The sequence below is a fragment of the Alkalispirochaeta alkalica DSM 8900 genome (genome assembly GCF_000373545.1).
In the GTDB taxonomy this organism is placed as follows: domain Bacteria; phylum Spirochaetota; class Spirochaetia; order DSM-27196; family Alkalispirochaetaceae; genus Alkalispirochaeta; species Alkalispirochaeta alkalica.
In genome coordinates, this window is record NZ_KB891747.1 from 115,343 (window position 1) to 173,013 (window position 57,671).

A 57,671-nucleotide genomic window follows, 5' to 3' on the forward strand; every position below is an offset into this window, starting at 1 on the left:
ACCAACACCGTTACGGCCAGCATGTGGTTCCACATCGGCGCAAATATGGACCAGCGGGAGCGGGTCTATATCGGCACCATGACCGCCCAGGGCCTGGGACTCCAGAGCACATCGGGGCTTCCCCACACGGCGAGTTTCATCAGCCTGAGCAGCCCCGACAGCGCAAACTCATCCATCGCGGTGATCGATTCCGCGCTCAAGGCGGTGAGCAAGCAGCGAGCAGATCTGGGAGCCTACCAGAACCGCCTCGAAATGGCCCGGGTCGGCCTGAGCGTGGGGGCAGAAAACCTTCAGGCAGCAGAGTCCCGTATCCGCGACGTGGATATGGCCTCGGAGGTGGTGGACTACACCCGGAACCAGATTCTGGTTCAGTCCAGCACGGCCATGCTGGCCCAGGCAAACCAGCAGACCCAGTCGGTACTGCAGCTCCTGCAGTAACCGCAGCTACGACAGACCAGCGCGGCCTTCCGGGGCCGCGCTTTTTTTTCCCTTCCTGTCTTCCCCTGGGCGGCTGCTTTCTGGCTGCTCGTTGACAGAGTGGCCCCTCTTCTCTACCTTCTCTTCATGCTTCACATACCGTCGGCGGTCCGCGACTTCGGACGCATCTTTTCCCGGGAGGGCTACGAACTCTATATTGTGGGGGGAGCCGTGCGGGATGCTCTTCTGGGCAAGAAGGTGGAAGATTACGATTTTGCAACCTCGGCGACCCCTTCCGAGGTAACCGATCTGTTCCAGCGGGTTATCCCCACGGGGCTCCAGCACGGCACCGTGACGGTTCTCTTCGGGAACCATTCCTTTGAGGTCACGACCTACCGGGTGGATGGCTCCTACAGCGACCACCGCAGACCCGACACGATCACCTTCACCCGTTCACTGGAAGAGGACCTGGCGCGTCGCGACCTGACGATCAACGCCATCGCCCTGAATCCCGAGACGGGAGACGTGGTGGATCCCCTGGGCGGCCGGAAGGATCTGAAGGACCGGGTGATTCGAACCGTAGGATCCGGGGACGACCGATTCCGGGAAGACGCCCTGCGCATGGTGCGGGCCGTACGCTTTGCCGCGACCCTGGATTTCACCCTCCTCCCCGACGTTGCCCGGGCGATCAGCCGACACGCCCCGCTCCTTGGCCAGGTCTCGCAGGAGCGGATCGCCCGGGAGCTGGAAAAGCTGATGCAGGCCCGACGCCCCTCCGGGGGATGGCGCCTCTTTCGCGAGACAGGTCTGCTTGCGCAGTTTCTGCCGGAGCTGGAGGAGGACCGGGACTCACCCTGGCCCGTCTTTGAACACCTTCTGAGCAGCTGCGATTGCGCCCCCTCCGATCCCCCCCAGTTGCGCTGGGCCGCGCTCTTTCACGATATCGGGAAACCCCGATGCGGCGCCACGGACGAGCGGGGGCTGCACTTTCACGGTCACGACCAGGTGTCGGCCACCATGGCCGAGGAGATTCTTCTGCGCCTGCGCTTCCCCAAGGAGCGCATCCGGTCTGTGGCTCACCTGGTACGGCACCACATGTTCGGGTACAGCCCGGAATGGAGCGACGCAGCGGTCCGGCGGTTCATCTCGCGGGTTGGCCAGGAGGAGGCTTTTCTGCTCACGGCGCTCAGACGGGCCGATATCTGCGGAAAGACGGGAAGCCCCCCTATCCTGCCCGATCTGGACGAGCTTGAGGGGCGCATACGCGGTATCCTGCACCAGGGTCAGCCCCTGACAAGAAAGGATCTGGCGATCAACGGGAAGGATCTGATGAGCCGGATCGGCATCCCCCCGGGGCCTGCCCTGGGGATTGTCCTTGAAGAACTCCTGGAGACGATTCTGGACGACCCCGAACGAAACACCCCGGAAACGCTCCTGGAGATCGCCCGGGCGGTCTACCAGGCCCGGTTTCACCCCTCCCGGGAGGAGCGTCCCCCGGAAGAGGCTCCCCGGGATACCTCCCCCGGAGCGTGAGGGGCTGATTCCGGAGAATCAGCGCGGTTTGTCTGCGCCCTCGCCCGGAGAATCCTCGGGACCTGCCAGGGCAACATAGGCGCACTTGGCTGCGCCCTGCTCGGCTTCCTTCTTGTTCTTTCCCATGCCGGGGCCGTAGGTGCTGCCCGCCACATCCACCTGGACCCAGAAGGTCTTGTCGTGATCGGGGCCGGTCTTGCGTTGCACGCTGTAGCGGGGGTAGGTCTTGAACATCTTCTGCGCCAGTTCCTGCAGGAGGGTCTTGTAATCTTTCCGGTGCCGGTCTGCCAGAACGGACTCGATCTGGCCCTCCAGATGGGAGGTCACAAACCGCCTGGCCGCCTTGAAGCCGGAATCGAGAAAGTAGGCCCCGATGATCGCTTCCAGGGCGTCGGCCAGAATCGCCTTCTTGGAACGCCCGCCCGAGAACTCTTCCCCCTTCCCGATCAGGATGAAGGTATCCACCCGGATCTTCCGGGCGATCTCGGCCAGGCTGTCCTCGCTCACCACAAAGCTCTTGATGCGGGCCAGATCACCCTCGGGGCGGTCGCCCAGCTTGAGATAAAGATACTCCGCAACCACCAGACCGAGGACAGAATCCCCCAGAAACTCGAGGCGCTCGTTATTTTGAATGGTATCGTCGCGTTCGTTTGCGTAGGACCGGTGGGAGAAGGCCTGGTTGAGCAACTCCAGGTTTCTAAACTTTAACCCCGCATGGTTTTCAAAAAGATGCAGGTCTTTCTTTCGCGGCCCGTCGGGGGCGTTCCCCTTGACAGACCCGGCTCGCAGAAACGCCATGGAGGAAAAGGCGGGGTCCGGAACGGCAGTCCCGGACCCGCGAGCATCACTTCTGCTGCGACTTCAGGAAATCAAGGGCGTCGCGAACCGTTTCAAACTCGTTTGCTTTTTCGTCGGGGATGGCGATTCCCATCTCTTCCTCAATAGCGTAGACCAGTTCGTAGGTATCGAGGCTGTCCGCACCGAGATCCTGGCGGAAGGAGGAATCCATGGTGATCTTGTCTTCCTCAATCTCGAGCTTCTCGGCGATCAGCTTTTTCATCTTTTCAAACAATTCGTCCATCACAACCTCCGGTTGATATTAGAGTTCATCCGTGTCTACCACGCGCTTGCCGCGGTAGAAGCCGGATGTCAGGTCCACACGATGACGCAGAACGAGTTCCCCCGATTCTGGCGATGTCATCAGCGTGGGTCCGCCTATTTTACCATTGATTTTACGGCGTCGCCGTGTTCTTGCCTTCGAATGTTTCTTCTTTGGTACTGCCATTATATCTATCCTCTCACGCAATGCAACTTGGGTTCTGCGATCATATCCACGGCTCTGAAGTTTGTCAACCTCGGTCGCCGACCGAATAAAGTCCTTTCCCGGGCTGTCAGAACTCCCGGGGTATCCGCTCAAAGAGCCGTTGCTGGACCAGGGGCGGCACCATGGTGGAGATATCGCCCCCGAGCCGCACCAGTTCCTTGATCGACGAGGAGCGGAGAACAAAATACTGCGCGTCGGTGGGCATGAAGATCGTCTCGATCTCCGGGTCGAGCCCCTTGTTGAGCATGGAGAGTTCGAACTCGTAGGAGAAGTCCGCCAGGGCCCGAACACCCCGGATCATGATCCGGGCATCCACACTCTGGGCGAACTCCACCACCATGCGCTCCCAGAGGTGGACGTGCACGGTACTCCACCCTGCGGTGAGTTCCTGCATCATCTCGAGGCGTTCCCGGGCATCGAAGGTGTAGCTCTTCTGGCTGTTGTGAGCCACCACCACATAGACCTCGTCGTAGATCCGCTGGGACCGCTCGATCAGGTTGAGGTGCCCATTGGTGGGCGGATCGAAGGACCCCGGCAATATTGCTCTCAGCATCTGACAATACTAGTACGCCTCTCTGGCTGTTGGCAAGCTGGCTGTTTTCTGTTGGCTGTTGGCGGGTTGGCGGGCTGGCGGGCTGGCCGCGGAAAAAGAGACCGTTGACAAGGCTGGCAGGAGGGAGCACTCTTCTTTTCTATGGTTCGAGGTTTCTTCTGTGCTGTGGCTCGCAGTTTTTCCTCCCCGGGGCGGGGCCTTCCCGTCCTGGTGGTGGCTGCTGCCCTGTGTGCTCTGGTGCCTGCCCCCCTTCATCGCCTCGCTGCCGACGGGGAGGGTCTCACCACTCCGGCCGGGGCAGACCGGCCCCACTGGATTCCTGCGGGTACGGTCTCGCCGGAACTGGAACAGCGGGCCCTGCAGCAGCAGGTCTTCCTGCAGCATCATTCCCGGGGTGTGCAGCGCCAGGGTCTGGCCATGATCCGCTCCAGCCTCGATCGCTTCGACAGAGCCGATCTGCGGGTGTCCGCCGTCCCTCTGGTGGTGGATATGCTGAACCGGGACTATCATATTCTGCGGGTCTCCGCGCGCTATCAGGTGGATTCGCCCACCAGGGCCGAGGCGCTGCAGCTGCTCGATGCTCTGGGAGGAGACGCCGCCAGAGCGCAGGTACGAAGGTCTTTGGAGGCTGACCCCGACGGGACCGTGCGAGCCACGGCGGCGCTTCTTCTTGCCCGGTCTCCCCGCACAAGCCCCGACGAGGATCTGGCAGCGATTGCGGTCTCTCTGCGGAGAGCTACCCGCAGGGGCGGCCCCGAGGAGGAGCTCCACCGGCTGCTCCAGGCTGCCAGAGCCATGATTCCCCACGCCTGGGATCCCGAGGTGCCCGATCTTGTCCATGCTTTGGGAGAGATTGCCCGGGGGGCTTATTCGTCGGGGCTCCGGAGGAGTTCCCTTTCCATGCTGGAAGAGCTGGTCCGGCGGTGACCGGGAGGTGCCACGAGGCCGGGAGGCCCGTCGAGCCCGAGAAGGCGATCGGAGATCCGCCCCGCCAGGCGGTCGATCGCTCCTTCCACGTAGAGGGGATCCCTGATGCAGGTTTTCAGAAAGGCGATGCGTACTGGATCGTATGGCTTTGCTACTCTGGGCATGCCGCCTCAAACGCTCCCTGGATGTGCCGGACCGTTCCGGCTCCCTGGTCAATACAAATTACATCGAACCGGAGACTCCGGTCCCGAAACTGCGGGTTCTTCTGCAGGAAGACCCTCGCTGCACCCGTGATCCGACCCTGTTTGCGCGGCCCCAGGGCCCGCTCCAGGGCATCCTCGGGGAAGACACGCCACGCCTTGACCTCGACAAAGAGTATCGTGCCCCCCTCTTCACCTACTATATCGACCTCACCGGCGCGACACCTGAAGTTTCTTGCAAGAATCTGACAACCTTTTTCTTCCAGCCACGCCACGGCACGGGCTTCTCCCTCCTGCCCTTTCCGGTGGGTGCTTTTCATGGGGGGGATTACCGCTTGCGGTGCTGCTCTGCCAGGGAGTTGGCGTCCACGGCCCGGGCGATAAAAACAGACTTGTTCTCCGCCAGGTCTATCTCCGGGCCGTCGTCGTCCACAAATTCCCGCCCTCCGGCGTCGATGATCACTTTCACCAGGGGCTTCAGAGGAGCAGAACTGCGGTTCTTCAGAACCCGACAGACCGAGGCATCGCTGAGAAGGACGATGCTTCCGATCGGGTAGATTCCCAGAACCTGGATAAAGACCTTCAGGACGTCGGGATCAAAGCGGGTTCCGTTGTCACTCAGAAGGTTCCGGATCGCCGTATAGCCGATCATGGAGAGCCGATAGGGCTTGTTGGAGACCATGGCAACGAAGGAATCGGCCACGGCGATGATCCGCGCTTCGAGCTGGATCGAGTCCCGGGCGATGCGTCGGGGGTAGCCGTTTCCGTCCCACCGTTCCTGATGCTGCAGGGCGGGAATTCCCACTTCCTCGGGAAAGCCGATCTCGCGGGTGATGATCTTGTAGGAGTGGATGGGGTGGGTCTGGATCTGACGCCGTTCCTCGGGGGTCAGTTTTCCCTCCTTGGAGAGAATTTCCTGGGGAATTCTGAGCATGCCCGCGTCGTGCAGGACCGCTGCGGTGACCAGCACCACCAGGCGATGGCGGGGCATCTGCATTTTCCGGCCCACCAGCGTGGCCAGTATGGCTGTGTTCAGGGCGTTCTCGACCTCACCCGCCTCGCCCTGCATGCCGTATAGCATATACTGCACCACGTCGTTGGGGTGAAGGTCGATCAGCTGCAGAAGGCGGGTTACCAGACGGTGGATCTCGTCCTGCTCCACCTGTTCCCCGGCCCGGAGACGACCAAATATTTCCAGCAGGGCCGACCTGAGAGCGTTGTAGTTGGTGGTGATCGCCTTCTGGCGGGGACTGGTAAAGGCCCTGAGGAAAAAGGCGTTCAGGGCTGCCTGGGGGTCCTCCGATATTTCTGCTCCGTCACAGTAGAGGCTGGTGATCTCCCATTTCCGCAGGCGCTCCAGATCCCGTTCGCGAACGGGAATTCCCTCGGGTACAAAGAGATTGTCCTCGTCTATGTAGACAGGCCGGGAGAAACGCTGCCCCGCCTCAATCTGATCAACCGAAATTTTCTTCATTCTTTGCCTCTATTATCGGGGGAACTGCTCCGGGGAAGCAATACTGGCGGAATCAATGCCGGAGGAGTCGGCCGACCGGAAACCGAAACTATCAGCCTCGGCACCGGGGCTCCGATCGGGCTGGACAGACGAATCAAGACGGAGAACAAAGGAGAGGACCTCTGCCACGGGGGCAAAGAGCTCCGGGGGAATCGCCTGCCCCGGCTCTATCCAGAGGAGGCGCTCGGCCAGGTCAGCGTCGCTACGGACCGGAACTCCCGCCGCCCGGGCCAGGGAGAGGAGCTTCCGTGCCAGATGGCCCTTCCCGCGGGCCACCACAAAGGGCGCCGGGAGGTCTAAATCGTACCGTATCGCTGCGGAGATGTGCTCATCCATAGGTGTCAAGTTCACGCTCGTCTGCTCTGGCCCCCTGATTCCGGGCCGTTGTGCCCCCTTCAAAACATTTTTTACCGCCCCCAGTATGCCCCGAAAATCCCAGACGGGCAAGCAACTCTTTCGGGATCAGGCTGGCATCTTCTCCGCCCAAAGCCACCAGGCGGGGTCGGAACCCTCCCGGCAGGGCTTCCAGGTCCCACCGAAACCACCAGGAGCGCCCGTCGGAACGCGTCACCGCGAGGTGAGCCATCAGGGGGCGCTCCTTTTTCCGGTGCCACCCTACCTTGAGGACGGCCTCCACCGAAGGGGGAGCGGCCGGTGACGAGGCCTCTCCCCGGGAGGCTCCCCCTGGGGAACTCTCGAGCCAGCCCCGCAGGGGAACGGTGATCCAGTGCAGGTCCTGGTCTGAGGCAAGGGCATTAAAGAGTTGCAGGGCGTGGGTCGGTTCCAGGGCCTGGCGATGCAGAAGGGAGCCCAAAGAATCAGCGTCTCCGGGCCGGGGCGGTTCCTCCCGGGGAGGGCGCCCACCCTCCGGGGAGAACCATCGCACCAGATCACGGACCTGCTCCCGGGCAGCCCTGCGCAGGGGACGGTGCGAGGAACCGATTCCCCGGGAGAGCACCTCGATGACCCCCTCGATCCGGGCAGGCCTCCCCGATCCGGGACCACGCGCTCCCGGGAGAAGACCTTCCCTCTCCCGGGGGCAGCGCGAGTCACGAAAGAGTTTTCTGTAAAGCGACGATGCCAGAACACTCAGGGACTGAACCTGAGGAGAAGAAACGCGCCCTGACCCTTCCAGGGCAGTCAAAAAAAGACGCTGGAGCGGGTCCTTCGCTTTCAGGGGAGGTATACCGGGTGCGTCCCGGGAGGTTCCAGAGGCTGGACCCGATGGAGAGGGAGAATAGGAATCGGGAAGGAGCTCCAGGCGCACCGCCGGCTGCAGGGCAGAAACCCGAAAGAAGCGGTTCGTTCCGGGAACCAGTCCGTCCCTGGCGGGCACGGTCAGGGTGAACCCTTGCCCCCGAAGCAGTACTTCCCGGGAGTGTGTTCCGGGAAGAACCGTCAGACGCAGGAGTTCTCCCACCCGTATGGTCCGGGCATCTCCGGGGATGGCCCCCCGGAGGGGGGATAGTTCCGGACCCCTGGCTGGATTTATCGCTCTTTCCGCCGTACCAGTTCGGGAACCTTTGCCGCTTTTCCAACGCGGTTACGGATGTAGTAGAGCTTGGCCCGGCGAACCCGTCCCCGCCGCACCAGCTCGATCTGCTGGACCCGGGGGCTGTGAAGGGGGAAAATTCGCTCCACCCCGACGCCGTAACTCAGCTTTCTGACCGTCACGGTCCGGCGCAGGCCCGAGTTATTCAGAGCTATTACCAGACCTTCGTAGATCTGGATTCTCTCGGTCTGGCCCTCGACGATGCGGAAGTGGACCTTCACGGTATCACCGATCCGAAAGTTCTCCGCGTTTTCTTTTACGTGAGCGGCCTCGACCGCCTTAATTGCATCCATGGTGCGACTCCTTTTCCAGGATTGATTCCGTCAGTATCTTTTCCGCTTCAGTGAGCGAAAGGTTTTGCAAGAGATCAGGCCGGTTTCGGGCCGTTCTGATCAGTTGCTGTTCCCGCCGCCACCGGGCTATGCGGGCATGGTGGCCCGAGAGCAAAACCTCAGGGACCTTCCGGGACCGGAAGTTCTCCGGCCGCGTATAATGGGGGTGCTCCAGAAGCCCGTCCTGAAAGCTGTCTTCCAGAACGCTTTCGGGCCGGAGCATCCCCTCGCGCAGACGATAGACCGCATCGATCACCACCATCGCCGCCAGCTCCCCCGAAGAGAGCACGTAATCACCAATGGTAAATTCCTCGTCTACGTATTCGTCCACGATCCTTTGATCGATCCCCTCGTAGCGCCCGCAGATCAGGACGATCTCCTTCTGCCGGGAGAGACGCAGGGCGTCGGTCTGACGGAAGGGACGCCCCGACGGAGTGGGGAATACCACGTGTCGGGCCTTCGCGTCAACTGAATCGAGGGCCGCTGCCAGAGGCTCTGCCATCAAAACCATTCCGGCCCCGCCCCCGTAGGGTGCATCGTCGCAACTCCGGTGACGATCCTGCGAGAAATCCCTGATGTTCACCACTTTCGGGATCAGGGCACCCCGCCCGGCCGCCTTCCCCACTATGGAGGTGCGGAAGTATTCTTCCACAAGCTCGGGAAAGAGCGTAAGAACCGTTATTCCGTATCCATCAGCCACGGCACCAGCAACTCCACTGTTCTGTTCACGGTGTCGACGGGCCCCACATAGCGCGCCATGAAGGGGATCAGCACCGTCCGGTCACCACACGTCACCTCGAGAAGCGGCGCCTGGGGGCCATCGATAACGGAGACGATCTCCCCGCAGGGGACTCCCCCCGAGAGAAGCGTTATCCCCGCCAGATCGGCCACGTAATACTCATCGTTGCCGCAGGGTGCAGCACGATCACGAGGCACCCAGATCTCGGCACCGGTCAGTTCCCTTGCCGCCTCGGGGGTGGTGACACCCGCGAACCAGAGAAGGGGAACCCCGCCCTGCACGAGGGTTTTTTCCACCTCGGCAGACCAGATCCGTCCCTGACGGCGCAGCTCAACCCGCGAGAGCCCCTCGAAGTGGGAAACCTCGCCGGAGAAGGAAAAAACCTTGACCGCACCCCGCACCCCGTGGGGACGACGAACCGCACCGATGGCCATCATGGGCACGGCCGGTTCCTCCTGATCAGCCGACTGATCAGCCAGGTGATCAGTCAAGGATTTCCAGAACGACCCGCTTCCCCGTTCCCGTGGAAGCTGCGCTCAGCAGCGTTCTGATCGACTTGGCGATCCGACCGTGCTTGCCGATGACCTTCCCGATATCGTCGGGGTTGACCTTCAGCTCCAGGATCGTTGATTTCTCGCCCTCGATCTGGTTCACCACGACTGCATCGGGCTCATCCACCAGGGCCTTTGCGATATATTCGACTAAATCTCGTTCCACCAAACTACTCCTGCCTGGAGAGGCGCATTACTTTACCGTTACGTTGTTGTTGTTCAGGAGCTTGCGCACGGTGTTGGTGGGGCGGGCCCCCTTCTGCAGCCAGGCCTTGACCTTTTCCTCGTCAAACCGGACCTGTGCCTCGGCGTCGGCCGAGATGGGGTGGTAGACACCGACCTCTTCCAGGGCCCGACCGTCCCGGGGAGCCCGGCTGTCCATTACCACGATGCGGTAAAAGGGCCGCTTTTTTGAACCGAATCGCTTCAGGCGAATTTTTGTACTCACGAACTTCCTCCTCAGAATCTTACCGGCGCCCCATCTGAGCCATCAGCTGGGACTGGTACTTCTTGTTCTTTGAAACCTTCTTCATCATTGTCCGCATCTTGTCAAACCGTTTTATCAGCTGGCCCACCTCAAAAACCGATGAGCCGCTTCCGGCAGCGATACGCTTCCGCCGGGACATGCCGATAATCCGGTGATTGTGCCGTTCTTCCAGGGTCATGGAGAGGATAATCGCCTCCTCCCGCTTCATCTGGTCCAGATCGAGCTGATCGGGATCGACGTTACCCTTCATTCCCGGGATCATCTCCAGAATCGACTGGACCGAACCCATTTTCCTGACCCGCTGAAACTGCTCCAGGTAGTCCTGGAGGGTAAAGGTAGCGGAGCGGATCTTTTTCTGCAACTGCTCGGCGTCGTCGGCGTCGATCGTCTCCTGGGCTTTCTCTACCAGGGAGACCACGTCACCCATCCCGAGAATCCGCGATGCGATCCTCTCGGGGTAGAAGGGCTCCAGATCCTCGACACCCTCACCCGTTCCGATGAACTTGATCGGCGTTCCGGCGATCGTCTTGATCGAGAGCGCCGCACCACCCCGGGTGTCGCTGTCAAACTTGCTGAGGATGACCCCCGTGAGATCCACGCTCTCGTGGAACGCCCGGGCTACCTCCACGGCGTTCTGGCCGGTCATGGCATCGGCCACGAGGATACGCTCGTCGGGCTTTGCCAGGGCTGCGACCTGCCGGATCTCTTCCATCAGGTCTTCGTCGACCTGCATCCGGCCCGCCGTATCGATGATAACGACGTTAAACTGCTCTTTTTTTGCCCGCGCCAGCCCCGCTGTAACGACCGCCCTGGGGTCCGTGCTGCCGGGGATCGCCGCTACCGGGATTCCTGTGCGTTCACCCAGTTGCTGCAACTGGTCAACCGCAGCAGGACGCACCAGGTCAGCTGCCACCAGAAGGGGTCGACGCCCCTCTTTTTTCAGGCGCAGGGCGAGTTTTGCCGCGCTGGTGGTCTTTCCCGACCCCTGAAGACCGGCAAAGAGGATAACGCTGGGGACATCGGGGCCGCGCAGAACCAGATCCTGCCGCTCATCCCCCAGAAACTCTACGAGCTTGTCGTAGACAACCTTGACGAACTGCTGCCCCGGTGAGACGGAACGGAGCACCGATTCACCCGAGGCCTCCCGGACGGTACGGCTCACGAAGCGGCGCACCACCTTGAGGTTNACGTCGGCTTCCAGGAGCGCGCTTTTGATCTCCTCCACAGCCTCGGCAATATTTTGCTCGGTGATGCGGCTCTTTCCGGAGACGCTGCGTATCACGTTGTTTAATCTGTCGCTCAGCCTGTCCAGCATACCGTCGTATCCAATCCTAGAAGAATCAAGGTCGAAGGATAGTTATAGGTAAAAGATGCGGTCCTGTCAATGCGTAGCACCGGGCTCTTCCGCACGGGAGGTTACCGGAGGTCACCGGAGGTGGAAAAAATGCCGTTCCAGAAATTCCAGACGCAATTTGGCGTCCTCCCGGTGATCACTCAGGGGATGGTCCCGAAGCAGCTCTGCGTAGAGGCGCCGGGCCCGAGCCAGATCCCGCTCCGGCCCCGGCGTCTCGTAATGCCGCGCCCTCTGGTAGAGCTCGCTGTCTGAGAGGCCCCTGTCGGAGGGTTCCCGCTCCCTCTCGGGCTGGCTGCTGCCAGCGGGCTCGCCAGCGGACTCGCCAGCGGACTCGCCAGCGGGCAGATCGCCGCCGGATTGCTCACCATCGGGGAGGGGTTCCTCCCTCTGCTCCCGGCCCAACCGCTCGCGGGAGGCTTCCCCATCGGTTGCCCCGGCGGTTTCCACTATCGGCATCTCCCGGAACGGGTCCTCTCCGGAAGAAACGCCCCCGGAATCGACGACGCGAAGGCGCCGCTCCTCCTGGAGAGATTCCCCCGAACGGAGGTCCTGCATGGAGAAAGAGATCACCACCTCTTCTCCTGGCTCGAGCGAATCGGGGGCCTGGAAGGTGAAGCGTGTCTGTTGCCCCTGGCCCTCGCGCCTTACCAGCCGAAGCAGGGGAGAACTTTCGCGATAGAACCAGCTTCGGCCCGGGAGCAACACAACCACCAGCCCTCCCGGAGCAACCTCGCGGTCGCCCTGCTCCTGCGCCCCCTGGGGTTCCCGGGAAGGAGACGGTTCCCGGGGAACAGATTCCTCCCGGGGGGCAGAAGAGACCCGGGGAGCCCGGGGGGAGCCGTCAGACGCGGGGGGAACCGTCGGGGGCGGGGCTGGCCGGGACCCTTCCCGGGGTCTGTCGGACCGCCCAGGCTCGTCGGACTCGTCGGACCGGCCCGGTCTCCCGGCTTCGACGGAGGAGACTTGGGAAGGAGCGGCCCCGGCAGGCAAAGCATCAGTCAGGAGCGGAGAGTCGGGACCCGTCGCGAGAGGCTCCCCGCCGGCAATCTCCCCGGAGGGCTCCCGGGGCGCATCCTCCGGGGGATCAGACTCATCCTCCGGGGGAAGGGGCAGCGGAAGCGCGATTTCTCCCGCCTGCGGCACGGGCCGCGCGTGAAGAAACAGCCCGTCTGCTGCAGAAAGGGCCCCCTCGGGGGGCAACTCCGGCAGGGGCAGCGGCCCATACTCCGGGGGCTGATACCCCCGGGGCCTGTAAGAAGGAGGCAGGCCGTCCCCGAAATCAGCCGGGGCGGGGCCCAGAAAAATTTCTGCCACCAGGGGCTGCCCGGTCTCGTCAGCGTCGGGGGGGCGATCTTCCGGCAAGGGGAGGAGCGGAATGTCCCGGGGATCCTCCCCAAGGTCTTTTCCGGTCTGACACCCCGCCAGGACCAGCACCGCCGCCAGCAGGAGCCCCGCAGCCCGGCGCCCCCGAAACCTAGTCAAAGAGAAGCTGCTCCACATGGCGCTCGCCCTGCTCGAGAAAATCCCTCCGCAGGGCCTCGATCAGATCCTCCCCGGCCTCGTCCAGAATCTCCGCGTCCAGGGGGAACCGGGGGTCCACCTTGTAGCGCAGTTCCGGATGGAGAAGATCCTGTTCTACGGGCGGAACAAGATACCGCGCCTGGGGAAGCAGCAGCTCCCGGGAATAGACTTCCGACTCGAGCACCCCCTCCCTGCCCTGCTCGCTGCGCCCGGAAAGGACAAAGAGGAGCAGGACCAGAAGGGCCAGAACGATTCCTCCACCCGCGAGGGTCGGCACCAGGGGCACTTTCATGATACGCCGCTACTCCCTTGATTCGTCCGGAACCGGCTGCTCCGGAAGCGAGTACTCCGGAAGCGACTGCTCCGGGGGCGATTCCCCGCCCAGATCGAGCTGCAGATCCTGCTCTGCTTGCCCTTCGGCTGTTCCTGAACCGGCAGCTTCCTGATCGGCGCCAGCCTCTCCATCGTTCCCCTTTCCGTCTATCCGCAGGGCCACGATCTGGCTCACTCCGCTCTCCTGCATGGTCACTCCCAGCAGGGTGTTCGCCCCGGCAACGGTCTTTTTGTTGTGGGTAATCACGATGAACTGGGACTGCTCGGCAAACTCGTGGAGCATGTTCACAAAACGACCCACGTTGTGCTCGTCCAGGGCTGCGTCGATCTCGTCGAGGAGCGTGAAGGGGGCGGGCCGAACCATGAAGGTGGCAAAGAGCAGGGCCACGGCGGTCATGCTCCGCTCGCCTCCCGAGAGCAGGGTGATGCTCTCGAGCTTCTTCCCCGGGGGCTGAACCAGGATATCGATCCCCGAATCGAGAACGTTATCCGGATCGATCAGACGCAGCTCTGCCCGCCCACCCCCAAAGAGGCGACGGAAGATGGTGTGGAAGTTTTTTCTGACCCGGTTGTAGGTCTCCACGAAGAGCTGCTGCGATTCGCGGCGGATCTCTGCGGTGACCCGGACAAGGTCGTCCCGGGCGGTTCTGAGGTCGGCGAGTTGCCCCGAGAGGAACTCGTAGCGGTCGGAGACCTCGGCAAACTCCTCGACGGCCATGAGGTTCACGCTCCCCAGCTCCTTGAGCTCGCCCCGGACGCGGGACATTTCGTCGCGGAGCTGCTTCTGATCTCCTTCAAAGGAGGGCTGGCGGCTCTCGAACTCCCGCAGGTCGCGTCCGTGGCGCTCGGAGAAGCTGTCGTAGAGCCCCCGGATCTCGGTACGCTTTTCGGCGAGCTTTACCTGGAGCCCCTCCAGTTTTGACTGGGCCTGGGCCAGCGACTGCATGGACCGGCGAAGTTTTTCCTCCTCGGCCTGGAGGCTCTTGTTGTTGCCCGCGATATCCTGTTCGAGCCGCTTCAGTTCCCGGCGCAACTCTTCTTCCTGCCGGGCCAGATCGTCGTGTTCCTTCTGGAGCGCCGCCGTCTGACCTTCCAGCTCCCGGGCCCGGCGCTGGTCACCCTCAATCCGGGCTTCCAGCTCTTTCTGGTGTCGCCGGGTCTCCTCCATCTCGCGACGGTGACGGCGCGCCGCCTCGTGATGCGCGGCGGCACGGTTTTCGAGCTGCACCCGGTTGAGTTTCATCTGCTCCAGGTTTTCCCGTTCGGTATCGATGGTCTGCTGGAGGGTCTGGATCTCCTCGTTGAGATCCCGGATCTTGTCGCGCAACCCCCGGTTCGCCTCCTGGAGCTGCTCCACCCGGTCATCGAGCGAGCGCTTGCGCGTCATGGTGCCCTCGGGCGCCAGAAAATCATCGAGGAACCGGGGAATCGCCCCCTGGTAGCGCTCGATAGCCCCCGAAAGCGTCCCCAGAGCCTCCTCCAGGGCAGAGAAGGCCTGTTCCGCTGCAGCCCGACGCTCATCGGCACCGCCAAGGCGCAGATGATCCTGCAGGGCTTCCCGGCGTCCCCGAAGAGTGATACCCATCTGGTCCAGGGCAGCCTTCAGGGCTTCTTCGTGACGGGCCCGCTCGGCGCTGGAATAGCCCGATTCTTTCAGTTTTGTATCCAGCGCCCCCACGAGTTCGTCGGTGACGGCTCGGAGCTCCTTCTGGCACTGCGTGATGCTACGCTCGTTGGAAAGGATCGTCTCTTCGGCCTGCCGAATTTGCTCCCGGGCCTCTTTCTGCCGTTCCTGGCTCCGGGCGATCCGCTCCTGCACCGCCATGACGGCCCTGTCGGCCTCGGTGATCTGAAGGCGAGTCTCTTCTTCCGAGCGCTCCGCCGTAACAGCGGCCTGCTCCTGTTCGTCGGCCTTGCGGGCGAGCCCCTTCAGCCGGCCCCGCTCGGACTCGATCTGGTCCTCGAGCTGCGCCTGCTGATTCCTGATGAGGGCGATCCGCTCGGTGCGGGAGCTTTTTTCCAGCTCCAGCCCGTAGAGACGCTTCTGGACCTCCACAAGACGGGACTCCATGGAGTTCACCCGGGACAGCTCGGTCTCGAGTTTCTCGTTCAGTCCGTCAATCTCGGTCTTCAGGTGATCCCGCTCCTGACGGGAGGCCTCGGAACGCTGCTGAAACTGTTCTTCCTGTTCCCGGTACTGGAGCAACCGGGCCACCTGCAGGTCCACCTCAAGATTAAACTGCTCTTCCCGCAGGGCCCGGTAGGAGGTTGTCTTCTCTGCCTGGCGCTTCAGGGTATCGTAACTGCGACGCACCTCGGTCAGGACCGAATCGACCTCGTGCATATTCGCCTCGGTGCGTTCCAGCTTCCGGTCTGCCTCGCGGCCGCGCATCTTGTAGCGGGTGATTCCTGCCGCTTCTTCGAAGAGAGCACGCCTGTCCTCGGGGCGGGTGGAGAGGATCTGGTCTATCTTGCCCTGCTCCATAATCGAGTAGGCCGTCTTCCCGATTCCCGTATCGTAGAACAGCTCCCGCACGTCCCGAAGTTTTACGGGAGCCCCGTTTACAAAGTATTCGCTCTCGCCGCTGCGAAAGAGGCGTCGCCGAATGGTGATTTCGGGAAAATCCAGGGGCAGAACCCCGTCGTTCTCCAGGGTCAGGGTCACCTCGGCGACATTCAGGGGCTTGCGGGTATCGGTACCGTTAAAAATGATGTCTTCCATCCGCTCGGCCCGCAGAGTCTTGGTGGCCTGCTCTCCCAGAACCCACTTGACAGCGTCCACAACGTTGCTCTTTCCGCATCCGTTGGGACCGATAAGCGCGGAGATTCCGTCGGTAAACTGGATATGACTTTTTTCTGCGAACGATTTAAATCCAAAGAGATCGATACTTTTCAGAAACACAGTTGCTCCCGGCGCGCTGCCAGCGTAGTATAGGTCACCATCATGGCAGGACAAAAGAAGAAGAATCAAGCCCACCCTCCCCTGCCCGGGGTGTGCGGAATAGACGAGGCGGGCCGGGGCCCTCTGGCCGGGCCCGTCATGGCGGCGGCGGTGGTACTCCCTCCCGATCTTGATGCACCAGGGCTCGCCGACTCCAAGACGCTCGCCCCCCAGAGGAGGGAGCGCCTTCGGGAGCTCCTGATCGCAGGCGGCGCGTGGATCGGCCGGGGGCTGGCCTGGCCCGAGGAGATCGACAGGCTGAACATTCACCAGGCAACGCTTCTGGCCATGGGCCGGGCCTGGGAGGATCTGGTTGCGGTTCTGGAGGGGGTTCCCCGGGCAGAGAGCCCGGAGGTAGCCGAAATTCTTGTAGACGGCCTCTACCTGCCCCCGGAACGGGCCCTGCTCCGGGGAACCCCCGTGAGTGCCCGGGCCGTAACGGGGGGCGACGGCCTCCACCGGGAGATCATGGCAGCGTCGATTATTGCCAAGACCGAACGGGACGCCTGGATGAGGGACTACCACGCCCGGGACCCCCGTTACGGCTTTGACCGCCACAAGGGGTATCCCACGCGGGACCATAAGGAGGCTCTGCTCCGGCACGGCCCCTGCCCGATCCATCGCAGGACCTTCAGGGGCGTTGAGACCTAGTCGTCGCGCCGCCCCTGGTTATCCCGACGATCTCTCTCGTCACGGCCGGGCCGGTCCCGGTGGTCGCTGCGAGGCTTTCGCGGCGGCCGGGGCCCCTGGTCCCGGCGGGGCCGGTCCCGATACTCACCCTGGGGCCTGCGCGGGCGATCATCGCGACGCCCGCCCTCACCGGAACGGGGAGCGTCACCGCGCCCACGGTCATCGTAGCGCGGGCGGTCATCCCGCCGGGGATAGCCCTCACCGCGGGGCCGGTCTCCCTGATCCCCGTAGGGTCTGCGGGGCGGGCGCGAGTCCCTGTCCCTCGGCGGCCGGTCCCGATAATCTCCGCCGGGTCTGCGGGGACGGTCATCGCGGAACCCGCCCTCGCGGCGCGGGCCGCCATCGCGACGATGGCCACCGTCACGTCGAGGGCCACCCTCGCGGCGCGCAAAATCATCCCGCCGGGGATAGCCCTCTCGCCGGGGCCGACCTTCGCGCTCGTCCCGTTCTTCCCGGGTCTCGGCGGGACGCTCCCAGCGCTTCTCTTCCGAAGCGCCCCGGTGTTCCCGCAGGAACTCCATGACCCGCTCCATGCCCTTGCCAAAAAGATGAAAATCATCCTCGAAAACCACGACCTGGTGGCGTTCGAACTCTTCTCCCGAATCCTGTTTTTTGCTCTCCACTATCGTGAGAAACAGATCCTTGTTTCTGTTTTCCTTGATATTGAAAAAATAGGTGCGCCGATCGTTGTTGCTGCGCACCCGGGCAGAAAATAACTCTCCCCGAACTCCCATATGTTTCTCCTGCGCTTGAGAGCGCTTGTGCTGACTGGATTGTCTCTGACTCGATGACCCGAAGGAGAATAGCAGATTCATCCCGGGGCGTACAGTACGCCGGACTCCGCTGCTAGATCTCNCGGGGNNGCTCGGCCTCCTCTGCAGAAGCACCTTGACCATGCGGTTCCTGGCGCTCCCCGGGCANGGCCGGCCCCTCCTCCGCAGAAGAGCCCCGAAGGATGAAGTCCTCGGTCATTCCCGAGAGATCCCGGTAGTAGCCGCGATAGTCTTCGGGCATCAGGAGNGCCATCTGATACATGATCTCGTCCGTGACCTGCCGCAGCTCACCGGCAGACAGCTTCCTGTCATGGGGAACACGAATAGTGAAGGGCTCCCCCACAGCGACGTGTATGGGCGTTCGCCGAAAGCGCCGGATATTCCTGAANAGATCCTGCACCCCCCACTGGACCATGGGGATGATCGGCACCCGGGCCTCCACAGCGAGCATGGCNGCCCCGGGNCGCCCCTTCTGGAGCTCTCCCGACATACTGCGCGTCCCCTCGGGAGCGATCCCGAGAAAGGCCCCCTGGTCGAGAGCCTGGCGGGCCCGCCGGAAGGCCTCCCGGTCGGGACCACCCCTGTTGAGGGGGATGATATCCCAGACCTTCATCAGGAACCGGGTGAAGGGGTTCTCCCAGAGTTCTTTCTTGCCCAGGGCGGTGACCTTCCGCGCCCGCAGAAGCACATAGTAGATCGGCCCCTCGAAATTTGTGGTGTGGTTACTGACCAGAATAGCCGGCCCCTGGGGGGGAATTTTTTTCAGCGCCCCGCAATCAACCACAAAGAGCACCTTCAGGAGCACCAGAATAAGGCCGTTCACAATTCCCCGCACAACAGGTTTCACCATGGTGTCTTCTCCTCCCAGGATTCCCTGGTTTTTCCCGGGGCCTGCCCGGTTTACAAGATTCTCTCGCACAGGCCTTCGGTTCCCCGAAGGCCCCGCCCCGCACCCCTCGGCCACTTCAGATTCTATAGACAGTTTCACCATTCGGGCATAGAATTCCAGCCTGACATGATCGACATCAGCAGTGGCTTCCAGACATCCCCCATCGAGGTGATCACGTTCCTGGTGATTATCGGAATAATCACCGTTGCCCTTATCGTTACCCAGTTACTCAACCGAAGGGAAGCAAGACAGCGGGCACGCCGTCGCGCAGCTGCCCACAAGGCCCCCATCCTTCGCTCCCGGTCTGCGGCACCCCGGCCAACACTCCCCCCAAAGCACCAGAACGTCCTCGATCGCCTTGCCTGGTTTCTGAAGAATCCCAACCGGATCACCGCTCTCCTGGAGGATCCGGAAAAGATGCTTCTCCTGGCAAAAAAAGGGCTCCAGGAGGGCGTTGTCCAGGAGAAGGAGATCCGGTCCCTCCTCCGGTATCTCGGCGTGGACCCGGAGCAACTCTTCTCCCGATCGCTTCTGACATCGACGATCCCCCCGGGCTCGGAAGTCTCGGTCTCCACAGCAGACCTCTCGGTAGCCTCGGGCGTGTTTGTCTCCAACCGGAGGGACGGGCTCCTCCTCCGGATCGACCGGGGGGGCCAGAAGTTCAGAACGGGGTTACCCCTGGAGATAGTATGCTACAGCGCCGACGGCATGCACCAGTTCCACAGCACCCTTCTGCGAAAAAAAGGGAAACATCTTCTTGTCTCCCACAGCAGGCACGTCCGGCACGCCCAGCGTCGGCGTTACCGGCGGCACGAGATCGAAATACCGATCCGGATAGGCACTCCCGGTTTCCGTGGCGCCCCCCTGGAGACGGTCTCGGTGGACATGAGTATCGGCGGGGTTGCCGTACGGAACCCCAAAAAGAAACTTGTTCTGGGAGCGCTGGTGGAGTGCACCCTCGAGGCCGGCTCCACCCCGCCCCTGGTTGTAACCGGCACGGTGGTCCGGCTCTCGCGCCGCAAAACCAGAGCTCATATCAGCTTCTCGGCCATGAACGACAGGACACGGCACCGGCTCTTCCGACGGCTCATTCAGGGGAGGTGACGACCCCCACGTAGGGGAGCGTGCGGTACTGCTCGTTGTGATCGATCCCGTAACCCACAACGAACTGGTCTCCCACAGAGAACCCCACATATTTCACGGGCACCTGGGTCTTCCGCTGGGCCGGTTTGTCCAGGAGCGTGCAGATCTCCAGGCTCGCCGGCGTTTCCAGGAGCAGCCGCTTGCGAATCTCCGAAAGGGTCAGCCCCGTATCGATGATGTCCTCCACAATCAGGACGTGCCGGTCGTGGACGCTCTCGTTCAGATTCTTCAGGATGATGAGGTTCCCCGTGCTCTGGGTACCCACGTAGGAGGTGGCTGCCATGAAATCCACCTCTACGGAGATNGTAAGGTGCCGCACCAGGTCGGCCAGAAAGACGAAGGAGCCCTTCAGCAGCCCCACCAGCAGGACGTTCCGGCCCTGGTAATCACGATTGATCTCCCGGGCAAGCTCGCGGACACGTTCTTCTATTTTTTCCTCGGAAATGAGTATATCCATAGTGGTTCGGTTCCTTTTCGTTGACGAAGGGATTTTGTCTGCGTAGTTTACACAAGAGATGCCTGCGCTCCTAGATGTACAGGATCAGGAAAACCGGGATTTTTCCCGTCACAGGCATTACTATTTACTTCAGGACCAGCCGGGTCAGGGCCAGTCGATTGGGGATACGGTGCCTCGCGCCAATGACGGGCTGGTTCACGAGTACACCGCAAGGGGAAATGCGTGAAACCGGAACAGGCAGTACCAGACCGAACAAAACCGGGCCTGCGGGGCCGGGCCGGACGGGGGGCCTTCCCCCTGGTCTTTCTTGTCCTCTTTGCTGCTACGGCCTCCCTGCCGGTGGCAGCCGAGGTCGTTGTCCTGGAACTCCACGGTCCCATCGACCGTTTCCAGGCCGTCTACGTCCAACGCACCCTGGCCCAGGCCCGACGCGATCAGGCGAGCCTGGTTGTTCTGGAGATAGACACCTTTGGCGGACGCGTCGATTCGGCCCTGCGCATCGCCAGCGCCCTGGGGAGCTCCTCCGTCCCCACCGCTGCCTGGGTTGCCAGTACCTCCACAGGGACGGGGGTGAGCTGGTCGGCGGGTGCCCTGATAGCCTTCGCGACCCAACAGATCTTCATGGCTCCCGGAACGTCTATCGGCGCTGCTGCCCCGGTGATCCAAGCACCGGGAGGGGCGGCCGCACCAACCGACGAGAAAACCCTCAGCGCGATACGGGCCCAGATGGCCGCCCTGGCGGAGAAAAACGGCCACTCCATGGAGATTGCCCGCGCCATGGTGGATGCATCGCTGGAAGCGCACCTGGTTGAGGTGGACGGGTCTCCCCGTATCGTCGATGCCGATGAACTGCAGAGGCTGGAGCGGCGCCAGGCGGGTGGGGAGATCGAGCTGCGGGTGGAAAAAAAGATCACCGGCCCGGGATCGCTTCTTACCCTGACAGCGGGGGAGATGGAAACCCTGGGCGTCTCCGCAGGCAGTCCCGGCACCCTCCAGGAGCTGCAGGAGCTTCTGGGCATCGAGAGCAGCGCCTTCCGTCAGGTACGCCCCGACACACCGGACAGGATCGTCGCGCTCCTGACGGGCGGAGGGTTTACGACCCTCCTCATCCTGACGGGCCTGATCGCTCTTTTTCTGGAGATAACCAATCCCGGCTTTGGAATTCCCGGGACGGTGGCGATAGCTGCCTTTGCGACCTTCTTTGCGGCAAACATGCTCCTGGGACGGGTCGGCTCGCTGGAGATCATTCTCTTTGTGGCGGGCCTGCTCCTGCTGATAACCGAGGTCTTTGTCTTGCCCGGTTTTGGCGTGGCCGGTATCACCGGCCTGGCGGCGATCACCTTCTCGCTGGTTCTGGGACTCCAGGAGTTTGCCCTTCCCCGGGAGTCCTGGCAGTGGGAGGTGGCTACCACAAACATTCTGCTGGTTCTGGGAAGCATCGGCGCAGCTCTGGGAGCGATGGCGGGGCTCGCCTTCTTTCTGCCCCGAAGGAGTTTTTTCTCCCGCCTCGCCCTGGTCACCACCCAGGATGCATCCCAGGGATACAGCGTGCAGCCCCAGCAGGTTCATGATCATCTACTGCACAAGGAGGGAACCGTCAGGACAGACCTCCGCCCCGTGGGATCGGTTCTCCTTGCCGAGGGTGAGATAATCACCGCCGAGAGCCAGGGTGAGTTTGTGGAACGGGGGGCTTCAGTGGAGGTCATCCGTGTGGACGGGAACAGGGTTGTTGTTCGCAGGAAAAGATCGGCTTCGCAGGAAGACGTACAGGAATAACCGGCAGGAGAAGACCAACAGGGGAAGACCCAACAGGAGAGGAAACGATCATGTCAATCGAGCTTATTTTAATCACACTGCTTGTTCTCTTTGCGGCGCTGGCCGTGCTGACCATCTTCATCAAGTTTTTCGGGCTCTGGTTTCGGGCGCTCCTCTCGGGGGCGTCGGTACCCCTGGCCCGGATCGTGGGCATGTGGCTCCGCAAGGTTGATCCTGCCACAATTGTTGACAGCCGGATTATTCTGGTAAAGGCGGGGATCCCCCTGGACCCGGAGTTGCTCGAAACCCACCATCTGGCGCAGGGGAACGTACGGCGCGTAAGTCAGGCTCTGGTGGCGGCCAACAAGGCAAACATCCCCCTGGACTTCCAGCGGGCTGCCGCCATCGATCTGGCGGGCCGGGACGTGCTGGACGCCGTCAAGACGAGCGTGAACCCCAAGGTCATAGACTGCCCGAACCCCGAGAAGTCACGGGGTGCGATCGAGGCTGTGGCCAAGGATGGAGTTCAGTTACGGGTGAAGGCCCGCGTCACCGTCCGGGCAAATATCGAACGGCTGGTGGGAGGTGCCACGGAGGAGACGATCATCGCCCGCGTGGGCGAGGGGATCGTCACCACCATCGGTTCCTCCGAAACCTACAAGGCGGTTCTGGAAAACCCCGACCAGATCTCCCGGCGTGTACTCGAAAAGGGACTCGATGCGGGGACGGCCTTCGAGATCCTCTCGATCGATATCGCCGATATCGATGTCTCCGAAAATGTGGGGGCCAAACTCCAGGCAGATCAGGCCGAGGCAGACAAACGCAGGTTTCAGGCCGAGGCCGAACAGCGCCGCGCCGCTGCCGAAGCTTTTGAACAGGAGATGCGCGCCCAGGTTCAGGAAAACCGTGCCAAGGTTGTCCTGGCCGAGGCGGAAATACCCAAGGCGATCGCCCAGGCCTTCCGCGAGGGGCACCTGGGAATAATGGACTATTACCGGCTGCGTAATATTCAGGCCGACACACGGATGCGCGACTCCATAGGCGGCGATGAATCCTCGGGAGGAAACACGAACGGTGCGACTTGATCTGGAACTGCTGGAATCGCTCCTGCGGCTGGTGGCAGCCCTCCTCTTTGCCTTCTCTCCCCTGATCATAACGATCCTGCGCTTTGCCCGCCGTCGCCGGAAAAAGGCAGCAGAGGAGGGAGGGCCGGCAGAGACACCGCAGGAGGAGGCCGCGAACAGCGGGAACCGCCTGAAGAAGGGTGTAAAGAAAAAGAAGGGGAAGAAGAGGGCGCAGAAACGTACCAGAAGACCGGGAGCACTCCAGCTTCTCCTGAAAAAACGCGTCCATTCCTGGGTGCGGCAGTTGCGTCAGGATTCTGACCAGTCAGGGCAGCAGCCGGGCCATCGGGAGTACAGAACTTCCCCGGGCCACAAGAGACCTGCCCCGCCCTCTCCAGGACCCGTCGGGGAAACCTCAGGAATGGATCGTGGCAGACAGCCCCGGTACAGAAGCAGGGTCCCCTCCCCGGCTCCACCCGGGGAAGGGGCGAGCGAACGGAAAAAGCCGGGAACCGGAGCAGAGCCAGCGTTGCTTGGAGGGAGAAACCTCTCGCCCCTTCAGCAGGCCCTGGTCTACCGGGAGATACTGGGACCGCCCCGCAGCGAGGACCCCTTTCCCTGATCGTCCGCCACCGGCTATGGTAGCGGCGTGAAACCAGGAGAGTTACCACCCTATTGGAAAAACGCCTGTCAGGATCTGGCCCGACGCGATCCTGTCCTGGCAGAGCTTATCCAGAACCACCCGGGAGAGCAGCTCCAGGGGAGCGGCGATGCCTTTCGGACCCTGCTGAACGCCGTGGTGGGCCAGCAGATCTCCGTTGCTGCCGCCCAGAGCATATGGCAACGGCTCAGGGCGCGCGCTCCCGGTACCACACCGGGGGAGATACTGGGAATTGACCCCGCCGGGCTGCGGGAGACAGGTCTCTCGCGGCAGAAGGTTCTCTACGTTCAGGGAATAGCCAGGGCCTTTCTCACGGGCGAGATAGACCCGCACCGGTGGGAACAGATGCCCGACGAGGCAGTCCGGAGCCAGCTCTGTGCCCTCCACGGGGTAGGCCCCTGGACGGCCGACATGACCCTGATTTTCTTCCTCCATCGTCCGAACATTTTACCCCTGGGGGATATCGGCCTGATAAACGGGGCAGCCCGCCTCTATGGCTGGGACACATCCCTGAGCCGCCCGGAACAGACGGCAGCGCTGAAGCGGCTGGGTGAAACCTGGCACCCCTGGCGAACCGTGGCCACCTGGTACATCTGGCGCGACATCGACGCAGAACCGGTGATCTATTGATCCCTTCCCGATCTGTTCGCCCCTTCCCGGGAGAGGGCCCGCGCCGGAATCCCACATCGAGCAGGAACCCCACACCAGGCCGGAAAGCCACACCAGGAAAGAAAAGAGGTATTTTCTATCTCATTTTGCGAATACCGGCCCGTCTTTTTGCGCATCCCGTGGTAGTATAGCCCTGCGAGGGATATCATCTGAGTCTGGTACGGTAGATAATGCACGGCACAGTTTTATTCAAACCAGGACAAACCTGCACCAGCATACTGATCGCTGAGGACTCGCTCCTGCAACGGAAAGTCCTCTATCGGCACCTTTCCTCGCTNGGATACACTGTCCTGGTCGCCGAGGATGGGGCCTGTGCCCTGGATCTCTTCCTGGAGCACCAGCCCCGGATCGTCATTACCGACCTGGATATGCCCGTCATGAACGGCTACGACCTGATCGGCGAAATCCGGCGGCAGGAGATCCACTATACCCACATCACCGTCCTGACAGCCCTCACCCGGAAGGAGAGCACGATCCGGGCGATNTCCCAGGGCGCCGACGACTACCTGATCAAACCCTTCCATCCTGAGGAGATGAAAGTTCGGCTCGAATCTGCCGAACGGCTGGCCCGAATCCAGAGTCAGGAAAAGATAATCCTCCTCATGGCAAAACTCACGGACTACCGGAACCCCGAGACGGGCTACCACATCGAGCGCGTCCAGCACTACTCCAGGCTCCTGGCGCAAATCCTCTGCGACCAGGGACACCCCGAGCTGAACAAGCGGACAATCTCGACACTCTTCACCGTGGCGAGCCTCCACGACATCGGCAAGGTAGCGATCCCCGACGATATCCTCAATAAACCGGGAAAACTTACAAAGGAGGAGTTCCGCCTCATGAAAACCCACGCCGAAATCGGCGGAACCATTCTCGATGAGGCCTTTCAGGAACTGGGATCTGATTTCCTCGGCATGGCCCGGGACATCGCCATGCACCACCACGAGCGATACGACGGAAGCGGCTACCCCCTGGGGCTGGCCGGTGATGATATTCCCCTGAGCGCCCGCATTGTGGCCCTGGCGGACGTCTTCGATGCCCTCAGCAGCCATCGCGTGTACAAGAAAGCCTTCTCGCCCCAAGAGTGCCGCGAGATCATCGCAGCCAAACAGGGCACTCACCTGGACCCGGACGTGGCAGAGGCCTTCCTCGCTCACGAGGATCAGTTCTGGATCATCCGCGCCCAGTACCAGGACCCCTGAACACCCCCGCCCCCCCCGGTGCTGGCCTCACCGCGCCCGTTTTCGCTCGGTGGCGGCCAGCAAAAAATACCTGAAGGGGCTGTGACCTTCAGGTATCCCGATGTTTTGTGTGTTCTGTGAAATCCCGGTAATCGCTACTCCCTACCTTGCGATGAAGATCAGGACGGGTGGGCCTTGTTTTTGGTGTACACGTCAAAACACACCGCTGCCAGCAGAACCAGCCCCTTAATCGCCTGCTGCCAGTCCACACTGACTCCCATTATCGACATACCATTATTCAGAACACCCATAACCAGTCCCCCGACAACGGCGCCGATAACTGTCCCAATCCCCCCCGAAGCCGAAGCTCCACCGATAAAACAAGCTCCGATTGCATCCAACTCAAACATTGTTCCCGCTTTAGGCGTGGCTGCATTGAGCCGCCCGGCAACAACGAGCCCTGCCAGAGCCGAAAGAAGCCCCATGTTCGTGTAAACCAGGAACATAACTCTCTGGGTTTTTACCCCCGAGAGGCGAGCAGCCTTCTCGTTGCCCCCAAGAGCGTAGATATGGCGACCGAAGACCGTCCGCTGGGTGATAAAGGAATAGACCAGTATCAGACCCGCCAGCAGAACCAGCACGACGGGAATGCCGTTATGCGCAGCCAGACGGAGCGCAAACCAGGCCAGGGCCAGAACAAGCAGGACGATCCTCCCCACCTCAATACCCATGGGGAGAACATCAAAACCGTAGCGCACCCTGGTCCTCCTGCTCCTCACAAGGTAGAGCGAGAACAGCACCGCCAGAATCGCTCCAGCGACCATCGCCACAACGTTGTACCCGCCAATTTCCAGATCGCGNCCGGGCAGGTATCCCGCCGCGAGAATCTGGAAGGAGCGACTGAAGGGGGCCTTGGTCTGCCCCTGCAGGATAACCATGGTTAATCCCCGAAAGATAAGCATTCCCCCCAAGGTAACGATGAAAGCGGGTATCCGGAAGAAGGCGATAAAAACTCCGTGGAACGCCCCGACCAGAACTCCGAGGAGCAAAGCCAGGACGATCGTTACGGGAACGGAAAAGTTCATATCCACCATCATTACAGCGGAAACCGCCCCGACAAAGGCCACTACGGACCCCACCGAGAGATCGATATTTCCGGTCAGGATACAAAGCAGCATTCCAATGGCAAGAATCAGGACGTAGCTGTTCTGTAACACCAGGTTGGTAATGTTCATGGGGCGGAACAGAATCCCCCCCGTCAGCACCTGAAAGAGCAACATGATAGATACCAGGGCTATCACCATCCCGTTCTGCCGAACATTACTCCTGAAATAGGATATTAACGAATTCATAGCTACTATTCCTTCCTGGCCTTTTTTTGGTGATTCATAATACAACGCATAATATTTTCCTGTGATGCCTCATCCCGGGTCATTTCACCGGCGATCTCGCCATTGTTCACCACGTATATCCGATCACACATCCCGAGCAACTCCGGCAGCTCCGATGATATCATTAGCAGCCCCTTCCCCTCGGAGGCGAGCTGATTTATGACGGTATAAACCTCGTACTTGGCACCCACATCTATTCCTCGCGTAGGCTCATCCAGAACAAGAACCTCGGGCTGCGACATCAACCATTTTCCCAGGACAACTTTTTGCTGATTCCCTCCGGACAGACTCTCCACCGGCTGATTAAGATCCTCGCTCTTGATCCGGAGCTTCTTGCGATAATATTCCGCAGCAACCACCTCTTCGCTGAGATTTATCACCCCCCGATCACTCACCTTCGATAAGTTGGGTAGTGTTGTATTGCGCCGGATATTATCGATCAGAACCAGTCCCAGGCTCTTGCGATCCTCCGTGACATAAGCCAGCCCCTTCCCGATGGCCTCCGATACATCGTGTAACTCAACAGCTTCTCCGTCAATATATATCTGACCGGAGTGCTTTTGCCCCCAGGACCTGCCAAAGAGACTCATGGCGAGCTCGGTTCGCCCCGCTCCCATAAGCCCTGCCAGCCCCACGACCTCTCCACGGCGAACCGATATCGACACATCTTTTAGCGTGCGGCGGTTCAGGTGCTGGGGATGATAGACGTTCCAGTTCTCTACCCTCAGAACCTCTTCTCCCACCGACACCTGGCGATCGGGATAGCGGTCTGTTATCTCCCGCCCCACCATACTTCTGATGATCCGATCCTCGTGGAACTCACCCTGGTCCTGATTCATCGTCTCAATAACCCGGCCATCTCGAATCACGGTGATCGAATCGGNCACTTCCACAACCTCATTGAGCTTGTGTGATATAAGAATACAGGTTATTCCGTGTTCTCTCAGATCCTTGAGAAGTTTCAGGAGCTTCCTGCTCTCCTCGTCATTCAGCGCGGCCGTCGGTTCATCAAGAATCAGGAGTCGCACGTTCTTCGAGAGCGCCTTCGCAATCTCGACCAGCTGCTGCTTTCCCACCCCGATATCCAGGACAAGCGTTGCCGGATTCTCCTGGAGGCCGACCTTTTCCAGCAATTTTTTCGCCTCCGTCGAGGTGGCGTGCCAGTCAATCACTCCTCCCAGGGAGCGTTCATTCCCAAGAAAGATGTTCTCTGCAATTGAAAGTTCCGGAACGAGGGCGAGCTCCTGATGTATGATGACAATCCCCAGTTTCTCACTGTCCCGAATATCCCGGAAATCGCAGGCTTCTCCGTCAAAATATATCTCGCCGGAATATTCTCCACTTGGATAGACCCCGCTCAGGACGTTCATCAGTGTAGATTTCCCGGCTCCATTTTCCCCGACCAGGGCGCGTATTTCCCGATCATTGACAGCCATATCAATGTCTGTAATCGCGTGAACCCCCGAAAAGGACTTGGTTATCTTTTTCATCTCCAGAAGAGGCTTTGTCATTCTCTAAACCTTATATGAGTGCGTAGTGGTTTCTATCGGTCCGTGAAGGGCCCCCTCCTGGCTCAGAAGGGGGCCTTCGTCGATCGGCAATCTTCCGGACGNTCCTGGCACTGACAGGAGAGCCCTTTTGGGGTTTCCTGTACATAGCCACCGCTCCAGTTCAGCCGGGCTAGTTCAGAACCTGCTCTCGCGTGTAGTAACCGGAACCCACAAGCACCTCTTCCCAGTTACTTGCATCGACAGAAACGGGGTGTTCAAGGTACGAAGGAACAACAACCACCCCATTGTCGTAGGTCGTGGTGTCATTCACTTCGGCCGTGGTCCCCTGCAGCACAGAATCAACCATATCAGCGGCGCGCCGTGCCAGCACCCGGGTATCCTTGAAGATGGTAGACGTCTGCTCTCCGGCAAGAATCGATTTGATCGAAGGCAATTCGGCATCCTGTCCGGTTACCACAGGCATCGGCAGGGAACCGGAACCGTAACCGACCCCCTTCAGGGAAGAGATCACTCCAATGGAAATACCATCGTAGGGAGAAAGAATTGCATCCACCCGAGCATCGGTGTAATGAGCTGCCAGAATATTATCCATCCGGATCTGGGCCGTCGCACCGTCCCACCGAAGCGTGGCTACCCGGTTAAACGCGGTCTGCCCGCTCCGGACAACAAGCTGGCCGTTGTCGATATAGGGCCGAATCTGATCCATGGCTCCGTTATAGAAAAATGTCGCATTGTTATCGTCGGGACTTCCGGCAAAGATCTCAATATTGAACGGGCCGGCACCAGATTCAAGATCGAGCGCCTCAACGATGTACTGTCCCTGGAGGACACCCACCAGATAGTTATCAAACGTGGCGTAATAACTCACATGGGGGCTGTTTCTGATCAGACGATCGTAGGCAATAACAGGGATGTTGTTATCGGCAGCAAGATCAAGAACGTTTGTCAGGGCTTCTCCGTCGATGCTTGCGATCACCAGAACATTAGCGCCCCGGGTAACCATATTCTCAAGCTGGGAAACCTGTGCATCAACACTGTCTTCTGCGTATTGAAGATCAACCCGGTATCCCCGGTCCTGAAGGATATCCCGCATGTTCCGCCCGTCCTCTATCCACCGCTGGGAAGACTGTGTAGGCATGGCGATGCCCACCAGAGGAGTTTCCTCCCTGCTACCGCCTGCGAAGAGACTCACCCCGGAAAAACAGATCAAAAATGAAANAAAAAAAACACCAAACTTCTTCATGATCCCGCTCCTTTTGGAATTTCGAAGCTCAACAATCATTTTTTGATTGTTTGCTTTCGTTTGTGATCATTACACTAGCACCACTTACGACTACGGTCAAGAAAAAAAATCTGCTATAATGGCTGCATGTTTGCACTGGAACGGCTTCGCATCATCAAGGAGTATCTCCTAAACCACCGGCAGGCAGAGGTCAGCACCCTCAGCACCCTTCTGGCTGTATCGGAAGTCACAGTTCGCCGGGACCTTGTGAAACTGGAAGAGGAAGGTTTTCTCACCCGGACTCACGGCGGGGCACTACTCAAGGACACACAGACAATCCAGGACCCTTCCCTGGTTCTCTCCGACTACAATCGCAGCGACGATGATCCTGACCCGGAACTTGCGGCCCTGTGTCTGCGCCTTGTCCTGGACAACGCCGTGGTATTTCTTGCCGACGGGCCGATCAATTTCAGGATCGCCGAAGGGCTGCAAGCCCGGTCGGGTATAACCGTTCTCACCAACGATCTTAAAATTGCCTCCCTGGTGGCACGGCAGAAGTCGAATCGGGCTGTACTCCTGGGAGGGGATCTGAACGACCAGGGAGAGGCAGTATACGGGGCAGTAGCGCAGGAAAATCTCCTCCGCTACCATGTGGACATCCTCTTTTTCGAGGTCGATGCCGTAAACCAGCAACTCCAGCTTACGGTAACCAACGAGCAACGGGCAAACCTGATCTCATCGGCAGCAAAATCTGCAGCTAAGTCGGTACTGGTCTGCCCGGCAAACCGCTTCGGCCGGGGGGCCTTTTTCAGATTTGCCTCGATTCACCTGGCGGAAGCTGTCGTAACGGACCCTTCTCTTCCCGATAGCGAGAAGAATCGCCTGTTTTCAGAGAACATCACCGTTTTCACCGCTGTCAACGCCTTTGAGGGAAGCCTGTGACACCCCTTCTGGAAGTCAGAAACCTTACCCGCCGGTACAGCAACGGCTTTCTCATTTCCAGGGTGAACATGACGGTCCTGGAAGGAGAGGTCCATGCCGTGATCGGCGAAAACGGGTCNGGCAAATCGGCTCTGATGAAATTGATCTCCGGGTTCGAGAGTGCTGATACGGGAAGCATACTTCTGGGAGGAGAAGAGCTGGCACTCTCTTCCATCGGCGCNGCCCGGCGTGCCGGAATCGTCTACCAGCACCAGGATTTGCAACTCTTTGACAATCTCTCGGTAGCGGAAAATATATTTTTCACCACTGAAGCGGTCCGCTATTCACACCTGCAAACCATGATCAGATGCCGGGAACTNTTCTCTCAAACCGGAATCTCCCTGGACCCATCACTCCTTCTGGGGACCCTGGGATACGCCGAGAAACAGCTCGTGGCGGTGGCGAAAACTCTGGCAACACCGGCGAAGCTCTACATCTTCGACGAGCCTACCTCGGCCATGTCAGAGGCGGAGCGGTCCGTGGTATTTTCCATCATCGCCAGGCTGCGGGAGAAAAAATCCGGGGTCATCTACATCTCCCACCGCCTCGATGAGATCCAGAAGATCGCTGACAGAGTCACGGTGCTTCACGGGGGCCGACGGGTCGCCACCAGCGCAGTTCAGCACGTCGACAAGAGCACCCTGATTCATCTGATGACAGGGGAAAAATCGCGCCGCCGCTATCCCCGGACACCAGGGAGAAAAGGGAAAACCATCCTGACCGTAAAGGATCTGAGAAGTCCGCCCGTGCTTTCCGATGTCTCTTTTTCCCTCGGCCAGGGAGAGATCCTCGGAATAACCGGACTCATGGGGTCGGGCCGCACCCGCCTCGCCCACTGTCTGGCCGGAGAACATCCTCTGGAGGGGGGACGCATTTTTGTTTCGGGAAAAGAGCAAATCATCAGGGATCCCGCCAGGGCCCTGGCCCTCGGAATAGCGCTGGTCCCGGAAAACCGTATCGAAGAGGCCCTCTTCCCCTACCATTCCCTGTCAGTCAACATGTCCGTCTCCAGTCTGGCCCGCTTCATGACACCCCACGGGATCGATCAGAATACGCTTCTTGACCGAATCTCAAGCTATACCCGTCGTTTTTCGATCAGACCGGGAGACCCTGCTGACGCGGTACAACGCTATTCGGGAGGGAACCAGCAGAAAATTATCCTTGCCAGAGCCTTCATGAACCGACCAAAGATCTTTCTCCTCGATGAACCAACCCGAGGAATTGATGTGGCTGCAAAAGTGGACATCTATAATGCCATCGACGATCTCGTCTCGAAGGGAGCCTCCCTGATCCTCTTCAGTTCGGAAATCGACGAGATTCTCGGGATGGCTGATCGAACCCTTGTGCTTTCACAGGGGCGAATTGCCGGGGAACTTTCCCGGGCAGAATCCACCCGGGAAAGAATCCTGGACCTCGCTATTGCTGACCATAATATGCCCCAGGCCCGTGCTTCCGGAGAAAATGCTTCTCCGTCAGACAGGCCGGGGCAGGCAGGGCATCGGGGTTAATCAACCGGGATTCGCAGGCCATCCGGGCGACGGCCTCCAGAACAACAGCATTTTCCACCGCCGATTTCCCGTCTCGCCCCCAGGCGAAGGGGCCGTGACTGGCAACCAGCACCCCGGGAACCACGAGCGGATCCAGGCTCCGCTTCTCGAAGGTCTCCACAATGAGGGCACCCGTATTTTTCTCGTAGGCCCCCTCCACTTCACGGGACGTCATATCCCTGGTCACGGGGATGGGAAAGCGAAAATGATCGGCGTGGGTTGTCCCCAGGAGGGGAATATCGCGCCTGGCCTGGGCAAAAGCCACGGCATAATAGCTGTGCGTATGCACCACACCGCCGATCCGGGAGAATCGCCGGTATAGTTCTGCGTGGGTGGGGGTATCCGAGGAGGGGCGAAGGCTCCCCTCCACCACCTCGCCGGACTCGATACTCACCACCACCATCATATCAGCCGTGAGGTCCTGATACGAAACGCCACTGGGCTTTATTGCGAACACCTCTTCCCCGGGGTCACGCACACTGGCGTTCCCCCAGGTCAGGAGCACGAGACCGGCATCCACAATCTGAANATTGGCGTCGAAGGCCTCTCTCCTAATCTTTTCGTACTTCATGAACTGGCCGCTCGATCCTTTNCTGCAGCGCGGTTTTTTGAGATACCCCGAAGGTCCAGAAGCTCCTTCATAACGTGAAAAAGGTCTTTTTGCCCCTGCTTTGTACCAAATGCATCGTGGATGTCACAATACAGCCTGTACAGTTCTTCGTAGATCTCGACATTCTCACGAAGAGGCTCGAAAACCCGATCCATTGTGCCTGTCATCTCTTCCATGGCAGTAAAGAAATCATCGTATCCACCCCTGTCGGAACCGGCCGCCACTGCTGCAGCGATGGCTGACCCGAGGGCAGGAGTCTGCGTGCTTCGAGATATCTTCATGGGGCGGTTGAGGACATCGGCATAGATCTGCATGACCAGGGTGTTCTTGACGGAGATTCCACCGCAGTTCACAACTTCATCTATCTTCTGTCCGTACTGTTCGATCTGCTCAACGATCCTCCGGGCTCCGAAGGCGGTGGATTCCACCAGAGCTCGATAGATTTCAGCGGGAGAAGTATGCAAGGTCAAACCGAGAAGCGATCCGGTAAGCCCCTGATCGACAAGAACAGTACGGTTTCCGTTATGCCAGTCCAGAGCCAGCAGGCCACTCTCTCCAGGAAGAAGCGCCTCCGCCCCCTCCGTGAGAGCCTGATGGGTTCCCTTCTCTGCACCACCGGGACAGATCTTCTCCACAAACCAGTTAAAAATATCCCCAACGGCGCTCTGGCCCGCTTCGATTCCTGCGTAGCCGGGAATGACCGACCCGGGAACGATGCCGCAGATCCCGGGAATGTCGGGAACACCCCCGTCATCACGGGTTATCATAATATCGCAGGTGGAAGTGCCCACAATTTTGACAAGGCTCCCCTCTTTTATTCCTGATCCCACTGCCCCCAGGTGGGCGTCGAAGGCCCCCACGGCGATGGGCGTCCCCTCGGGAATCCCTGTTCTCCCGGACCATTCCGCGCTCAGAGTTCCCGCGAGAACGTCTGCCGTCCAGGCCTCATCGGGGAGAGTCTCCCGAACTTTGACCAGCGCGGGATGGAGCAAGGCCAAAAACTCCTGATCGGGGTATCCGCCCCAATCCCTGTGGAAGAGCCCCTTGTGCCCCGCTGCACAGATGGAACGTTTCACCGCGCCGGGGTCGGTTATTCCTGCAAGCTGCGAGGGAATCCAGTCAGCAATCTCCATCCATGTCCAGGCATTGTCGAGCGCCCCGGAATCATCCAGATACGCTCTCCAGATTTTTGCCCAGAACCATTCAGAGGAATAAATCCCTCCCGTCTTGGCGAGAAAATGCGGTCGCCTGGAGCGAGCCGTCTCTGTTATCTCCCGGGCTTCTTTCATGGATGTGTGATCCTTCCAGAGCCAGGCCATGACCGTGGGGTTATCTTTCTGGTGCGGAAGATCAGTCAGGGGAGAGAGATCTCTCTGAACCGGCATGGGCGTGCTTCCTGTCGTATCAACCCCTATCCCGATTATGTCGCCCGGATCTATCCCGTGGTTGTTCACAGCAGAGCGAACTACTCCCTGGAGTGTGCGCTCTGCCCCCTCCAGGTAATCCCGGGGGTGCTGGCGGGCCAGGTTCGGATCTCCCTTATCCAGAATTACACCCTGGTCTCCGTGGGCGTACCCCCATATCTCTGTGGCGATCTCGGCACCATCCGAAAGCTGAACCAGAACCGCCCTTACCGAGTTGGTCCCATAATCCAAACCCACTGTGTATTTCACGAAAACCCTCCTCTACGGAAAAAGACTTGATAAAGCTATGCGTTAACGATAACGCACACACGAATGGTTGTAAAGAAATATCTTGACATTATTCGAATACGAATCGAAAATAACCCCCACGATGTGTTACCGTTAACGCAAAGGAGATAGCAGAAGAGAATGGAAAAATCCTGGAGCGATCACGACCCGACAAAGCCCCGGGGAAGGGACAAACCTACAATGAAAGATGTCGCCCAGGTTGCCGGCGTTTCCATCGGAACCGTTGATCGCGTCCTGCACAAGCGCGGACGGGTAGCACCCGAGACAGCCAGCCGTGTTCTTGAGGCCGCCCGGAGCCTGGATTTTGCCCCTAACCGTGCGGCAAGCAATCTTTCCAGAGCCACCCCGCGTGTCTTCGTCGGGCTGCTTCCCTTCCCGAACCAGGATAGCGGCTACTGGAGATGGGTTGTACGGGGAATCCAGAAGGCAGCTGCCGAACTTGCTCATCACTACGTTGAAGTCGAGTTCATATATTACGATCGGTTCAGCTCCGATTCCTTTCTGAGAGCCACAGCGGGGCTGGTCCATCAGGAACCCGGCGGGATTATTTTGGCTCCCACCATCGAAGGGGCCTCCCGAAAACTTGTGGAAGAGCTGAAGCCTCGTCCCGTTGTCATCATCGACGGAACCTTGCCCGGGGCGCCGGTGTTGACCACGATCTCTGCGGACAGTTTGGAGAGCGGCTACATAGCAGGAAAGTTGCTCGACATTCTTTGCGAGAAAAAGACCTTTCTTACTGTTACGCCCGGGATGAGCTCTCATCACCTGCAGCTCCGCCGGCAGGGATTCGAGAACTATTTCTCCACCACCACCCCCGGCAAGAAAACCAGGCAGGCCCGCCTCGATCATCTGAACCTTGCCTCGGATGACCAGTGGAAACTCCTGCCCCACTGGCTCGAAGAGCGCAGGGACGTGGCAGGAATCTTTGTGACAAACTCGGCCTCCCACAAGATTGTGAGCCTGCTCCCCCGAGGGTTCACCCCCCGGATAATCGGATACGATCTGATCGCCGAGAATGTGCAGTGTCTGATCGACGGTTCTGTCGATTTCATCATGAATCAACACCCGGAGAATCAGGGCTACAAAGCTTTCTACGCACTCTACCGATCAACGGTGCTTAATGAGCCGGTCCCGGTGGCTGATCGCATTCCTATCGATCTTATGATGCGGGAAAATTTACCCTTCCACCCCGAATATTCTGGCACAACAGGAGAAACACCATGAAACAGAGATCCCCGTTATCCAGGACCTACGAATCAAAAAAGCTCTGGCTCTTCTGTGGCAGTCAGCATCTCTACGGTCCCGGCCCCCTCAAGGAGGTCCAGGAGAATGCCCGCCGCATTGCCCGCGAACTCGATCAGAGCCCGCTTATCCCCACAGGGGTGAGTTTCCGCAAGGTTCTTACCACCGCCGATGAGATCGCGTCCCACCTGGCGCAGGCATCGGAAGATGATTCCTGTCTGGGAGTTATTCTCTGGATGCACACCTTCTCACCAGCGAAGATGTGGATCCGCGGGCTCAGAAATCTCTCGAAACCGCTCCTCCACTTCCACACGCAGTTCAACCGGGATATCCCCTGGAGTTCTATCGATATGGACTATATGAATCTGCACCAGTCTGCCCACGGGGGACGCGAGTTTGGATTTATCGCATCCCGAATGGGGTTGCGTAGAAAGGTGGTTACCGGCCACTGGAGCGATGCCACAATGCAGGAACAGATCGGCGTCTGGAGCCGGGCTGCAGCAGCCTGGGCCGATCAGCAAGGAGCCCGCATTGCCCGCTTCGGCGACAATATGCGCAATGTTGCAGTTACCGAAGGAAACAAGGTCGAAGCGGAGATTCAGCTGGGGTACTCCGTGAACGGCTACGGTCTGTCTGATCTTGTTGCCCATCTCGAGGATGTTCAGGAAAGCGATCTGGAGATCCTTCTGCAACACTACGAGGAGGAGTACTGCCTCGCCCCCGAACTCCGGGAGGGGGGAGACTGTCGGGACTCTCTCCGCTACGCCGCCCGTCAGGAACTGGGTCTCCGCTCATTCCTCGAAGCAGGTGATTTCTGTGGTTTTACCGATACCTTTGAGAATCTGGCCGGCCTTGATCAACTCCCGGGCCTCGCCGTACAGCGGCTTATGGCAGATGGATACGGTTTTGGCGCCGAAGGGGACTGGAAAGCCGCCGCCCTCGTCCGAGCCATGAAGGTGATGGGGGAAGGGCTGGCTGGAGGGACCTCCTTCATGGAGGATTANACCTATCACTTTGAACCGGGGCGGGAACGGGTGCTGGGCTCTCACATGCTGGAGATCTGCCCCTCGATCGCCGAGGGGAAACCCCTGCTGAAGATTAATCCTCTGGGCATCGGGGGAAAGGAGGCCCCCGTCAGGCTCGTCTTTGATACTGCCCAAGGGTCGGCCCTGAATGCCTCCCTTGTTGATCTGGGCAACCGCCTCCGGCTTATCGTCAACAGGGTGGATGCGGTTCAGCCCGATGAGGGTCTGCCGAACCTCCCTGTCGCGCGTACGGTGTGGATCCCCAGACCGAATCTGGCTACAGCAGCAACGGCCTGGATTTATTCCGGTGGAAGCCACCATACGGGATACAGCCAGGCCGTAACTCCCGAGATGATGGAGGACTACGCCGAGATCGCAGGGCTGGAACTCATTCTCATTGACGAGAATACCGAAATACGGCACCTGCGGGAGCAGTTGCGCTGGAACGAGGTATACTGGCGCCTGAACCGCTCCTTCTGATTTTCATTTCACCGCCCCCCCGGTGCTGGCCTCACCGCGCCCGTTTTCGCTCGGTGGCGGCCAGCACCATTTTCCTGATGCGTAACGATGAGGGGGTGACCTCCACGATCTCGTCGTCGCGAATAAAGTTCAGGGCCATCTCCAGAGTCATGACACGGTGCGGCGTGAGAACCACGTTATCGTCGCGCCCGGCGGCCCGGACATTGGAAAGCTTCTTGGTCTTGCAGGGATTTACATCCAGATCGTTATCCCGGTTGTGTTCTCCCACGACCATTCCCTCGTAAACGGGGTCGCCCGCTCCAAGGAACATCTGGCCCCGAGGCTCCAGATTAAAGAGCGCGTAGGGCACGGCGCTGCCCGCCCGGTCCGAGATGAGAGACCCCGTGGCCCGCGAGGGGAAGTCGCCCCGGTAGGGTTCGTAGCCTTCCAGGTAGGCGTTCATGATACCCGTTCCCCGGGTGTCGGTGAGCAGCTCGTCACGAAAACCGATCAGACCGCGGCTGGGGATCGAAAACTCCAGGCGGGTCCGGCCCCGGGAGTGGTTCACCAGGTTCACCATGCGCCCCTTCCGGAGGCTGATCTTCTCGGTGACGATCCCCACGTACTCGTCGGCGCAGTCGATAAAGAGGCGTTCCACGGGCTCCTCTTTTACCCCATCGCGGGTCCGCATGATCACCTGGGGACGGCCCACACAGAGCTCGAACCCTTCACGCCGCATCTGCTCGATAAGAATTGCCATCTGGAACTCGCCACGGCCCTTTACCAGAAAGCCCTCGCCCCCCTCGGAGGGTTCTACCACCAGGGAGACGTTCCGGAGGGTCTCCTTCTTGAGGCGCTCGCCAATCCGCGTGGACTGCACAAACCGCCCCTCCTTGCCCGCCAGAGGGCCGCTGTTACGCATGAAGAGCATCGCCACCGTGGGCTCGTCGACGGTGATTCTCCTCATCGCCCTGGGAGCGGCGGCGGTGCAGATCGTGTCCCCGATGTGCACATCCTCTATACCTGCCAGAATAACTACGTCCCCCGGCTGGATATGATCGGCATCGGCCATGGATATTCCCTGGTATACCTGGAGTTTACTCACCCTCAGGGGAGTACTCTGACCCTTGTCGTCCAGGCGGACGAGGGCCTCCGAGGCTTTCAGGCCCTGATTGTAGATTCTGCCGATAGCCAGGCGACCCAGATAATCGGAGTAGCCCAGGTCGGAGACGAGCATCTGAAAGGGCTTGTCCTCCCGAATGACGGGCCCGGGAATCTCCGTAACAATCGCGTCGAGCAGAGGATCGAGGGTTGTTCCCTCTTCTTCCAGATCAAGCTGGGCGATCCCGTCCCGGGCAATCGCGTAGAGGAGGGGGAAATCGTACTGTTCTTCCGTTGCATCGAGATCGATAAAGAGGTCTGATATCTCGGAGAGCACCGCCTGGGGACGCGCATCGCCCCGATCGATCTTGTTAATTACCACGATGACCGGCATGCCGGCCTCCAGTGTCTTGTTCAGGACGAACCGTGTCTGGGGGAGCGGCCCCTCGGCGGAGTCCACCAGCAGGATCGCCCCGTCCACCATGGAGAGAGCCCGCTCAACCTCGCCGCCGAAATCGGCGTGGCCCGGGGTATCGATGATGTTGATCTTGATCCCCTTCCAGGTGACGGCGCAGTTCTTGGCTGCGATGGTAATGCCCCGCTCGCGTTCCAGATCCATCCGGTCCATGAGCCGTTCTTCCAGGATCTGGCCCTCGCGAAAAACCCCCGCCCGCCGGAACATGGCGTCCACCAGGGTTGTCTTGCCGTGGTCTACGTGGGCGATAATTGCAACATTGCGGATCGTCTCGTTTCTTGTATGACTTGTCATTTTGTCCTGTGTAATTTGTCCTGTGTAATTTCTCTCGTGTAAATCGTTCTTACTAAAAACACCGGATGCGGGGTCTGCGTCAATGCGAACCCCGAAGAAATCCGGTCCTGACAGAATTAATTGATTACTCCCGGCCTGTCAGGTAGAATCGGGGCCTATAGCCAGGCGATGCACACCTGTATGGGGAGGAACCATGGGAATCATGATCGAATACGGTGCGGTGCGCACCGTACTCTACGGGACAATAAGCTGCCAGTGCCCCGTGACACCCGAGACGGACCAGGCTCTCTTTACCGCGCTGGGGCGGGTGCCGCCCCGGGAACGCCGGGAGGATCACCCCCTTCCCCTGGAGCCCTTTCTGGAGGCTGCGGCACAGAACCCCGTAAAAACGCCGCTCCAGCTCTGTGCGGAGTTTGCCTCCTTTTCACGCGATGATCCCCGGGAGTTCACCCTTACCCGGGGGGACGCGCTGCGCTATTTTTCCTGTCGCTATCACTTTGACCGCATGCTCCAGGGGCTGCGGCCCCTGGAAGTTCATCACCTCCCCTCCTTCCTGACAAGCCACATGATCCTGCCCGTTACGCCGGCCGATGAAACGACGGTGCTCTACCAGCCAGCCCGGGGAGATCGATCAATCACCTTCACCCCGGTCTTCGCCCCTCCCTCGATCGGCCTTTCTCCGGGCAAGCTCTACGGGCTGCACTTCGGGATGATCCTGACGGAGCTTTCCCCGGACCAGGCAGAACTGGTGGAACTTCACCTTGCCCGAATCCCCGAGCTCCAGAGCCTGATGAGGGAGGTCTCGCGGGTGGACTTCTCGGCCTTCCCCGGTTCAGAGAACCATTTCCTCCGGGTGCGCCAGCGCTGGGACCTGGTCGGACACCTCGTGGCGCCATGAACCTGCTCCGGGTGGGCGACATGGCCCGAATCAACAGCATCTCGGCCCAGACCCTGCGGTACTACGAAAAACTGGGGCTCCTCACGCCCGAGCTGGTGGATCCTGCCAACGGATACCGCTACTACAGCATAAAGCAATCGGCCCGGCTGGATATGATCCAGCACATGAAGTCCCTGGGAATGAATCTCACCGAGATCCAGGAACAGCTCGAAAAAAAAGATCCCGCTGTTATCCAGGACCTGCTGGAACGGCAATGCCGAAACCTGAGCCACCAGATTCGCCAGCTCCAGACCACAAAGAAGGCGGTTCTGCGGGAGCTCGAAAATCTGCGGCGATACCGATCCGGCCCCGGAGACGGCACGATCATTCTTGAATACCTGCCGGAGCGCACTATCTACCGCTACGATGGCGGGTTGAACATCTACGATTACGGCATCGAGACCTACGAGTATATTCTCCGGGAGCTCAAGAGCCATATCCTGCTGAAAAAGCTCCCCCTGGTATACTTCTGCAACGTCGGGTCTATCCTTCGCAGGGAACGCCTGGAACGGGGAGAGTTCGTCTCGACGGAGATCTTTCTCTTTGTGGATACCCCCTTTCCCGAGACACACCGCCTTGAGACGATTCCCGCCGGTACCTTCCTCTGCATCTACTGCGACAGCTTTCACAAGGAGCGGGCCTACGCAGGAAAGCTCCTCCAGGCGCTGGAAGAACAGAAGGGCCGGATCGCCGGGGACTATCTCTGCGAGGTGGTGGCGGAACTCCCCGTCTTTGAGCAGGAGGAGCGGCAGATGTTTATCAAGCTTCAGATTCCGGTGGAACTCCGGAAATAGCCGCCCCGGGGGCTTTTCTATAATTTTTTCACGAAATCCTTGACCTTATTGCAGGAACAACCTTTATCCTTCTTCTGGAGCACGGGAGGACCGTGCCGGATCATGTTCGAAGGAAGGAGTTCAGACTATGGAACAGGGAATTCGGGTAGCACAGTACGGATGCGGGAAGATGTCGGTCTATACCATGCGGTATGTCCAGGAAAAGGGCGCGCGCCTTGTGGCAGCCTTTGACGCGAACCCCCAGGTGGTCGGGAAGGATATCTCCGAGATTACCGGCTCGGGTCCCGCAGGAGTTGTGGTCCAGGACGCCTCCCGGGCGGAGGAAGAGCTCAAGCGGATCAAGCCCGATGTCTGCCTTGTCACCACCATGAGCCTGCTCCGCGACGTGGAAGAGGCCCTGCTGATATGCGCGCGGAACGGAATTAACGCCATTACAATCTGCGAAGAGGCGATCTTCCCCTGGAACTCTGCCCCCACCATTACCGCAGAGATCGACAGACTCGCCCGGGAAACGGGATGTACCATCTGCGGAACGGGATACCAGGATGTCTTCTGGGGCAACCTTATCACCACTCTGGCGGGGGCAACCCATCGGATCACGAAGATAAAAGGTAAATCCAGCTATAACGTTGAGGACTACGGTATCGCCCTCGCGAAGGGACACGGGGCAGGCCTCTCCCTGGAGGAGTTCGCAGCAGAGATAGCCAGCGCCGATAACATCTCCGACGGGGAGCGGCAGAAGCTCATCGACCAGGGGACGTTCCTCCCCTCCTATATGTGGAACGTTAACGGCTGGCTCTGCTCACAACTGGGACTCACCGTGACCAGACAGACCCAGACCTGCGTTCCCCAGACCTGTCAGGAGGACCTCAACTCCTCCACCCTGGGGATGACCATTCCCGCAGGAAAGGCCACGGGAATGTCCGCCCTGGTGGTGACAGAGACCAAAGAGGGTGTCACCATCGAATCGGAGTGCATCGGCAAGGTCTACGCCCCCGACGAGTGCGACCGGAACGAGTGGACCCTTCAGGGCGAGCCCGAAACCCAGGTGGTGATCACCCGCCCCTCCACGGTGGAACTCACCTGTGCCACCATGGTGAACAGGATCCCCGATGTCATCAATGCACCGGCAGGGTACGTTACCACCGAGAAGATGCCCCGCGCCCTCTACCGGCAGCAGTCCCTGGAGGCCTACCTGGACTGATTCGGTCCAGGGCACGCCCCCTGCCGCCGCTCCCCGGGGAGCGGCGGCACCCCTGCAAACCTTCAGCACCGGAAAGGGCTAGACCGTGAAACGTCCGATGGTGTCTTCCATCTGCCCGATCGCTTCCTTGTTCCGGGCAGAGAGGCGGGCGACCTCTTCCGAGGCCTGATTTATCTCGGTTGCACCGGCGGACATCTCGTCCATGGCCTGGGATATCTCCCTGGACATGGAGGCCAGCTCCTGGGAGGATGACAGGACCAGGGCGTTTCCTTCGGTCATCTCCGATGCTCCCGACTGGACCTCGGAGGTAACATCGTTGATATCGCGCAGGGCCTCCAGAATCTGCTTCGATCCCTGTTCCTGCTCCTTCATGGCCTGATCGATCTCCCGAACCAGCACCTCCGTGTCCCGAATACCGCCGACGATATCGTGAAAAGAGGCCCCCGATTCCTGGGACGCCTCGAGAACCTCCCCGATCAGCCCCCGGATCTTGCTCAACTCGTTGCCGATCGTCTGGGACTGCTTTGCTGAGGTCTCGGCAAGCTTTCTGATTTCCCCGGCCACCACGGAAAAGCCCCGGCCCGCATCCCCGGCGTGGGCGGCCTCGATGGCGGCGTTCATCGCCAGGAGGTTCGTCTGGGCCGCGATGTTGGAGATCATCTCGTTGGCCGAGAGGAGGAGCTCGGACTGGCTGGAGATGAGGCCGGCCTTCTCCTCCACGGCGCTCTGTTTTTCCTGGCCTGCCTCGAGGGTCTTTACCAGGGAGAGGAAGCGCTGGGACATTTTTTCCACCGAGGCGCTCACGGAGGAGATGTTTCCCACCATCTCCTCAATCGAGGCCGAGGCCTGGGTTACCCCCGCGGCCTGGGTAGAGATCATCCTGTCCAGGGACTCGATATTTTTTGCCATCTCCTCCACGGCGCTCACCGAATTGTCGACCCCGGCGAGCTGTTTCTCCGTCTGACGGCGCACGCTGTCGATATTGGCCAGGATCTCTGCGGTCGCTCCGGCCGATTCCTGGGCCGTGGCAGCCACGTTTTCCCCCACCGTGGCCAGCGTCCCCTGGGCTTCCTTGAGCTGAACCATAATACCCCGCAGTTTTCCCACGAAGGTGTTAAAATCCCCCACGAGCTTGCCGATTTCGTCGCTTCTGGCGAGATCGATCTGCCGCGTGAGGTCGGCCTCACCCTGGGCGATCTCCCGGATCGCCGCTCCGGCAACATCGAGGGGAGCGAGGGCGGTCTTCAGGGCGAAGTAAACGGGGAGAACGGCACCGGCAAAGAAAATCATTCCCAGGATGATCAGGATTCTGCTCAATCTGGCGATCGAACCGAGGGCTTCGTCCCGTTCCACGGTGATCACCATGTGCCAGTTGCTGTTTTCCACGGGAGCGTAGGCCGCCGCCAGGGCTCGCCCTCCCTGCTGGTACCGGCCCGCCCCCACCTGGCCCGAGAGAACTCCCTCCTCAAGAAATCTCGCAAAGGATTCGTCGCCGGGGGTTTCCCGGGCGTCCTCCAGGAGGTTCCGCTGGGCGATTACCTGATCGATCTCAATGTGGGCGGTCAGGACCGCAGAATCGTTCACGACGAAGGCCTGGCCGGTCTCGCCGTAGCTGAAATCGCTCACGATATCGTTCAGTGAAGACTGCCCGATCACCCCGTAGAGAACACCCGATACAGAGCCCTCGCGGAGAACGGGAACGGCCACGACGATCCCGGCGTCACCCGTGGCCCGACTTATGAGCACATCCGATATATTCGGTCGCCCCCCCAGAGCGAGCTGGAAGAACTCCCGCTGGGCCACATTCACCGTGGTGCGCTCCCGATTAAAGCTTACGGCCTCACCGGAGGGGTCGGCCAGAGCCAGGCGCTCGTAGCCGTGGCGGTCCAGGTCTTCCTGGATTGCCCGGATCTTTTCCTCCCAGGGGGTGTCGTCGTCAACGATTCTTCGGGCCGCCAGAGATTCCAGGGCCCTGATGGAGTTTCCCATGCGCTCCCGGGTGAGCTTTTCAGCCTCGGTTACAGCTGTGAGGAGGCCCCGGGAGACTTCCTCCTCCAGAATTCTCCGGGCCTGGTTCATCGCCAGCCCGATAAGAAGGGCGAAGGAAAAGACCAGAATTATCCCGATGGAGGTCGCGGTCTTTAACTTTATGGACATGTTTACTGCCATGGGAGCACCTCTCCTTTGTTACTTTCCTGTATACAGCGTAAGGGAGAAAGCTGCTCTTTTTCAAATCGTCTTTCGAGAAGACGTTGGGAGCGTTCTTGGAACGCCTGTTTCGAAGCGGCTTACACAGGAAGCAGGAATGTTCTCCGGGGATACCTCCGCCGGCGCTCTGCCGGGAGAACATATGGGCGCCCGGCGGGAGAAATTGATACCTGGAAGAAATCGGGATACCTTGGGAGTGTGGAACAGATATCCGGGTCACGGGCCCTCCCGAGAAGCGCCCTCCTCGTCTTTCTGCTCCTGGCCCCGATCGGGCCGGTTGCACCCTCGGAGGAGCTGCATCTCCTGATTTCCTACGAGAACAAGGAGCAACCGCCCTACTACATGGGAAACACCGAGGATATTCTGCCCCGCCTGCCCGGCGTTGCTGTGGAGATGGTTCAGACTCTGGCCGAGGAAATTCCCCATCTGCGCATATCGATGGTACGGGTTCCCTGGGCCAGAAATCTGGCCGGCCTGGGCAACAGCACCTACGACGGGATCTTCAACGCCAGCTACCGGGAGGACAGGCTCCATCTGGGCTGGTACCCCACCACCGACGGCACCCACCGGGGGCCTCCCGATCCAGACCGGCGTATCACCACCCTGCGCTACGCTCTGTACCGGCACCGGGACTCGTCGCTCCGGTGGGACGGTGAGTCCCTTCGGGGAACTCCCGAGGCCCTGGCGGCTCTGGGGGCGCCCCTGGGCTATTCCATCGTTCAGGATCTGGAGGGGCGTGGCCACGCCCCTCGGGAGGTACCGGGAACGACCAACGCTCTGGAGATGATCCTTCTGAACCGGCTGGAGGGCGCCGTACTCCAGGAGGTGACGGCCGATGCCATTCTGGCAGCCCGACCCGAACGGTTTCAGCTCATCGTGAAGGAGGAAATTCCTCTTGAGGAGAAGGACTATTTCCTGATGCTCTCGCACCGCTTTGTCCGGAAGAACCCCGAACTGGCCCAACAGATATGGGACACTCTGGGGGAGATCCGCAGAACCCGGGGGGCAGAGCTCTATGGGCCCTATCTCCCGACTCGGACTACCCCAGACTGACCAGAACCAGCCCGGCGATAATGAGCACCGTACCCACCAGGCGTGGCGGGGTCAGTCGCTCCTGGAGCAACACAACGCCCATAAGCGTTCCCAGGGGCAGGCTCACCTGACGGAACGCCACCACATAGGAGACGTTCTGGGCAAACCCGTAGGCCACCAGAACCAGCCCGTAGGCAACCACAATGGCTGCCCCGGCCAGAAACGCCGACCCTCCCCAGAGCGCACGGAGAGACCGGCCGAATCGCCGGGGACCCTGTCTGAGAACGCCCAGAAAAGCCAGCACCGCCGCTGTGGAAGCTGACTGCAGGGCCGCATAGAGGAGCGGCGCCTGAAGACGAGCCATATCACCCGAGAGGGCGGCCCTGAAAGCGCTCAGGGCCCGGTCATCTACCAGGGAATAGCCCGTGGTACCCAGCCCTGCCAGGAAGGCGTAGAAAATCCACCTCCCCCAGAGATGGCCCGGCGAAAACCGGTCCAGACGCTCCTGGGGCAATACCAGGAGCCCCAGAGTTACCACGATCATCCCTGTCAGGGCCAGTTTCCCCGGAGGAGCTCCGTTCCCGAGGAGGAGAGAGGCCAGGATGAGAGAAAAGAGCGGAACCATCAGGACGGGAAAGGCCCGAGCCACCGGGTAGGCCACAGAGAGATCACCCCGCCGGTAGGCCCCGGCGAGCCCTCCAAAATAGAGCCCCTGGAAGATCCCCGTGGGCAGAAGATACCACCAGACCACGGGGGGGATCTGGCCCACGGCGCTCCGCCAGACCCACAGCAGGGGGAGCAGCAGAATAGCCCCCGTTGCGCTGGCCATGCAAAAATAGGCACCGTTCGCGCTGTCCCGCTTCCCCAGGAGGTTCCACCCGGCGTGAACCAGCGCCGAGACCAGCACCAGAAGGATTGCGGTTACCGACACCGCTCCCCCCCTGAACCACGAGCCGAGGAACCACGAGCCGAGGATGCACGAGCCAGGGAGACACGAGCCGCGAAATCCTCGCCTTTCCGCCGGGCCTCGGCCAGGAAGGCCCGGGAGTCACCCCCGTTGGTTCGTACATCGACCTCGAGCAGGAGGGGTTTTCCCGGCGGGTAGGGAGAGGCGGCGATGACTTCGGCGATGGTGTCCCAGGGGGAATCCCAGGTGAGGGGCGGGGAATGCTGATCTGCATCCCCGCGATTATCGTGCAAATGGAGCGTCCTGAGGCGCCTGCGGGCGAGATCGCAGGACCGGCGGAAGGCCTCATCCCCCAGAATAAAGGCGTGCCCTGTATCCCAGCAGAAATCAAGGTAGCCCGGATCGAAGCGTTCGAAGAAGTATTCCAGCGTCTCGAACCCCTGGAGGGTCAGGTCCCGCTCCTCCAGGCGATCGCTCTGGAAGAGGTTTTCCAGCACCAGCGAGACCCCGCTGTTCCTGACATACCGTTCCAGCTCGCGAAGGCTCTTTTCACCCTGGAGACGCCACTGATCGATACGGGAGGGATCGGTGATCATGGGGTGAAGGACAACGGTATCGCCTCCCAGCAGAGCGGTCATATCCACCCGGTTCCGGATCAGTTCGACCCCGGCCAGCCGTTCGTACTCGCAGGGGGAATACCAGCACTTCTCTACCCCGCTGGAACCGTGCATATCCACCAGCGAGAGCCCCAGGTTCTTCATGACCACGGCGATCGCCTGGACCTCGGGAGTCGTGTAGAGAAAATCGGTGTTCCATTGGTGCCCCCACATGACGTGGGAAAAGCCGGCCCGGGCGATCTCCTCCAGGGCGGGCCCGGGAGCTCCTCTGTCACCGACGTAATCTGTATTGATTCCCAGGGCAATCTCCACGGGCGCCTCCTCGTTATCCTGCAATCGGCTATCCTGCAACTGGCTATCCTGCAACTGGCTATCCTGCAATCGGCTATCCTGCAGCTGGCTATCCTGAACCGGATTTTCTGAACAGGGCCATCATACCGGAGGAGGGGCTTTGTGTCAGCCGAAGGCCCGGCCTCCGGAGAAGGGATATCCCGGGGCCCGTGACGGCCCTCGTCTTTTGTGATAGCATCCAGATCTTGTGAAAATCATAGTACTCGGCGGGGGATCCGTGGGATCCCAGATCGCACAACAGCTTATCGACGACAGGGTAGACGTTGTCCTGATCGAGGAAGATCCCGAGAAGGCCAGACTCCTGGCGAACCGTTTGGACTGCACCGTTCTGAACCAGCAGGGCAACAGCCTCGAAGCGCTGCGCCGCGCCGGCTGCGCCAGCGCCGATGTCTTTGTCGCCGTGACCGGGTCAGACGAGGTAAACATGGTGGCCTGCGGCCTCGTCTCCAGCGAGTTCCCCCTGCCCCGCAAGATCGCCCGCATCCGGAATATCAACTACTCCGAGGCGACTCTCTCGTCGCGGAAGTTTCTTGGAATCGACGCGATCGTAAACCCCGAGATCGAGGCTTCGCGGGAGCTGATCCAGAGTATCGAGCACGGCGCCATGAGCGACGTGATTCTCTTCTCTCACTCGGAACTCCAGATCAGGAACCTTCCCGTACCGAGGGGCGGTGCCGTTATCGGCCAGCCCCTGAAAGATGCCTTTGTCGAGATCGATGTCACCTTTCTCGTGGCTGCCATTTACCGCGATAACACCTACGTGATTCCCGACGGCAATACCGTGGTCAGGGAAAACGATATTCTCTACATCGTGGGCAAACGGGAAGACCTGGACGAGGTCTTCCGGTCCTTCGGGAAACACCGGCAGCAGCTGGACAAGGTGGTTATCGTGGGCGGGGGCAAGGCGGGGGTTCTCATCGCCGAGCACCTCCTGGGGCACTCCCGAAACCCCCTGGAGGACCCATCGATCCTCCAGCGGCTCAAGACCTCTCTCAGCCAGAAGAACCTCTTCAGGCAGAAACACGTGGTTCTGGTGGAGCGCGACTCCCGAAAGTGCAAGAACCTGGCCCAGCGTTTTCCCGAGGCCCTGGTGGTCAACGCCGATATCTCCGAGGAGGGGGTCTTCAGCGAGGAGAACCTGACCAACTCGGATCTGGTTCTGGCCGTGACAGATAACCAGGAGCTCAACATCGTGACGGCTCTCTCGGCCCGCTCCCTGGGTATCCCCCGGTCGGCCGTTCTTGTGAATAATACCAATTACGCAGCGATCTGCTCGCGCCTGGAGATCGACACCGTCACCAGCGTGAAGCAGGCCGTGATCAATTCGGTTCTCTACAACATCAAGCGCAGCGGGGCCCAGAGCGTCCACAGCCTCTTCGACGGGCGGCTGGAGGTGCTGGAGTTCCGGGTCGAGACGGGCTCCCGCCTGACCGGGCGGCCCCTGCGGGCTATCAGGTTTCCCCAGGATACCCTGCTCCTGGCCGTGAGCCGGGGCGAGGACCACTGGATTCCCGGGGGAGACTATACTCCGCAGGAAAACGACACCGTGGTGATCATCGGCAAGCGGGAACACGCCGATACACTGCAGGCTCTCTTTGTGGCGGCGCCGTGAACAAGCTCCTGGTTCTCCGCATTCTGGGGGTTCTGGCGGGGGTGGTGGCGATGATTCTCCTGATCCCCGCCGGGGTTGCCCTGATCTACCGGGAAGAGGCCGCTTTTCTCGCCTTCCTCCAGATCGCCCTGCCCACGGGAATCGCCGGGGCGGTTCTCTTCTGGCTCACCCGCGCGAGCGGGCTCACCCTCTCGAACCACGACGGGTTCCTGGTGGTGACCCTCTCGTGGGTCACCGTGGCTGCCCTGGGTGCCCTTCCCTTCTTTCTTACCGGGGCGATCCCGAGCTATACCGACGCCTTTTTTGAGACCATGTCGGGGTTTACCACCACGGGGGCCACGATTCTCACCGATATCGAGGTCTTGCCCCGGTCGCTGCTCTTCTGGCGATCCTTCACGCACTGGCTTGGGGGAATGGGGATCATCGTGCTTACCGTGGCGATCTTCCCGCTCCTGGGGTTCAAGGGGCTCCAGCTGGTCCGGGCAGAAGCCCCCGGGCCCTCGGTGGACAAGCTCACCCACAAGATCACCCATAGCGCAAAGATTCTCTGGCTCATCTATATCGCCCTCTCGGCGCTGGAGACGGTTCTCCTTCTGGCGGCGGGAATGGATCTCTTCGATTCCCTGACCCACACCTTCGGGACCATGGCGACGGGAGGGTTCTCTCCCCGCAACGCCAGCGTGGCGGCCTACAACTCCCTGGCGGTCGATACGATCATCACGGTCTTTATGGTCCTGGCGGGGGTAAACTTCGTTCTGTACTATAGCGTTATCACCGGGCGCTTCAGCACGGTCCTGCGCGACACCGAGCTGAAGGTCTATCTGGGGATCTTTGCCGTGGCCACGGCGATCACCACGGTGGCGCTCCACGGCGAGACCTACCGATCCTGGGGTGAGAGTCTGCGTTACGCCGCCTTTCAGACCGCCTCGATCCTCACCACCACGGGCTACGCCACGGCGGATTATCTCCACTGGCCCGGAGTGGCCATGACGGTGATCTTCCTCCTGATGTTCGTGGGGGGCTGCGCCGGATCGACGGGGGGAGGGATGAAGGTGGTGCGCCTCACAGCCCTCTTCAAGCAGGGGATCAACGAGATGAGCTACCTGCTCCACCCCCGGGGTGTTTTCTCTCCCCACATGAACGGGGCCCCCCTGAAAAAGACGATGCTCCTGGGGATCACGGGGTTTTTCTTCCTCTATTTCTTTCTGCTCCTCCTGACCACCCTGGTGGTCTCCCTCAGCGGAGCATCCCTGATGACCTCTTTTTCCACGGCCCTGGCGACGCTGGGGAATATCGGCCCCGGCTTTGAGACGATCGGACCCACGGGAAACTACGCAGCCTTTCCTCCGGCAATCAAGTGGTTTCTCTCGGCGATCATGCTGATCGGCCGTCTCGAGGTTTTCACCGTACTGATTCTCCTTACTCCCAGGTACTGGAGGAAGTAGAGCGGGCGATCCCGAGGCTCCCCGGAGAGCAGGAACGGGGAGCCTCAGAAATAGAGGCCCCCGTGAATGCCGGGGCTGACAAAGCCCGCCGTCTGGCTTTCGTAGAACACCGCCTGAAGCTGCACCCCCGCCTGGAGGCGTATATTTCGGGAAACACCGAAGCTCAGGAACGCGCCGCCAAAGAGGGCGGGATCGACCGTCTCCATCGATGGCCCCTCGCCCGCCTTGCGATAGTCGAAGTCCATCGTGGTATAGGCCAAACCGGGACCGAGACGCCCCACCAGAGCCAGCCGGGGCCCCAGGCGGTAGCGCCAGGAACCGTGGAGCCCCGCGACGAGGATCGTGGCCTGCAGGTCGGCATCGTCCTGGCCGCCCCCGAGGGAGGCGGCGCTGCAATGGAACCCGAGGCCCAGAAAGCTGCGGCGGCCCTTCACAAAGTAGAGGTCGCCCTGAAGGGTCAGGGCCACGGGGTAGATGCCGTCGTCCCAGAGATCGGTAAACCAGGAATCAAGGAGAGGAATCACCGGGGTCCAGCCCAGGGAGAGGGCGAAGTCGAGCGGTTTCTGATACCCCACCGGGAAGGGCAGCGATTGCAGGAGCCCCCCGGGGTTTTCCACGACAATCCGGTACTCCCCGGGGCTGATGGTGCCCACAGGAAGGGTGAGCGTGATCTCTTCCCCCGCTGCCGAAGAGGTGCCATCCTCCAGAATCCTCCGGTCCTGCTCTTCCAGAACGATAATTCGACCCTGATCGTTCTCCATCGTCACGAGAATATTCTCCTCCAGGTCCTCTCCCCGAAGAAGAATCCGGGACTGTCCCTGATCCAGGAAGAGCCGTGACGGAGAGACTTCGTCGATCCGGGGCTGACGCGCCCGAAGAACCGTCAGCGCTCTCCAGGAGGTCTGGAGATCGGCCCGGCCCAGCAGGTTGTAGAGGGTGATCCGGTAGCGATAGTCCCCCGGCGCGAGGTGAACCTCCAGGGAGGGGGTCTCCACGTATGTATCCAGAAAGACCTCACCCCCAGCGGGGGCTATCTCCACCCGATAGCGCAGGACGTGATCGACCGCTTCCCAGAAGAGGTGCTGGGTGTACCGGGGCGTTCCCGTCTCATCGAGAGCGAAGGAGAAATAGGAGCTCTCCCGGGGCGCGGCAGCGGCTCCCGGGTCTGCCAGGGCCGGGGCCGGGGGGAAGCAGAGTCGAAGGAGCAACAGAAAGGCCGCCACACGCAGGCGGGACCGGGCTGACCCCTGCCGGATCGACCGCCCCGGGGCACCGTAATCAGTAGCCATAGAGAGAATCCTGCAGAAAGAGCTGGGGGGCCCGGAGATCGGGCAGATCTACCCTGAAGCGGCCCGCAGCGACCAACCCCTCCTGGATAACCACCCGGGGCTCGTCCCGAAGCTGGCCCCGGACCTCCCAGCGGAAGTCCCCCCGGTCGAGGAGGGAGAGGTCCGTGAGAAGAAACTCGCTCTCTTCCAGCAGAAGATCGCCCACCAGGGAGGCGCCCGAGGACTCGCAGATCAGCCGGAAGACGTAGCGGTTCGCCCCCTCCAGGGGCTCCCAGGAGAAGCGGAGGTCCTCGGCCCGGCTCAGATAGGGAACTCCCAGGACGGTCCCCGATACCGGGGTCTCCAGCAGAGGCGGTTCCAGCAGGGGGATGGGAGCCACCGTGAAGGACCGGCGTTCCCTGCTGGAAAGATCGAACCCCCGGTACTCGCTGCGTATCCGCCAGTCGTACGTTCCCCGGGGCAGGCCCTTCAGGGTCACCCGCTGTTCCCCCGCTCCGGGATCGAGGGGGAGTTCCCCGCCGGGGAACTCCCGGGGGTTCACCCTCTGACCGTCGCGAAAGAGTTCAAGATCAATTGCACCGGAGCGCTCCCGGGACACCCAGGAAAGCTCCACCCCCTGCCTCAGCGCCTCGAGTCCCGCAAAGGTGGCGTGATCGGAGGGTTCCTGCAGTTCTGCGGGGAAGAGCCTCCGGGAGGAAAAGTCCCCGGTGGTGCGATAACCGATGAGACGGGAGTTTTTCTCCGTTTCCAGGGCAAAGGCCTGCAGCACGACGCGATACCTCCCCGAGGGGAGGCTGCCCAGGGGAATCGGGAGGAACGGTTCGGGAAGGAATCGCTCTTCCAGGATCGCCTCCCCGGGCTGATCCTCCCGGAAGAGCTGAACCCGGTAAAACCCTGCCCCTTCCACGGGGGTCCAGCGGAGCTCCGTGATATCTCCCTGGAGCAGGAGGTGCTCCTGGCCCTCCAGGGGATGATACAGCCGGGGCGGGTCCAGGGGAGGGACAACCCGGAGCGTTCGGGCTGGCGTTTCCAGGAAGACCGAACCGTCCACGTTGTACGTTCGCAGGCGCCAATGGTACGTTCCCGGGGGCCAGGCCCTGCCGAAGAGGGATTCTCCCTGGAGTCTCTCTTCCATAAGAAGGTCGGAAAAGTCGTCGTTTCGGGAGATCTGGAAGTTCGTGGAGGCCGAAAAGTTCCGGGACCAGGTGAATCGGGCCTCGGGGCCGAGCGATCCTGCCAGAATGTACCCGTCGGGAGGGAAGATCGGCCGCAGGGCAAAGCGTCCGTCCACGATTTCCAGAGATCGGGCCGGGGAAGGTTCCGACCAGGATCCTTCCGAATCCTCCCATCGCACCGTCCAGAAGAGGGTTCCCTCGCCGGTGATCCCCTTCAGGGAGGGGGGATCGAGCACGAGAAAGGGCTGCTCCGTTTGAGCCTGCACCAGGGGGTGCGAAGGATCGGAGGCATCGACCAGACGCAGCTCGTACCGTCTGGCGCCATCCCGGGGAAGCCAGGAGAAGGAGAGGCCCTCCCCGGCGAGGCGCAGGACCTCCAGGAAGGTGCCCTCGGCGGGCTGCCGTGGTTCCACGGGCTCCAGGGCCCCTCCCGCCGAGAGGTGAAACACCCCCTCTTCGGAAGGGAGTGGGGGGTGGAGGTATTCACCGGGGAAGACGGCCTGCACTCTCCAGTACCAGCTTCCCTCGTGAAGCCCCTCGAGGGAGATTCCGGGGAGGGCCGTCCGATACCTCCTGAGGCCGGAGGAAAACTCTCCGTCCCGGGAGAGTTCCAGGAGGTAGGCCGTCGCCTGGGGAGTTTCCTGCCAGGCAAAGCGCACACGGGGCGGAACGGTGCGGTAGGAAAAAATCTTCTCCCGGGCTGGTGCCAGAAGGCGTGGCGGCGGCAGGTGATGCACGGCGAAGCGTCTCACAGGGGACGAGAGATCTCCCCCGGGGGCCCGAAGTCGCCAGTACCACTCGCCCTGACCGAGGGGGAGGGAGACCGTTTCGGGTTCCCCGGCGCGAGCGGGAACAGCCAGGCGGTGCACCACCGGGGGGGAGGAGAAATCCCCCGTGGGGGCGATCTCCAGGAGCAGCTCACGGCCCTCTGGCGGAACCGGGTCTGCCGGGTCTGCCGGGCCTGCCGGGCCTGCCAGGTGTGACTCCCCAGGGACGGTGGTGGTGGCCTCCGCCTCGGCCAGGGAGAAACGGAACGGAATGGACGATTCCCCCTGATACTGGTGTATGAGCCTGCTGTTCTGGCGGGGCCAGAGGGGTATTATCCGGTGCGGCTGGTGATGGCCCTCGCCGGTGCTGGTATTGAGGGTGTAGGTGCTGTGCTCGGAAACGCGGATCGTCTCTCCCTGATCCGTTATGATCTCGGCTTCTCCCCGGGCCACGTCCAGGGAAAACTCCCGGGCATCGCCCGAGATGGTCACTGCCTCGGCGCTGTCGGCGCTGATTGTGACGGAACCGATCCGCACCGACCGGAGACTGCTGCCCTGGAGGTCCCCTCCCACGAAGATCGTCCCCTCGAGAAATTCGATCTCCCTGATCATGCCCTGGACGTCCAGGGCAACCAGGGAATGCTCCAGAAGATCCAGGGTGGTTCCGTCGTCGAAGACGATGCCCGCCTCGGACTGCCCCGCTGTTCTCAGGGTGTCGCCGTGATAGACGAGGGCGTAGTTGCTGAGCCGCTCCCAGCGGAGGCTCCGGGATGGTCTGCGCGTGGCGGTGCGTCGGCGGAAGACGATGTGCCCCACCTGATCGGTCTCATCGCCCCGCGAGTTCGCCTGGATCTCCCCGTAATAGGCAAAGCCCAGGCAGAGGATCGCCAGGGCCGCTCCCAGGGATACGAGAAGATCACTCCGGGAGAATCTCATACTTTACTTCGTTCTCCCCGTCCGGCCCGGTGGTGCCGGAAGTATGCAGCGCGCCCGGAGCAGCCATCCCCAGGAGTTGCCGTACTTCCTCCAGCGTCTGGGGGCCCTTGAGACCCTTCAGGTTTATCACGGCGTAGATCTTGAGAGGCGCGGTTTTTCCTTTTACCCTGATGGGCGGCATCTCCTCGGCCAGGAGGTGGTCCCGGACCAGCTCCCAGGTGAACTCCGAGATGAGGATGTCCGTCCCCAGGGGCTTGTTCAGAGCCTCGATACGGCTCGCCAGATTCACCGCATCGCCGATCACGGTGTATTCCATCCGCTCCGCCGAGCCGATCTGCCCTGCCAGACAGATTCCGGTGTTAACCCCGCAGCCGATCCGGATGATCGGCTTGCCCGGCCCTCCCCGGTCCCGGTTGAAGGTGAGGAGCGCTTCCCGCATCATCAGCATCGACTTGATCGACAGCAGCGCGTCGGCCTGGGCGGAGCCCTGCGAGACGGGGGCTCCCCAGACGGCCATGATCGCGTCGCCGATAAACTTGTCCACCACGCCGTGGGTTTTCTCCACACAGGAGACCATGAGGGTCATGTACTCGTTGAGGAACTCCACCACCGATTCCGGGTCCATGGTCTCGCTGATCGCCGTGAAGGAGCGAATGTCGGAGAAGAAGATCGTTGCGGTCTTTCGCTGTCCTCCCAGTTCCAGCCGCCCCTGGAGGGCCTGCTCAGCGATATCCTTGTTCACAAACTTTCCGAAGGTATCCTTGATCCGCTCGCGCTCGGCCAGGCCCCGGCCCATCTCCACGAAGCGCTCCGTGAGAAGCCCCAGTTCGTCCCGGGTGGTGGGACGAAGCGCCAGTTCGAAGTGGCCTTCCTGGATCTGGCGCGCCCCCCGGACCAGGGCCATCACGGGGCGGCTCACGGTTTTGGAAAAGAACCAGACCGCGAGAACCGAGAGGACCAGAACGATTCCCGTGAGGTAGAGGTTCTGCCGCACCACGGCCAGGGCAGCCACCAGAACGACGTCCCGGGATATCCGGGAGAGCACTGCCGCCTGGCCGAAGGGGATCTTGCGGAAGGCTCCGAAAAAGAGGTCCCCCGAGGGGGCCTCGTACTGGATCTGCATCGTTTCCAGGGGGGTGGTGAACATCTGCTCCACCAGGGGGTCCGTGCCGTAACTGACCTCCAGAAGGACCAGGTCCTGATCGGGATGCGCCAGGACTTCGCCCCGATAGCCCACCAGGTAGGGTTCGCTGGCCGCGTTGGTCTGGAGGATCGCCTGGAGGTGCTCCGTGGAGAAGATCAGTACCATGGCGTTATCGGACCCCATATCGGTGTAGGGAACGGCCAGAAGCGCTGTGGGTATTCCCGTGGCTCCGCTCACGTTCACCAGCACCGTCTCCCCTTCCCTGGCCCGGTCCATGACGGTCCTGTTCCGTTCGAGAATAATCCCGATCGTCTCCTCTTCCAGTTCCCAGGCCGAGAGGAAGGAACGGTTATGGAGGCTCTGCTCTCCGGGGACCCCCAGGTAGGCTACCACGGGGTTTCGGGCAAAGTAGTTTCCCCCGGCCAGGTCTTCGGCGGCCGGGTTGCCCCCGAACTCCCGCAGGGTGTCCAGAAGGGAGAGGGCCCCCGAGTAGAGGGAGTGAAGCTCGTTTTCGACCTGCACCGCCAGAATCTGGCTCAGGAGGAGGTTCTGCTCTTCTCCCCGGATTCGGGAGTCTTCGGCGTAAAACCAGGTGGCAAGACCCGTGACGAGTCCCATGGAGATGACCACGATGAGAGAGATGATGCCGATCAGCTTCACCACCAGGGGAAGGGAGACTCTTCGCTCTCTCACGGATCCACCACCCACTGGGCAAAGAGCCTTGTATCACCGTCGAGGGTGATCTGATCACCGGGTTCGTAGTCTATGCCTCCGCCATCGCGGGCTGTGTTCCATGTGTCGAACTCCATATTTTCTCCGGTGTAGCCGGGGGGAGTCAGCCCGGTTGCCTGGGCAACCGTCACCGCTTCTTCGGAATTGACGGTTTGCGTAGAGACGGTACCCGTCCCGCCGTTCGGGTCGTAGAAAAGCCTGTAGGTCCGATAACAGGTGATGGTATATTCCCGGCGGGATACGCGGTCGGGGCCGGTGACGGCAACGCGCAGGTCCTTTCGCTCGGTATGGGCCAGGGGGGGACTCAGGGCGCCCGAGAGAAGGGGGGTCCAGTCTCCGTTGTCCCAGGAGTAGGCTATCTGCTGTCCCTGTTCGGCCCCGGTTGCGATAAATCGCAGGGGCTCGGTCCCCGCCAGAGAGATTGTGTAGGCCAGGTGCCCGGCGTTGAAGCCCACCGCGGGGGATCCGTTGCGCTTCAGTTCACCCGCAACAAAGGAGAGGTCCGAGAGGGCGTTGGCGGCGCGCAGGAACTCATCAGCGGAAAAGAGCCGTTCCTCCAGGAGCTCCCCCGACGAGGGGTCAATCCACCGGTTGGAGACCTGGCCGGTCCAGATGTTCAGGGCCTCGCGGAAGGTTCCCCGGAGCACCGGGTCGGGATCGGCGGGGGGCGTGTAGAAGGAAATGACCAGCGAATGAGCCCCTCCGGGAAGGCCCGCCAGAGAGATTGTAACCCGGAGGGTTCCGGGAAGGGAGGTGTCAAAATCTGCGCTCTCGTAGGTCGCCTCCATCCCGGCGATCCCCTCGATGCGCGCGGTGATCCGGCTGATCCCCATCTGAACCGGCCAGGCCAGGCGCAACGAGAGGCTGCCCGAGGTGCCCTGATCGTTCTGGAGGTACTGGACCTCCACGCCCAGAGGATCGTTGGGACCTCCCTGAAGAACAAGACCCGTACGCTCTCCCCTGGCGAGGACGGCCCCCTCCTGGTCCAGCCCCTCCACGATGAGGTCCCAGGTCCCCTGATAGAGGGTGTCCACCTGATGGGTTGTTTCCGTTCCGGAGATCTCCCAGGAGACCTCCGTGCCGTGAGTGGTACAGGAAAAGGTCCCCCGCCAGAGATCGACCGATCCGGAGAGATCGGGCATCACCGTGGAGACCGAGACGGCAGCGGGATCGCTCCCCCGGGGCAGGAGGTGGATCTCCACCAGGGCGGGCTCCCCTGCCCCTCCGAAGGAACGCTCGGAGGGTGCCTCGAAGGGAGCGGTGCAGGAGCAGAGCAGGGCCAGAAGAGCTCCGACGAGGGCGATCACGGGCGCACCACCTGAACGGTGTAGGTCCGGGTTGTCTCCCTGTCGGCGGCTGTGACGATCACCTCGAGGGTTGCGGTGGTTTCACCCG

At 61.0% G+C, this 57,671-nt stretch carries 54 protein-coding genes (2 of these 54 running past the window's edge); 20 read left to right on the top strand and 34 right to left on the bottom strand.

Annotation, left to right across the window (positions count from 1 at the left end; genetic code table 11):
- Together B071_RS0112630 and B071_RS17620 are read left to right on the top strand one after the other, a co-directional pair.
- Positions 1-438: the 3' portion of a flagellin N-terminal helical domain-containing protein gene (locus tag B071_RS0112630; protein WP_018527438.1), read on the top strand. It extends 435 nt beyond the left edge of the window; 438 of the gene's 873 nt are visible here — the last part of the coding sequence; the start codon falls outside the window, past its left edge; its stop codon occupies positions 436-438.
- A 126-nt stretch (positions 439-564) separates the two neighbouring features.
- A complete protein-coding gene (locus B071_RS17620) occupies positions 565-1,950 on the top strand; it encodes a CCA tRNA nucleotidyltransferase (protein WP_083914965.1) in 1,386 nt (461 codons plus the stop codon).
- Positions 1,951-1,968: 18 nt separating this feature from the next.
- On the opposite strand, the gene rnc is transcribed toward B071_RS17620, so the two are convergent.
- From rnc to coaD, 4 genes are all read right to left on the bottom strand, one after another.
- The gene (rnc, locus tag B071_RS0112640) at positions 1,969-2,748 is read right to left on the bottom strand and encodes a ribonuclease III (RefSeq protein WP_018527440.1); all 780 of its coding nucleotides are present in this window, start codon (positions 2,746-2,748) and stop codon (positions 1,969-1,971) included.
- 46 nt (positions 2,749-2,794) lie between these two features.
- On the bottom strand, positions 2,795-3,031 hold the full coding sequence (acpP, locus tag B071_RS0112645) for an acyl carrier protein (RefSeq protein WP_018527441.1): 237 nt from the start codon (positions 3,029-3,031) through the stop codon (positions 2,795-2,797).
- Positions 3,032-3,049: 18 nt separating this feature from the next.
- On the bottom strand, positions 3,050-3,235 hold the full coding sequence (gene rpmF, locus B071_RS19320; protein ID WP_083914950.1) for a 50S ribosomal protein L32: 186 nt from the start codon (positions 3,233-3,235) through the stop codon (positions 3,050-3,052).
- Positions 3,236-3,341: 106 nt separating this feature from the next.
- Complete coding sequence (gene coaD, locus B071_RS0112650; RefSeq protein WP_026245222.1) at positions 3,342-3,827, bottom strand: pantetheine-phosphate adenylyltransferase; 486 nt, start codon at positions 3,825-3,827, stop codon at positions 3,342-3,344.
- A gap of 141 nt (positions 3,828-3,968) precedes the next feature.
- Between coaD and B071_RS17625 the strand changes: the two genes are divergently transcribed.
- A complete protein-coding gene (locus B071_RS17625; protein WP_018527443.1) occupies positions 3,969-4,754 on the top strand; it encodes a hypothetical protein in 786 nt (261 codons plus the stop codon).
- A 151-nt stretch (positions 4,755-4,905) separates the two neighbouring features.
- Here the strand turns inward: B071_RS17625 and B071_RS0112660 are convergent, their stop codons facing one another.
- The 13 genes from B071_RS0112660 to B071_RS0112720 form a co-directional block, all read right to left on the bottom strand.
- A complete protein-coding gene (locus B071_RS0112660; protein WP_018527444.1) occupies positions 4,906-5,274 on the bottom strand; it encodes a YraN family protein in 369 nt (122 codons plus the stop codon).
- Positions 5,275-5,282: 8 nt separating this feature from the next.
- Positions 5,283-6,428 carry an HD-GYP domain-containing protein gene (locus tag B071_RS0112665; protein WP_018527445.1) on the bottom strand — a complete coding sequence of 382 codons (1,146 nt, stop codon included), beginning with the start codon at positions 6,426-6,428 and terminating at the stop codon, positions 5,283-5,285.
- A gap of 12 nt (positions 6,429-6,440) precedes the next feature.
- Positions 6,441-6,818: an EscU/YscU/HrcU family type III secretion system export apparatus switch protein gene (locus tag B071_RS17630; RefSeq protein ID WP_215730300.1), complete on the bottom strand. Its 378-nt coding sequence runs from the start codon at positions 6,816-6,818 to the stop codon at positions 6,441-6,443.
- Positions 6,796-7,887: a hypothetical protein gene (locus B071_RS0112675; RefSeq protein ID WP_018527447.1), complete on the bottom strand. Its 1,092-nt coding sequence runs from the start codon at positions 7,885-7,887 to the stop codon at positions 6,796-6,798. Before B071_RS0112675 ends, B071_RS17630 begins: the two co-directional genes overlap by 23 nt.
- Before the next feature lie 68 nt (positions 7,888-7,955).
- Entirely contained in the window at positions 7,956-8,312 is a 357-nt protein-coding gene (gene rplS, locus B071_RS0112680; RefSeq protein WP_018527448.1) for a 50S ribosomal protein L19, read from the bottom strand.
- On the bottom strand, positions 8,299-9,051 hold the full coding sequence (trmD, locus tag B071_RS0112685; protein WP_018527449.1) for a tRNA (guanosine(37)-N1)-methyltransferase TrmD: 753 nt from the start codon (positions 9,049-9,051) through the stop codon (positions 8,299-8,301). Before trmD ends, rplS begins: the two co-directional genes overlap by 14 nt.
- Complete coding sequence (gene rimM / locus B071_RS0112690) at positions 9,030-9,581, bottom strand: ribosome maturation factor RimM (RefSeq protein WP_018527450.1); 552 nt, start codon at positions 9,579-9,581, stop codon at positions 9,030-9,032. Before rimM ends, trmD begins: the two co-directional genes overlap by 22 nt.
- The gene (locus tag B071_RS0112695; protein ID WP_018527451.1) at positions 9,574-9,807 is read right to left on the bottom strand and encodes a KH domain-containing protein; all 234 of its coding nucleotides are present in this window, start codon (positions 9,805-9,807) and stop codon (positions 9,574-9,576) included. Before B071_RS0112695 ends, rimM begins: the two co-directional genes overlap by 8 nt.
- Before the next feature lie 27 nt (positions 9,808-9,834).
- Positions 9,835-10,089, bottom strand: a complete 255-nt coding sequence (gene rpsP, locus B071_RS0112700; RefSeq protein ID WP_018527452.1) for a 30S ribosomal protein S16 — start codon at positions 10,087-10,089, stop codon at positions 9,835-9,837.
- 19 nt (positions 10,090-10,108) lie between these two features.
- A complete protein-coding gene (gene ffh / locus B071_RS0112705) occupies positions 10,109-11,443 on the bottom strand; it encodes a signal recognition particle protein (RefSeq protein ID WP_018527453.1) in 1,335 nt (444 codons plus the stop codon).
- Positions 11,444-11,554: 111 nt separating this feature from the next.
- On the bottom strand, positions 11,555-12,964 hold the full coding sequence (locus tag B071_RS19470; RefSeq protein WP_026245224.1) for an outer membrane protein assembly factor BamD: 1,410 nt from the start codon (positions 12,962-12,964) through the stop codon (positions 11,555-11,557).
- A complete protein-coding gene (locus B071_RS0112715) occupies positions 12,957-13,295 on the bottom strand; it encodes a hypothetical protein (protein ID WP_018527454.1) in 339 nt (112 codons plus the stop codon). The genes B071_RS19470 and B071_RS0112715 overlap by 8 nt, the downstream gene beginning before the upstream one ends.
- A gap of 9 nt (positions 13,296-13,304) precedes the next feature.
- On the bottom strand, positions 13,305-16,238 hold the full coding sequence (locus tag B071_RS0112720) for a chromosome segregation SMC family protein (protein ID WP_018527455.1): 2,934 nt from the start codon (positions 16,236-16,238) through the stop codon (positions 13,305-13,307).
- Positions 16,239-16,280: 42 nt separating this feature from the next.
- Here B071_RS0112720 and rnhB point away from each other — a divergent pair, with 42 nt between their 5' ends.
- Positions 16,281-16,928 (top strand): ribonuclease HII, encoded by a 648-nt coding sequence (gene rnhB, locus B071_RS0112725; protein ID WP_051075312.1) that lies wholly within the window; start codon positions 16,281-16,283, stop codon positions 16,926-16,928.
- Here the strand turns inward: rnhB and B071_RS19985 are convergent.
- Together B071_RS19985 and B071_RS17650 are read right to left on the bottom strand one after the other, a co-directional pair.
- Complete coding sequence (locus tag B071_RS19985; protein ID WP_051075313.1) at positions 16,925-17,701, bottom strand: DUF3276 family protein; 777 nt, start codon at positions 17,699-17,701, stop codon at positions 16,925-16,927. The two genes, rnhB and B071_RS19985, sit on opposite strands and share 4 nt — an antisense overlap.
- 112 nt (positions 17,702-17,813) lie before the next feature.
- Positions 17,814-18,731, bottom strand: coding sequence for a lysophospholipid acyltransferase family protein (locus tag B071_RS17650; RefSeq protein WP_018527457.1), 918 nt, complete (start codon positions 18,729-18,731; stop codon positions 17,814-17,816).
- A 24-nt stretch (positions 18,732-18,755) separates the two neighbouring features.
- Here B071_RS17650 and B071_RS0112740 point away from each other — a divergent pair, with 24 nt between their 5' ends.
- A complete protein-coding gene (locus B071_RS0112740) occupies positions 18,756-19,733 on the top strand; it encodes a PilZ domain-containing protein (RefSeq protein WP_018527458.1) in 978 nt (325 codons plus the stop codon).
- On the opposite strand, the gene hpt is transcribed toward B071_RS0112740, so the two are convergent.
- On the bottom strand, positions 19,717-20,229 hold the full coding sequence (gene hpt, locus B071_RS0112745) for a hypoxanthine phosphoribosyltransferase (RefSeq protein ID WP_018527459.1): 513 nt from the start codon (positions 20,227-20,229) through the stop codon (positions 19,717-19,719). The two genes, B071_RS0112740 and hpt, sit on opposite strands and share 17 nt — an antisense overlap.
- A 222-nt stretch (positions 20,230-20,451) precedes the next feature.
- On the opposite strand from hpt, the gene B071_RS18695 reads away from it, so the two are divergent.
- The 5 genes from B071_RS18695 (at position 20,452) to B071_RS0112775 (ending at position 25,577) form a co-directional block, all read left to right on the top strand.
- Entirely contained in the window at positions 20,452-22,005 is a 1,554-nt protein-coding gene (locus tag B071_RS18695) for an NfeD family protein (protein ID WP_018527461.1), read from the top strand.
- 50 nt (positions 22,006-22,055) lie between these two features.
- Entirely contained in the window at positions 22,056-23,069 is a 1,014-nt protein-coding gene (floA, locus tag B071_RS0112760) for a flotillin-like protein FloA (protein WP_018527462.1), read from the top strand.
- Positions 23,059-23,670, top strand: a complete 612-nt coding sequence (locus B071_RS0112765; protein WP_018527463.1) for a hypothetical protein — start codon at positions 23,059-23,061, stop codon at positions 23,668-23,670. Before floA ends, B071_RS0112765 begins: the two co-directional genes overlap by 11 nt.
- A gap of 27 nt (positions 23,671-23,697) precedes the next feature.
- The gene (locus tag B071_RS0112770; protein ID WP_018527464.1) at positions 23,698-24,339 is read left to right on the top strand and encodes a DNA-3-methyladenine glycosylase family protein; all 642 of its coding nucleotides are present in this window, start codon (positions 23,698-23,700) and stop codon (positions 24,337-24,339) included.
- Positions 24,340-24,548: 209 nt separating this feature from the next.
- A complete protein-coding gene (locus B071_RS0112775) occupies positions 24,549-25,577 on the top strand; it encodes an HD-GYP domain-containing protein (RefSeq protein ID WP_018527465.1) in 1,029 nt (342 codons plus the stop codon).
- Positions 25,578-25,735: 158 nt separating this feature from the next.
- Here B071_RS0112775 and mmsB read toward each other — a convergent pair whose 3' ends face one another.
- From mmsB to chvE, 3 genes are all read right to left on the bottom strand, one after another.
- Positions 25,736-26,908 carry a multiple monosaccharide ABC transporter permease gene (mmsB, locus tag B071_RS0112780; RefSeq protein ID WP_026245226.1) on the bottom strand — a complete coding sequence of 391 codons (1,173 nt, stop codon included), beginning with the start codon at positions 26,906-26,908 and terminating at the stop codon, positions 25,736-25,738.
- A 5-nt stretch (positions 26,909-26,913) separates the two neighbouring features.
- Positions 26,914-28,458 carry a multiple monosaccharide ABC transporter ATP-binding protein gene (gene mmsA / locus B071_RS0112785; protein WP_018527467.1) on the bottom strand — a complete coding sequence of 515 codons (1,545 nt, stop codon included), beginning with the start codon at positions 28,456-28,458 and terminating at the stop codon, positions 26,914-26,916.
- A 169-nt stretch (positions 28,459-28,627) separates the two neighbouring features.
- On the bottom strand, positions 28,628-29,740 hold the full coding sequence (gene chvE, locus B071_RS0112790) for a multiple monosaccharide ABC transporter substrate-binding protein (protein ID WP_438829702.1): 1,113 nt from the start codon (positions 29,738-29,740) through the stop codon (positions 28,628-28,630).
- An 87-nt stretch (positions 29,741-29,827) separates the two neighbouring features.
- Here chvE and B071_RS0112795 point away from each other — a divergent pair, with 87 nt between their 5' ends.
- On the top strand, positions 29,828-30,622 hold the full coding sequence (locus B071_RS0112795; protein WP_018527469.1) for a DeoR/GlpR family DNA-binding transcription regulator: 795 nt from the start codon (positions 29,828-29,830) through the stop codon (positions 30,620-30,622).
- Between the two features lie 68 nt (positions 30,623-30,690).
- Positions 30,691-32,169, top strand: coding sequence for a sugar ABC transporter ATP-binding protein (locus B071_RS17660; RefSeq protein WP_438829710.1), 1,479 nt, complete (start codon positions 30,691-30,693; stop codon positions 32,167-32,169).
- Here B071_RS17660 and araD read toward each other — a convergent pair.
- Together araD and B071_RS0112810 are read right to left on the bottom strand one after the other, a co-directional pair.
- Positions 32,078-32,779 carry an L-ribulose-5-phosphate 4-epimerase AraD gene (gene araD, locus B071_RS0112805; RefSeq protein WP_018527471.1) on the bottom strand — a complete coding sequence of 234 codons (702 nt, stop codon included), beginning with the start codon at positions 32,777-32,779 and terminating at the stop codon, positions 32,078-32,080. The two genes, B071_RS17660 and araD, sit on opposite strands and share 92 nt — an antisense overlap.
- A complete protein-coding gene (locus B071_RS0112810) occupies positions 32,776-34,491 on the bottom strand; it encodes a ribulokinase (protein ID WP_018527472.1) in 1,716 nt (571 codons plus the stop codon). The genes araD and B071_RS0112810 overlap by 4 nt, the downstream gene beginning before the upstream one ends.
- 219 nt (positions 34,492-34,710) lie before the next feature.
- On the opposite strand from B071_RS0112810, the gene B071_RS0112815 reads away from it, so the two are divergent.
- Together B071_RS0112815 and araA are read left to right on the top strand one after the other, a co-directional pair.
- Positions 34,711-35,754 (top strand): substrate-binding domain-containing protein, encoded by a 1,044-nt coding sequence (locus tag B071_RS0112815; protein WP_215730301.1) that lies wholly within the window; start codon positions 34,711-34,713, stop codon positions 35,752-35,754.
- Positions 35,751-37,277, top strand: a complete 1,527-nt coding sequence (gene araA / locus B071_RS0112820; RefSeq protein WP_018527474.1) for an L-arabinose isomerase — start codon at positions 35,751-35,753, stop codon at positions 37,275-37,277. Before B071_RS0112815 ends, araA begins: the two co-directional genes overlap by 4 nt.
- Before the next feature lie 31 nt (positions 37,278-37,308).
- Here araA and typA read toward each other — a convergent pair whose 3' ends face one another.
- A complete protein-coding gene (gene typA / locus B071_RS0112825) occupies positions 37,309-39,126 on the bottom strand; it encodes a translational GTPase TypA (protein WP_018527475.1) in 1,818 nt (605 codons plus the stop codon).
- Positions 39,127-39,319: 193 nt separating this feature from the next.
- On the opposite strand from typA, the gene B071_RS0112830 reads away from it, so the two are divergent.
- The 3 genes from B071_RS0112830 to B071_RS0112840 all read left to right on the top strand — a co-directional run bounded on the left by B071_RS0112830 (position 39,320) and on the right by B071_RS0112840 (position 42,061).
- The gene (locus B071_RS0112830) at positions 39,320-40,024 is read left to right on the top strand and encodes a hypothetical protein (RefSeq protein ID WP_018527476.1); all 705 of its coding nucleotides are present in this window, start codon (positions 39,320-39,322) and stop codon (positions 40,022-40,024) included.
- Positions 40,021-40,857 carry a MerR family transcriptional regulator gene (locus B071_RS0112835; protein ID WP_018527477.1) on the top strand — a complete coding sequence of 279 codons (837 nt, stop codon included), beginning with the start codon at positions 40,021-40,023 and terminating at the stop codon, positions 40,855-40,857. Before B071_RS0112830 ends, B071_RS0112835 begins: the two co-directional genes overlap by 4 nt.
- Before the next feature lie 127 nt (positions 40,858-40,984).
- Positions 40,985-42,061, top strand: coding sequence for an NAD(P)H-dependent amine dehydrogenase family protein (locus B071_RS0112840; protein WP_018527478.1), 1,077 nt, complete (start codon positions 40,985-40,987; stop codon positions 42,059-42,061).
- Positions 42,062-42,139: 78 nt separating this feature from the next.
- On the opposite strand, the gene B071_RS0112845 is transcribed toward B071_RS0112840, so the two are convergent.
- The gene (locus B071_RS0112845; RefSeq protein ID WP_083914954.1) at positions 42,140-44,230 is read right to left on the bottom strand and encodes a methyl-accepting chemotaxis protein; all 2,091 of its coding nucleotides are present in this window, start codon (positions 44,228-44,230) and stop codon (positions 42,140-42,142) included.
- Positions 44,231-44,467: 237 nt separating this feature from the next.
- Here B071_RS0112845 and B071_RS17665 point away from each other — a divergent pair, with 237 nt between their 5' ends.
- Complete coding sequence (locus tag B071_RS17665) at positions 44,468-45,322, top strand: substrate-binding periplasmic protein (RefSeq protein WP_018527480.1); 855 nt, start codon at positions 44,468-44,470, stop codon at positions 45,320-45,322.
- Here the strand turns inward: B071_RS17665 and B071_RS0112855 are convergent.
- Positions 45,309-46,232, bottom strand: a complete 924-nt coding sequence (locus B071_RS0112855) for an EamA family transporter (protein ID WP_018527481.1) — start codon at positions 46,230-46,232, stop codon at positions 45,309-45,311. The two genes, B071_RS17665 and B071_RS0112855, sit on opposite strands and share 14 nt — an antisense overlap.
- On the bottom strand, positions 46,223-47,206 hold the full coding sequence (locus B071_RS0112860) for a sugar phosphate isomerase/epimerase family protein (protein WP_157703226.1): 984 nt from the start codon (positions 47,204-47,206) through the stop codon (positions 46,223-46,225). The genes B071_RS0112855 and B071_RS0112860 overlap by 10 nt, the downstream gene beginning before the upstream one ends.
- A 157-nt stretch (positions 47,207-47,363) precedes the next feature.
- Here B071_RS0112860 and B071_RS0112865 point away from each other — a divergent pair, with 157 nt between their 5' ends.
- Both B071_RS0112865 and B071_RS0112870 read left to right on the top strand, forming a co-directional pair.
- Positions 47,364-48,788, top strand: a complete 1,425-nt coding sequence (locus B071_RS0112865; protein WP_026245227.1) for a Trk system potassium transport protein TrkA — start codon at positions 47,364-47,366, stop codon at positions 48,786-48,788.
- Positions 48,785-50,233 carry a TrkH family potassium uptake protein gene (locus B071_RS0112870; protein ID WP_018527484.1) on the top strand — a complete coding sequence of 483 codons (1,449 nt, stop codon included), beginning with the start codon at positions 48,785-48,787 and terminating at the stop codon, positions 50,231-50,233. Before B071_RS0112865 ends, B071_RS0112870 begins: the two co-directional genes overlap by 4 nt.
- Before the next feature lie 44 nt (positions 50,234-50,277).
- On the opposite strand, the gene B071_RS0112875 is transcribed toward B071_RS0112870, so the two are convergent.
- The 5 genes in view from B071_RS0112875 to B071_RS0112895 are tightly spaced (each overlapping or abutting the next) and all read right to left on the bottom strand, a layout consistent with a single transcriptional unit that may run on beyond the window.
- Positions 50,278-51,522 (bottom strand): hypothetical protein, encoded by a 1,245-nt coding sequence (locus tag B071_RS0112875; RefSeq protein WP_018527485.1) that lies wholly within the window; start codon positions 51,520-51,522, stop codon positions 50,278-50,280.
- The gene (locus tag B071_RS0112880; protein ID WP_018527486.1) at positions 51,512-54,400 is read right to left on the bottom strand and encodes a FecR family protein; all 2,889 of its coding nucleotides are present in this window, start codon (positions 54,398-54,400) and stop codon (positions 51,512-51,514) included. The genes B071_RS0112875 and B071_RS0112880 overlap by 11 nt, the downstream gene beginning before the upstream one ends.
- A complete protein-coding gene (locus B071_RS0112885; protein WP_018527487.1) occupies positions 54,381-56,237 on the bottom strand; it encodes an adenylate/guanylate cyclase domain-containing protein in 1,857 nt (618 codons plus the stop codon). The genes B071_RS0112880 and B071_RS0112885 overlap by 20 nt, the downstream gene beginning before the upstream one ends.
- Entirely contained in the window at positions 56,234-57,583 is a 1,350-nt protein-coding gene (locus B071_RS0112890) for an InlB B-repeat-containing protein (RefSeq protein WP_018527488.1), read from the bottom strand. The genes B071_RS0112885 and B071_RS0112890 overlap by 4 nt, the downstream gene beginning before the upstream one ends.
- Positions 57,580-57,671, bottom strand: the end of a protein-coding gene (locus B071_RS0112895) for a cadherin-like beta sandwich domain-containing protein (protein ID WP_018527489.1). It continues 973 nt past the right edge of the window; the window shows 92 of its 1,065 coding nt (coding positions 974-1,065); its start codon lies beyond the right edge, outside the window; the stop codon is at positions 57,580-57,582. Before B071_RS0112895 ends, B071_RS0112890 begins: the two co-directional genes overlap by 4 nt.

Excerpts from the sequence above, each read along its gene's own strand:
- rnhB (WP_051075312.1), top strand. The coding sequence starts at position 16,281 with ATGGCAGGACAAAAGAAGAAGAATCAAGCCCACCCTCCCCTGCCCGGG.
- rpmF (WP_083914950.1), bottom strand. The coding sequence starts at position 3,235 with ATGGCAGTACCAAAGAAGAAACATTCGAAGGCAAGAACACGGCGACGC.
- B071_RS0112880 (WP_018527486.1), bottom strand. The coding sequence starts at position 54,400 with ATGAGATTCTCCCGGAGTGATCTTCTCGTATCCCTGGGAGCGGCCCTG.
- acpP (WP_018527441.1), bottom strand. The coding sequence starts at position 3,031 with ATGGACGAATTGTTTGAAAAGATGAAAAAGCTGATCGCCGAGAAGCTC.
- B071_RS0112715 (WP_018527454.1), bottom strand. The coding sequence starts at position 13,295 with ATGAAAGTGCCCCTGGTGCCGACCCTCGCGGGTGGAGGAATCGTTCTG.
- B071_RS17625 (WP_018527443.1), top strand. The coding sequence starts at position 3,969 with ATGGTTCGAGGTTTCTTCTGTGCTGTGGCTCGCAGTTTTTCCTCCCCG.
- B071_RS0112795 (WP_018527469.1), top strand. The coding sequence starts at position 29,828 with ATGTTTGCACTGGAACGGCTTCGCATCATCAAGGAGTATCTCCTAAAC.
- B071_RS0112660 (WP_018527444.1), bottom strand. The coding sequence starts at position 5,274 with ATGAAAAGCACCCACCGGAAAGGGCAGGAGGGAGAAGCCCGTGCCGTG.
- B071_RS17620 (WP_083914965.1), top strand. The coding sequence starts at position 565 with ATGCTTCACATACCGTCGGCGGTCCGCGACTTCGGACGCATCTTTTCC.
- typA (WP_018527475.1), bottom strand. The coding sequence starts at position 39,126 with ATGACAAGTCATACAAGAAACGAGACGATCCGCAATGTTGCAATTATC.
- B071_RS0112835 (WP_018527477.1), top strand. The coding sequence starts at position 40,021 with ATGAACCTGCTCCGGGTGGGCGACATGGCCCGAATCAACAGCATCTCG.
- coaD (WP_026245222.1), bottom strand. The coding sequence starts at position 3,827 with ATGCTGAGAGCAATATTGCCGGGGTCCTTCGATCCGCCCACCAATGGG.
- B071_RS0112665 (WP_018527445.1), bottom strand. The coding sequence starts at position 6,428 with ATGAAGAAAATTTCGGTTGATCAGATTGAGGCGGGGCAGCGTTTCTCC.
- B071_RS0112840 (WP_018527478.1), top strand. The coding sequence starts at position 40,985 with ATGGAACAGGGAATTCGGGTAGCACAGTACGGATGCGGGAAGATGTCG.
- B071_RS0112875 (WP_018527485.1), bottom strand. The coding sequence starts at position 51,522 with ATGGCTACTGATTACGGTGCCCCGGGGCGGTCGATCCGGCAGGGGTCA.
- B071_RS0112815 (WP_215730301.1), top strand. The coding sequence starts at position 34,711 with ATGAAAGATGTCGCCCAGGTTGCCGGCGTTTCCATCGGAACCGTTGAT.
- rplS (WP_018527448.1), bottom strand. The coding sequence starts at position 8,312 with ATGGATGCAATTAAGGCGGTCGAGGCCGCTCACGTAAAAGAAAACGCG.
- B071_RS0112830 (WP_018527476.1), top strand. The coding sequence starts at position 39,320 with ATGGGAATCATGATCGAATACGGTGCGGTGCGCACCGTACTCTACGGG.
- B071_RS19985 (WP_051075313.1), bottom strand. The coding sequence starts at position 17,701 with ATGGGAGTTCGGGGAGAGTTATTTTCTGCCCGGGTGCGCAGCAACAAC.
- B071_RS0112845 (WP_083914954.1), bottom strand. The coding sequence starts at position 44,230 with ATGGCAGTAAACATGTCCATAAAGTTAAAGACCGCGACCTCCATCGGG.
- B071_RS0112740 (WP_018527458.1), top strand. The coding sequence starts at position 18,756 with ATGATCGACATCAGCAGTGGCTTCCAGACATCCCCCATCGAGGTGATC.
- rnc (WP_018527440.1), bottom strand. The coding sequence starts at position 2,748 with ATGGCGTTTCTGCGAGCCGGGTCTGTCAAGGGGAACGCCCCCGACGGG.
- floA (WP_018527462.1), top strand. The coding sequence starts at position 22,056 with ATGTCAATCGAGCTTATTTTAATCACACTGCTTGTTCTCTTTGCGGCG.